The 57,671-nt window shown below is 37.6% G+C and carries 56 protein-coding genes, 4 pseudogenes and 1 riboswitch (2 of these 61 cut by a window edge); of the genes and pseudogenes, 39 read left to right on the forward strand and 21 right to left on the reverse strand.

Annotated features, from left to right (window positions below):
- Nucleotides 1-1,290, reverse strand: the 5' portion of a protein-coding gene (locus tag ACQKFG_RS10360; protein ID WP_369619473.1) for an MFS transporter. The gene continues 9 nt to the left of window position 1, outside the view; only the first 1,290 of its 1,299 coding nucleotides appear in the window; it begins with the start codon at nucleotides 1,288-1,290; the stop codon falls past the left edge of the window.
- 172 nt (nucleotides 1,291-1,462) lie between these two features.
- Here ACQKFG_RS10360 and ACQKFG_RS10365 point away from each other — a divergent pair, with 172 nt between their 5' ends.
- The 4 genes from ACQKFG_RS10365 to ACQKFG_RS10380 all read left to right on the forward strand — a co-directional run bounded on the left by ACQKFG_RS10365 (nucleotide 1,463) and on the right by ACQKFG_RS10380 (nucleotide 4,444).
- A complete protein-coding gene (locus tag ACQKFG_RS10365) occupies nucleotides 1,463-1,975 on the forward strand; it encodes a helix-turn-helix domain-containing protein (protein ID WP_192206383.1) in 513 nt (170 codons plus the stop codon).
- 218 nt (nucleotides 1,976-2,193) lie between these two features.
- A complete protein-coding gene (locus tag ACQKFG_RS10370) occupies nucleotides 2,194-2,943 on the forward strand; it encodes a methionine ABC transporter ATP-binding protein (protein WP_192206382.1) in 750 nt (249 codons plus the stop codon).
- Nucleotides 2,936-3,598, forward strand: coding sequence for a methionine ABC transporter permease (locus tag ACQKFG_RS10375; protein WP_427558579.1), 663 nt, complete (start codon nucleotides 2,936-2,938; stop codon nucleotides 3,596-3,598). Before ACQKFG_RS10370 ends, ACQKFG_RS10375 begins: the two co-directional genes overlap by 8 nt.
- An 18-nt stretch (nucleotides 3,599-3,616) precedes the next feature.
- Nucleotides 3,617-4,444 carry a MetQ/NlpA family ABC transporter substrate-binding protein gene (locus ACQKFG_RS10380; RefSeq protein ID WP_427558582.1) on the forward strand — a complete coding sequence of 276 codons (828 nt, stop codon included), beginning with the start codon at nucleotides 3,617-3,619 and terminating at the stop codon, nucleotides 4,442-4,444.
- 273 nt (nucleotides 4,445-4,717) lie between these two features.
- Here ACQKFG_RS10380 and ACQKFG_RS10385 read toward each other — a convergent pair whose 3' ends face one another.
- From ACQKFG_RS10385 to ACQKFG_RS10410, 6 genes and pseudogenes are all read right to left on the reverse strand, one after another.
- Nucleotides 4,718-5,947 carry a M20 metallopeptidase family protein gene (locus tag ACQKFG_RS10385; RefSeq protein WP_427558585.1) on the reverse strand — a complete coding sequence of 410 codons (1,230 nt, stop codon included), beginning with the start codon at nucleotides 5,945-5,947 and terminating at the stop codon, nucleotides 4,718-4,720.
- 130 nt (nucleotides 5,948-6,077) lie between these two features.
- Nucleotides 6,078-7,343, reverse strand: a complete 1,266-nt coding sequence (locus ACQKFG_RS10390; RefSeq protein ID WP_427558588.1) for an MFS transporter — start codon at nucleotides 7,341-7,343, stop codon at nucleotides 6,078-6,080.
- A gap of 484 nt (nucleotides 7,344-7,827) precedes the next feature.
- Nucleotides 7,828-8,214, reverse strand: a complete 387-nt coding sequence (locus ACQKFG_RS10395; RefSeq protein WP_427558591.1) for a M20/M25/M40 family metallo-hydrolase — start codon at nucleotides 8,212-8,214, stop codon at nucleotides 7,828-7,830.
- Nucleotides 8,215-8,220: 6 nt separating this feature from the next.
- The gene (locus ACQKFG_RS10400; protein WP_427558594.1) at nucleotides 8,221-8,481 is read right to left on the reverse strand and encodes a peptidase dimerization domain-containing protein; all 261 of its coding nucleotides are present in this window, start codon (nucleotides 8,479-8,481) and stop codon (nucleotides 8,221-8,223) included.
- A gap of 42 nt (nucleotides 8,482-8,523) precedes the next feature.
- Nucleotides 8,524-8,682, reverse strand: a pseudogene (locus ACQKFG_RS10405) (M20/M25/M40 family metallo-hydrolase); the annotation flags it as partial.
- Nucleotides 8,616-8,942, reverse strand: coding sequence for a hypothetical protein (locus tag ACQKFG_RS10410; protein ID WP_427558597.1), 327 nt, complete (start codon nucleotides 8,940-8,942; stop codon nucleotides 8,616-8,618). The gene ACQKFG_RS10410 and the pseudogene ACQKFG_RS10405, both read right to left, overlap by 67 nt.
- A 295-nt stretch (nucleotides 8,943-9,237) precedes the next feature.
- Between ACQKFG_RS10410 and ACQKFG_RS10415 the strand changes: the two genes are divergently transcribed.
- The 6 genes from ACQKFG_RS10415 (at nucleotide 9,238) to ACQKFG_RS10440 (ending at nucleotide 22,027) form a co-directional block, all read left to right on the forward strand.
- Nucleotides 9,238-11,058, forward strand: coding sequence for a T7SS effector LXG polymorphic toxin (locus tag ACQKFG_RS10415; RefSeq protein ID WP_427558600.1), 1,821 nt, complete (start codon nucleotides 9,238-9,240; stop codon nucleotides 11,056-11,058).
- A 37-nt stretch (nucleotides 11,059-11,095) separates the two neighbouring features.
- A complete protein-coding gene (locus tag ACQKFG_RS10420; protein WP_427559687.1) occupies nucleotides 11,096-11,614 on the forward strand; it encodes a SecY-interacting protein Syd in 519 nt (172 codons plus the stop codon).
- A 175-nt stretch (nucleotides 11,615-11,789) separates the two neighbouring features.
- A complete protein-coding gene (locus ACQKFG_RS10425; protein WP_427558602.1) occupies nucleotides 11,790-16,421 on the forward strand; it encodes an NACHT domain-containing protein in 4,632 nt (1,543 codons plus the stop codon).
- A 140-nt stretch (nucleotides 16,422-16,561) separates the two neighbouring features.
- Complete coding sequence (locus ACQKFG_RS10430; protein ID WP_427558605.1) at nucleotides 16,562-17,107, forward strand: hypothetical protein; 546 nt, start codon at nucleotides 16,562-16,564, stop codon at nucleotides 17,105-17,107.
- Nucleotides 17,108-17,559: 452 nt separating this feature from the next.
- Nucleotides 17,560-18,939, forward strand: a complete 1,380-nt coding sequence (gene drt2 / locus ACQKFG_RS10435) for an antiviral reverse transcriptase Drt2 (protein ID WP_427558608.1) — start codon at nucleotides 17,560-17,562, stop codon at nucleotides 18,937-18,939.
- A gap of 277 nt (nucleotides 18,940-19,216) precedes the next feature.
- A complete protein-coding gene (locus ACQKFG_RS10440) occupies nucleotides 19,217-22,027 on the forward strand; it encodes a DEAD/DEAH box helicase (RefSeq protein ID WP_427558611.1) in 2,811 nt (936 codons plus the stop codon).
- A gap of 5 nt (nucleotides 22,028-22,032) precedes the next feature.
- Here ACQKFG_RS10440 and ACQKFG_RS10445 read toward each other — a convergent pair whose 3' ends face one another.
- The 4 genes from ACQKFG_RS10445 to ACQKFG_RS10460 all read right to left on the reverse strand — a co-directional run bounded on the left by ACQKFG_RS10445 (nucleotide 22,033) and on the right by ACQKFG_RS10460 (nucleotide 24,112).
- Nucleotides 22,033-22,446 carry a (deoxy)nucleoside triphosphate pyrophosphohydrolase gene (locus ACQKFG_RS10445; protein WP_427558614.1) on the reverse strand — a complete coding sequence of 138 codons (414 nt, stop codon included), beginning with the start codon at nucleotides 22,444-22,446 and terminating at the stop codon, nucleotides 22,033-22,035.
- 261 nt (nucleotides 22,447-22,707) lie between these two features.
- Nucleotides 22,708-23,100, reverse strand: a complete 393-nt coding sequence (locus tag ACQKFG_RS10450) for a hypothetical protein (protein WP_427558617.1) — start codon at nucleotides 23,098-23,100, stop codon at nucleotides 22,708-22,710.
- A gap of 17 nt (nucleotides 23,101-23,117) precedes the next feature.
- Nucleotides 23,118-23,336 carry a helix-turn-helix transcriptional regulator gene (locus ACQKFG_RS10455; protein WP_427558620.1) on the reverse strand — a complete coding sequence of 73 codons (219 nt, stop codon included), beginning with the start codon at nucleotides 23,334-23,336 and terminating at the stop codon, nucleotides 23,118-23,120.
- 176 nt (nucleotides 23,337-23,512) lie between these two features.
- Nucleotides 23,513-24,112, reverse strand: coding sequence for an FAD-dependent oxidoreductase (locus ACQKFG_RS10460; RefSeq protein ID WP_427558623.1), 600 nt, complete (start codon nucleotides 24,110-24,112; stop codon nucleotides 23,513-23,515).
- Between the two features lie 161 nt (nucleotides 24,113-24,273).
- Between ACQKFG_RS10460 and ACQKFG_RS10465 the strand changes: the two genes are divergently transcribed.
- Nucleotides 24,274-25,275, forward strand: a complete 1,002-nt coding sequence (locus ACQKFG_RS10465; RefSeq protein WP_192206357.1) for a hypothetical protein — start codon at nucleotides 24,274-24,276, stop codon at nucleotides 25,273-25,275.
- Nucleotides 25,276-25,327: 52 nt separating this feature from the next.
- Nucleotides 25,328-26,413 (forward strand): S8 family serine peptidase, encoded by a 1,086-nt coding sequence (locus ACQKFG_RS10470; protein ID WP_192206356.1) that lies wholly within the window; start codon nucleotides 25,328-25,330, stop codon nucleotides 26,411-26,413.
- Between the two features lie 314 nt (nucleotides 26,414-26,727).
- Here the strand turns inward: ACQKFG_RS10470 and ACQKFG_RS10475 are convergent, their stop codons facing one another.
- Complete coding sequence (locus ACQKFG_RS10475) at nucleotides 26,728-28,686, reverse strand: FAD-dependent oxidoreductase (protein ID WP_427558627.1); 1,959 nt, start codon at nucleotides 28,684-28,686, stop codon at nucleotides 26,728-26,730.
- 339 nt (nucleotides 28,687-29,025) lie between these two features.
- Here ACQKFG_RS10475 and ACQKFG_RS10480 point away from each other — a divergent pair, with 339 nt between their 5' ends.
- From ACQKFG_RS10480 to ACQKFG_RS10495, 4 genes are all read left to right on the forward strand, one after another.
- Nucleotides 29,026-30,789, forward strand: a complete 1,764-nt coding sequence (locus tag ACQKFG_RS10480; RefSeq protein WP_427558630.1) for a sigma-54 interaction domain-containing protein — start codon at nucleotides 29,026-29,028, stop codon at nucleotides 30,787-30,789.
- A gap of 100 nt (nucleotides 30,790-30,889) precedes the next feature.
- Nucleotides 30,890-31,030: a hypothetical protein gene (locus ACQKFG_RS10485; RefSeq protein WP_153246165.1), complete on the forward strand. Its 141-nt coding sequence runs from the start codon at nucleotides 30,890-30,892 to the stop codon at nucleotides 31,028-31,030.
- Entirely contained in the window at nucleotides 31,031-32,635 is a 1,605-nt protein-coding gene (locus ACQKFG_RS10490; protein WP_427558633.1) for a sodium:solute symporter family protein, read from the forward strand. It abuts the gene before it with no gap.
- Nucleotides 32,636-32,776: 141 nt separating this feature from the next.
- Nucleotides 32,777-33,679 (forward strand): hypothetical protein, encoded by a 903-nt coding sequence (locus ACQKFG_RS10495; protein ID WP_427558636.1) that lies wholly within the window; start codon nucleotides 32,777-32,779, stop codon nucleotides 33,677-33,679.
- A gap of 165 nt (nucleotides 33,680-33,844) precedes the next feature.
- Here the strand turns inward: ACQKFG_RS10495 and ACQKFG_RS10500 are convergent, their stop codons facing one another.
- Nucleotides 33,845-34,003 carry a hypothetical protein gene (locus ACQKFG_RS10500; protein ID WP_427558638.1) on the reverse strand — a complete coding sequence of 53 codons (159 nt, stop codon included), beginning with the start codon at nucleotides 34,001-34,003 and terminating at the stop codon, nucleotides 33,845-33,847.
- Nucleotides 34,004-34,576: 573 nt separating this feature from the next.
- On the opposite strand from ACQKFG_RS10500, the gene ACQKFG_RS10505 reads away from it, so the two are divergent.
- Entirely contained in the window at nucleotides 34,577-36,031 is a 1,455-nt protein-coding gene (locus ACQKFG_RS10505; RefSeq protein ID WP_427558641.1) for an Msr family ABC-F type ribosomal protection protein, read from the forward strand.
- A 70-nt stretch (nucleotides 36,032-36,101) separates the two neighbouring features.
- Here the strand turns inward: ACQKFG_RS10505 and ACQKFG_RS10510 are convergent.
- Nucleotides 36,102-36,366, reverse strand: a pseudogene (locus tag ACQKFG_RS10510) (L,D-transpeptidase); the annotation flags it as partial.
- A 47-nt stretch (nucleotides 36,367-36,413) separates the two neighbouring features.
- Here ACQKFG_RS10510 and ACQKFG_RS10515 point away from each other — a divergent pair.
- From ACQKFG_RS10515 to ACQKFG_RS10535, 5 genes and pseudogenes are all read left to right on the forward strand, one after another.
- Nucleotides 36,414-36,567: pseudogene (locus ACQKFG_RS10515) on the forward strand (IS66 family transposase); the annotation flags it as partial.
- A 95-nt stretch (nucleotides 36,568-36,662) separates the two neighbouring features.
- The gene (locus ACQKFG_RS10520; protein WP_427559689.1) at nucleotides 36,663-37,973 is read left to right on the forward strand and encodes a short-chain fatty acid transporter; all 1,311 of its coding nucleotides are present in this window, start codon (nucleotides 36,663-36,665) and stop codon (nucleotides 37,971-37,973) included.
- 655 nt (nucleotides 37,974-38,628) lie between these two features.
- The gene (locus tag ACQKFG_RS10525; RefSeq protein ID WP_057276953.1) at nucleotides 38,629-38,967 is read left to right on the forward strand and encodes a hypothetical protein; all 339 of its coding nucleotides are present in this window, start codon (nucleotides 38,629-38,631) and stop codon (nucleotides 38,965-38,967) included.
- A gap of 111 nt (nucleotides 38,968-39,078) precedes the next feature.
- Nucleotides 39,079-39,804: a ZIP family metal transporter gene (locus ACQKFG_RS10530; protein WP_353872426.1), complete on the forward strand. Its 726-nt coding sequence runs from the start codon at nucleotides 39,079-39,081 to the stop codon at nucleotides 39,802-39,804.
- 186 nt (nucleotides 39,805-39,990) lie between these two features.
- Nucleotides 39,991-40,371, forward strand: a complete 381-nt coding sequence (locus ACQKFG_RS10535) for a hypothetical protein (RefSeq protein WP_192206350.1) — start codon at nucleotides 39,991-39,993, stop codon at nucleotides 40,369-40,371.
- A gap of 72 nt (nucleotides 40,372-40,443) precedes the next feature.
- Here ACQKFG_RS10535 and ACQKFG_RS10540 read toward each other — a convergent pair whose 3' ends face one another.
- From ACQKFG_RS10540 to ACQKFG_RS10550, 3 genes are all read right to left on the reverse strand, one after another.
- Nucleotides 40,444-41,325 (reverse strand): 5'-methylthioadenosine/S-adenosylhomocysteine nucleosidase, encoded by an 882-nt coding sequence (locus tag ACQKFG_RS10540; protein WP_192206349.1) that lies wholly within the window; start codon nucleotides 41,323-41,325, stop codon nucleotides 40,444-40,446.
- A gap of 175 nt (nucleotides 41,326-41,500) precedes the next feature.
- A riboswitch (purine riboswitch) is annotated at nucleotides 41,501-41,604 on the reverse strand.
- Nucleotides 41,605-41,995: 391 nt separating this feature from the next.
- Nucleotides 41,996-42,349: a hypothetical protein gene (locus ACQKFG_RS10545; RefSeq protein WP_427558646.1), complete on the reverse strand. Its 354-nt coding sequence runs from the start codon at nucleotides 42,347-42,349 to the stop codon at nucleotides 41,996-41,998.
- A gap of 121 nt (nucleotides 42,350-42,470) precedes the next feature.
- Complete coding sequence (locus ACQKFG_RS10550; RefSeq protein WP_427558649.1) at nucleotides 42,471-43,397, reverse strand: NAD(P)-dependent alcohol dehydrogenase; 927 nt, start codon at nucleotides 43,395-43,397, stop codon at nucleotides 42,471-42,473.
- 193 nt (nucleotides 43,398-43,590) lie between these two features.
- On the opposite strand from ACQKFG_RS10550, the gene ACQKFG_RS10555 reads away from it, so the two are divergent.
- From ACQKFG_RS10555 to ACQKFG_RS10570, 4 genes are all read left to right on the forward strand, one after another.
- The gene (locus ACQKFG_RS10555; protein ID WP_192206346.1) at nucleotides 43,591-44,160 is read left to right on the forward strand and encodes a dihydrofolate reductase family protein; all 570 of its coding nucleotides are present in this window, start codon (nucleotides 43,591-43,593) and stop codon (nucleotides 44,158-44,160) included.
- A gap of 298 nt (nucleotides 44,161-44,458) precedes the next feature.
- A complete protein-coding gene (locus ACQKFG_RS10560) occupies nucleotides 44,459-44,971 on the forward strand; it encodes a DUF6773 family protein (RefSeq protein ID WP_427558652.1) in 513 nt (170 codons plus the stop codon).
- A gap of 10 nt (nucleotides 44,972-44,981) precedes the next feature.
- Nucleotides 44,982-45,179, forward strand: coding sequence for a helix-turn-helix transcriptional regulator (locus ACQKFG_RS10565; RefSeq protein ID WP_192206344.1), 198 nt, complete (start codon nucleotides 44,982-44,984; stop codon nucleotides 45,177-45,179).
- Between the two features lie 102 nt (nucleotides 45,180-45,281).
- Nucleotides 45,282-45,536, forward strand: coding sequence for a sporulation protein (locus ACQKFG_RS10570; protein ID WP_192206343.1), 255 nt, complete (start codon nucleotides 45,282-45,284; stop codon nucleotides 45,534-45,536).
- Between the two features lie 46 nt (nucleotides 45,537-45,582).
- Here ACQKFG_RS10570 and ACQKFG_RS10575 read toward each other — a convergent pair whose 3' ends face one another.
- Nucleotides 45,583-46,224, reverse strand: a complete 642-nt coding sequence (locus tag ACQKFG_RS10575; protein ID WP_427558656.1) for a hypothetical protein — start codon at nucleotides 46,222-46,224, stop codon at nucleotides 45,583-45,585.
- Nucleotides 46,225-46,618: 394 nt separating this feature from the next.
- Between ACQKFG_RS10575 and ACQKFG_RS10580 the strand changes: the two genes are divergently transcribed.
- The 6 genes from ACQKFG_RS10580 to ACQKFG_RS10605 all read left to right on the forward strand — a co-directional run bounded on the left by ACQKFG_RS10580 (nucleotide 46,619) and on the right by ACQKFG_RS10605 (nucleotide 49,535).
- A complete protein-coding gene (locus ACQKFG_RS10580; protein WP_192206341.1) occupies nucleotides 46,619-46,837 on the forward strand; it encodes a DUF1659 domain-containing protein in 219 nt (72 codons plus the stop codon).
- 37 nt (nucleotides 46,838-46,874) lie between these two features.
- Entirely contained in the window at nucleotides 46,875-47,093 is a 219-nt protein-coding gene (locus tag ACQKFG_RS10585; protein ID WP_053536155.1) for a DUF2922 domain-containing protein, read from the forward strand.
- A gap of 44 nt (nucleotides 47,094-47,137) precedes the next feature.
- Nucleotides 47,138-47,293: a YvrJ family protein gene (locus tag ACQKFG_RS10590; RefSeq protein WP_057913045.1), complete on the forward strand. Its 156-nt coding sequence runs from the start codon at nucleotides 47,138-47,140 to the stop codon at nucleotides 47,291-47,293.
- A gap of 155 nt (nucleotides 47,294-47,448) precedes the next feature.
- Nucleotides 47,449-47,661: a general stress protein gene (locus ACQKFG_RS10595; RefSeq protein ID WP_311202574.1), complete on the forward strand. Its 213-nt coding sequence runs from the start codon at nucleotides 47,449-47,451 to the stop codon at nucleotides 47,659-47,661.
- A 168-nt stretch (nucleotides 47,662-47,829) separates the two neighbouring features.
- Nucleotides 47,830-48,036 carry a KGG domain-containing protein gene (locus tag ACQKFG_RS10600; protein ID WP_427558660.1) on the forward strand — a complete coding sequence of 69 codons (207 nt, stop codon included), beginning with the start codon at nucleotides 47,830-47,832 and terminating at the stop codon, nucleotides 48,034-48,036.
- Nucleotides 48,037-48,188: 152 nt separating this feature from the next.
- Nucleotides 48,189-49,535 carry a DUF3238 domain-containing protein gene (locus tag ACQKFG_RS10605; RefSeq protein ID WP_427558663.1) on the forward strand — a complete coding sequence of 449 codons (1,347 nt, stop codon included), beginning with the start codon at nucleotides 48,189-48,191 and terminating at the stop codon, nucleotides 49,533-49,535.
- Between the two features lie 102 nt (nucleotides 49,536-49,637).
- Here the strand turns inward: ACQKFG_RS10605 and ACQKFG_RS10610 are convergent, their stop codons facing one another.
- On the reverse strand, nucleotides 49,638-50,030 hold the full coding sequence (locus tag ACQKFG_RS10610; RefSeq protein ID WP_427558666.1) for a thiol-disulfide oxidoreductase DCC family protein: 393 nt from the start codon (nucleotides 50,028-50,030) through the stop codon (nucleotides 49,638-49,640).
- 380 nt (nucleotides 50,031-50,410) lie between these two features.
- Here ACQKFG_RS10610 and ACQKFG_RS10615 point away from each other — a divergent pair, with 380 nt between their 5' ends.
- The 4 genes and pseudogenes from ACQKFG_RS10615 to ACQKFG_RS10630 form a co-directional block, all read left to right on the forward strand.
- Complete coding sequence (locus ACQKFG_RS10615; RefSeq protein WP_427558669.1) at nucleotides 50,411-51,382, forward strand: acyltransferase family protein; 972 nt, start codon at nucleotides 50,411-50,413, stop codon at nucleotides 51,380-51,382.
- Nucleotides 51,383-51,942: 560 nt separating this feature from the next.
- A complete protein-coding gene (locus tag ACQKFG_RS10620) occupies nucleotides 51,943-53,037 on the forward strand; it encodes a D-alanyl-D-alanine carboxypeptidase family protein (protein WP_427558672.1) in 1,095 nt (364 codons plus the stop codon).
- Nucleotides 53,038-53,232: 195 nt separating this feature from the next.
- Nucleotides 53,233-53,745 (forward strand): DUF3189 family protein, encoded by a 513-nt coding sequence (locus ACQKFG_RS10625; RefSeq protein ID WP_192208017.1) that lies wholly within the window; start codon nucleotides 53,233-53,235, stop codon nucleotides 53,743-53,745.
- A 320-nt stretch (nucleotides 53,746-54,065) separates the two neighbouring features.
- Nucleotides 54,066-54,415: pseudogene (locus tag ACQKFG_RS10630) on the forward strand (hypothetical protein); the annotation flags it as partial.
- Between the two features lie 182 nt (nucleotides 54,416-54,597).
- Here the strand turns inward: ACQKFG_RS10630 and ACQKFG_RS10635 are convergent.
- Nucleotides 54,598-54,777, reverse strand: a complete 180-nt coding sequence (locus ACQKFG_RS10635) for a small acid-soluble spore protein H (RefSeq protein ID WP_427558675.1) — start codon at nucleotides 54,775-54,777, stop codon at nucleotides 54,598-54,600.
- A 245-nt stretch (nucleotides 54,778-55,022) separates the two neighbouring features.
- Here ACQKFG_RS10635 and ACQKFG_RS10640 point away from each other — a divergent pair, with 245 nt between their 5' ends.
- The 3 genes from ACQKFG_RS10640 (at nucleotide 55,023) to ACQKFG_RS10650 (ending at nucleotide 57,061) form a co-directional block, all read left to right on the forward strand.
- Nucleotides 55,023-55,469, forward strand: a complete 447-nt coding sequence (locus tag ACQKFG_RS10640; protein ID WP_427558678.1) for a GNAT family N-acetyltransferase — start codon at nucleotides 55,023-55,025, stop codon at nucleotides 55,467-55,469.
- Between the two features lie 112 nt (nucleotides 55,470-55,581).
- A complete protein-coding gene (locus ACQKFG_RS10645) occupies nucleotides 55,582-56,454 on the forward strand; it encodes an AraC family transcriptional regulator (RefSeq protein WP_427558681.1) in 873 nt (290 codons plus the stop codon).
- Nucleotides 56,455-56,605: 151 nt separating this feature from the next.
- Nucleotides 56,606-57,061, forward strand: coding sequence for an SRPBCC family protein (locus ACQKFG_RS10650; RefSeq protein ID WP_349727642.1), 456 nt, complete (start codon nucleotides 56,606-56,608; stop codon nucleotides 57,059-57,061).
- Between the two features lie 431 nt (nucleotides 57,062-57,492).
- Here ACQKFG_RS10650 and ACQKFG_RS10655 read toward each other — a convergent pair whose 3' ends face one another.
- Nucleotides 57,493-57,671, reverse strand: the 3' end of a protein-coding gene (locus ACQKFG_RS10655) for a hypothetical protein (protein WP_427558684.1). The gene runs 733 nt beyond the window's last position; only the last 179 of its 912 coding nucleotides appear in the window; its start codon lies beyond the right edge, outside the window; it ends in the stop codon at nucleotides 57,493-57,495.

Here is a 57,671-nt window from a genome sequence, read left to right on the forward strand (position 1 = left end):
TCTATTATTATGCGTTTCGTCTAATTTCTGATTGCTGCGATCCTTGACTGCCCAAATCGCTGCTAGTGACAGGACAGATGCAAAAATAATATAAATGGCGACTGGAACATAGGAGTTATCAAATCTATTAAGTAAAGCCGTTGCAACTAGCGGCGCTGTTCCTCCTGCCAGAGCTGCCCCGATTTGATATCCAAGCGTGATGCCGGTATAACGGATCTTTGCATCGAAAATTTCAGAGAACATCGTTCCAAGAACAGCTGTGATGGGAGCCCAAATAACCCCTAAACCTATCACTGTCGCAACGATTAAAAGCAGGACCGATTTTTGCTCCAGCAACCAGAAGTATGGGAATGCAAACAGTGCCATCCCAATCGTACCGCCAATGAACAGCTTTTTGCGGCCAATTGTATCGGATAAATTCCCCATGATTGGTATTAAGATCGTCGTTATTATTGTTGCAATCATGACTGCAGTTAATGTAGCAGTCCGAGAGAAACCGAGATTTGCAGTAGCATATGATACGACAAATGTGCTGAAAATATAAAATGGCGCCGTTTCTACCACTTTGGCTCCCACGGCGATAAGCACTTCACGCCAATAATTCTTAAGAGTTTCTACAATCGGCAGCTTTGGAACTTCTCCGGATTCCTTTACTTTTTTGAAAGACGGAGTTTCATCAATTCCTTTACGAATCCATAGGCCAAAAAATACGAGCAAAGCACTAAAAATGAATGGTATACGCCATCCCCAAGTCATGAATGCGTTTTCAGGGAGCATTGTCATAATAGATAAGGCAACGGTTCCAAGCAGCATTCCTATAGTGACACCCATCTGAGGAATCGCTCCGAACAGTCCCCGTTTCTCAGCGGGAGCATATTCAACGGCCAATAAAAGCGCTCCTCCCCATTCACCGCCAATTCCCAGACCTTGAACTAAGCGCAACGTGATTAATAAAATCGGCGCCCAAATGCCAACGGCTTGATACGTAGGGAGAAGCCCCATCCCAAATGTTGCGACCCCCATTAAACTAAGTGTTAAAACAAGTGTTTTCTTTCTCCCGATACGATCGCCAATATGGCTAAAGATCACACCTCCAAAAGGGCGGATGAAGAATGCTAACGCAAAGGATGCATAGGCAAGCAACAGCCCGATTGTCGGATCCTCATTCACGAAGAATATCTGGTTAAACACGAGAGCTGAAACGGTCCCATATAAAAAATAGTCAAACCACTCAATCGAACTTCCGACTAAACTCGCGACTAAAATTCGCCGCATTTGTTTCTTCTCCATCTTGAGTCATCCCTTCGGAATTGAAGTATCACTTCAATTTACGTTTTCTTTCATTTTAAATAATTAAAAATTTTCTGTCAATATTTTTCGGTAAGCTATTAATGACGGAACATTCTTCAAAACTTGTCATGTATAATGTAGCTAGATACTATGTAAAAAAGGGGGCATCTGTATGCCTTTTGATTCAATCGGGAAAAAAATGAAATTATTGAGGAAAGAGCGGAAACTAACATTAAAGAGTCTGGCTGAACAAACAGGCGTTTCGATCAGTTTTTTATCACAAGTAGAACGGGGAAAATCAAGCGTCACATTAGAGTCATTAAAAAAAATCGCTGATACATTGGATGTCAACCCAAGTTTCTTCTTTTCTGAGGACCGCTCCCAAGAAAATTCAGATTATAATCATGAACAATTTCATTATCAGAATTTATCCAGCGGCATTCGTGATGCTGTTTTTTCGCCCATTCTTGTCACCTTAAAGCCAGGGGAAAACAAAGGAAGCGCTTTTTCCCATAGCGGACATGAGTTCTTATTCATTATCGAAGGGAAGCTAACCGTGGAAATAGAGGGAGAGAGAACAGAACTCCATGAACAGCAGTCATTCATGTTCGATGCTCGAAAAGCCCATTACTGGTTTAACTTCTCGGATCAAATTGTCCGGTTTCTGGTGGTATCGTCGAAATAACGGAAGTAAAGGATCAATGAAATTTTCAAGTAAACCAGTTAACGAAAAATGTCATACAAAAGGATAGATGTAAACAGGGGTTCCTCACTGTTCATCTATCCTTTCTAACTGTTAATTTGTGTCTTTGCATTAGGTCCTCATTAGTTGATAGAATGAGTTGTGTTTCTATTAATGAGGAGCGCTATGCTTACCTTTCAACAAATGGAAAGTGGGATTTTATGATTAATCTGCATCAAGTGAGTAAAAAATTTTCACAGTTTCAGGCAATTAAGTCCGTTACGTTAACAATACCTAAAGGTGAAATTCATGGAATAATCGGAGCAAGCGGAGCAGGGAAATCAACGTTGCTGCGGCTAATGAATTTGTTGGAGACCCCAGATGAGGGCGAAGTGGAGGTAAACGGCCAAAGGTTGACCACATTGAACAATAAAGCACTCCGAGGGGCACGGAAGTCGATTGGCATGATCTTTCAGCATTTTAATCTTGTGGCAAATAAAACGGTTCATGAGAATGTGGCAGCCTCTTTAGAACTGGCAAATTACCCAAGGAAAGAACGTCGGAGCCGTGTTGTAGAGTGTCTTCAATTTGTCGGATTGGAGGGTGAGATGGATAGATATCCTGCACAATTAAGCGGGGGACAAAAGCAACGTGTTGCCATTGCAAGGGCATTGGCAAATAACCCGCAAGTGTTATTATGTGATGAACCGACCTCTTCCCTTGACCCAAATACAACGTCTGAAATATTGGAAGTGCTGGAGAGCATAAACAAACGCTTCGGTGTGACGATAGTCATTGTCAGTCATGAGCTGGATGTCATTAAAAGTATATGCAATCGTGTTACGATCATGGAAGGTGGAGAAATCTATGACACTATCATAATCGAACCAACTGGGATTGAAAAAAGGGATAATCGTCCAGAATACTTCATCGAACAATTAGCAGAGAATGGTGGGCTGGGTCATGCCTGAGATTTTAGTTCAATATGAGGCAGAAATTTGGCGGTCAATTGGAGAAACCATTACCATGGTCGGTGTGTCCATTTTAGCTGCGATTTTGATTGGATTGCCTGTTGGTACCTTGCTATTTCTTTGTAGGAAGGGGCATTTGCTTGAAAATCCGTGGTCTTTCTCGATTTTGAATTTATTTGTCAATATTATCCGTTCATTCCCATTTTTATTATTGGTTGTTTTTTTAATTCCGTTTACAAGACTCATAATCGGCACAGCCATTGGTACAGCAGCTGCTTGCGTTCCATTAGCGATCATTGCCATTGCCCATTATTCGCGCTTGGTCGAGCAATCTTTATTGGACGTGCCAAAGGGTGTAATCGAGGCAGCCATTTCCATGGGTGCTTCTGTTAAGGATGTCATCTTTAAATTTCTTTACGTGGAGGCTCGTTCAGGGCTTGTCCTCGGACTGACAACATCGATTATCAGCTTTATTTCCTATTCAACGATCATGGGAGTGGTCGGTGGCGGCGGTATCGGCGATTTTGCCATCAGGTATGGCTATCAGCAGTTTAAAACAGAGTTAATGATTTATATGATTATCATTATGATCATTCTAGTGCAGCTTATCCAATTCATTGGAACGGCTGTAGCCAGAATGATTGATAAAAGATAAATAATGGAGGGAAACATCATGAAAAGAATATTCTTTCTCATGGCAGCAATCATGTTGCTTTTAGTAGGATGCGGAAAGGCGAATGAAGAAAAAGAGAAAGAAAATGCACAGAATCAGGAGAAGAAAGAGGTAACATTGAAAGTGGCCTCACTCATTCCCCCAATGACGGAAATCCTTGAGCTTGTTAAACCAAAGCTGGCAAAGGAGGGCATTAACCTGGAAATGGTTGTATTAGGTGATAATGTGCAGCCTAACACCGCACTAGCGGCAGGAGAAGTGGATGTGAACTTCTTCCAACACGTTCCATATATGGAGGAATTCAATCGGAACAAAAATGCCGAGCTTGTACCAGTGAAACCCATTTACTTTGCCAATTATGGTGTGTATTCCAAAGAATACGATTCAATGGATAAATTGCCAGAGGGTGCCGTTATTGCCATTGCAAATGATGTGTCGAATATCGATCGTTCATTGGCATTGCTGGCACAGCATAAAGTCATTACTTTAAAGGAAAAAAAGGGTCCATACTATACAATGTCTGATATCACTGAGAACCCTAAAAACTATAAGTTTAAAGAAGTGGATTTATTAATGCTGGCGAGAACGTATGATGAAGCAGATGCGATCGTGATAACACCTGCTTACGCCGCACCGCTTGGTTTGACACCCAAAAATGACGCACTTCTCACAGAAGGTGTTGAAAATGACTTTGCGATTACATTAGTGGCACGCAAGGATAACGTGGATTCCGAGCCAGTCCAAAAGTTGGCCAAGGCCATGACAAGCCCGGAGGTACGTAAATTTTTAGAAGAGAAATATAGTGAAACGGCCATACCGGCATTTTAATTTTGATACAAAGAAAGGGCTATTCCTTCAACGGGAATAGCCCTTATTTACGTATTGGTTTAACTAGTAACAAACACGATGGACTTGTAAATAATGATTGAATGAAAAAATAATAGGATTAAAAAAATATTCTATTGTATTTTTTCTCTTCCCGATTGGGAGCTAGTGCAATTTAATCATATTACAGGAGGTGAATGTAGTAGGAAATGGCTGCAAATGGAGTAAGTAAAAGTAGTTTCTATTTAGATTTATCTTACTCCAGAACCGGATTATTTAAATTTTTACATGTTGAGCTTTTAACCATTCCATAGCAACGTTTGCATGTAAAGCAGCACCGTATATAAACATTTCTTCATTTTGGTGCATGCGGGGATTATGAACGGGTGCTGCACCCTCTTTACCTGTACCTAAAACAACAAATGCAGAAGGTACTTCCTGAGAGATATAGGAGAAGTCTTCCGAACCGCCCAGTGGTCCATTATCTCCAATATTATCTTTACCCATGACTTCTTCTAATGCAGGCATAATTTCAGCAATGAATCGTGAATCATTGTAAGTGGTTGGTGTATGGAAATCAACTACAATATATTTCCCGCGCCACGCTTTAACAACATGATCAATCATTTCGGGAATTCGATTGCACAAATGATCTCTGGATTTTTGATCAAAGCTGCGCATATTACCTTGTAATACTGCTTTATCCGGTATGACATTTGTTACCGTGCCGCCAGACATAGCTCCTATAGAGAATGTAACATTCGCTTTGGGATCCACTTCGCGAGTATATAGCAAATTTAAACTTGTATATAATTGATTCATGATCATATTGGCATCAATTGTTTTATGAGGTTGTGAGCTATGTCCGCCATCACCTTGAATCTCAATGATATATGTATCCATAGCTTGTGTTAAAGTTCCTTTGTGAACAGACAATGTGCCTGCTTCCTGGTCGGGCATAATATGAATGCCAAAAGCGGCATCTACCTTAGGGTTTTCAAGGATACCGCCATCAATCATTAACTTGGCGCCATAGCCCCATTCTTCACCCGGCTGGAACATTAGTTTAACCGTTCCTTGTAAATCATCTTCATGGTCCTTCAACATTTGAGCGGCCCCTAAAAGCATGGCTACATGTGAGTCATGACCACAAGCATGCATTTTACCTGAAATCTTGGATTTATATTCAGATTCATATTCTTCTTCAATTGGAAGTGCATCCATATCTGCACGAAGGAGTATGCAAGGTTCACCTTTGCCGATGCTGGCTACTACACCTGTACAATTTTTATTTTCCCCAAATCCTGCTTTTACATATTTTTGTCTAATATCATCAGGGAGGACACCGCATGGTTCATTTTCAATCCCCATTTCATCCAAACGTTGCCGAATATATTTTTGTGTATTTGGAAGATAGAAACCCAGCTCCGGATATTGGTGTAAATAACGACGGTCCTTAATGATTTGTTCTTTGTGTTTTTTTGATTCTGCAGAAAAATCAACCATGTTCGTTCCTCCTTATTTAGCATATCGCTTGCGTTGTAACCTTTTTATCAAGGTTAAGGATACCCCACTTTAAAGATGGGGCGCGATAATGGATTCATTTAAATCCACGGCAAAGATCTTCTCATGTAAATTAGAGTGCCTCTTCTTTTAAACGATCTGAAGGTAAATCGAATTTTGGTTTGGTTTTAATCGCAACAAAAAATAGCGCAAATTGCACAACGGAAAGCACAATCAAAACATTTAGAAGCAATCCATATGATTGATTAATAGTATAAATGGCCCCTGATATGATAGGGGTGATGGCCGCGCCCAGTGAGATGAATATGGATACAATCCCATATTTGGCACCAAATTCTTTCTCGCCATAAAGTGCCCCTGTAATATAGGCAGGGGTAACAGTAACAGCCGTTGCGCCTAGTCCCGAGAATGCTCCATACAAAATAGCTGGCAACAATAAGTTTGCGTTCATCAAGAATAAGAAACTCACTAAACTTCCTGCAGATATAATAAGTAAAGTCGCAGTTAATCCTAACCTGTCAAATAATCGCCCTATCAATATCTTGCCAACTATCACCATTGCTGAACCAAATGATAATAAAAGTGCAGCTGTTTTGGCAGTGGTGCCAATTTCATTTAAATAGGGAGCAAGATTAATAAGCATACTATTTACAACGATGCCACCTATTGTAATGGCTAAACAAAGAGCCCAAAATGATAATGATTTAAATGTTTCTCCCTGGGGTGTACCTGTAAATGCGGTTCTTTGTGAACTATTCAAAGGCTTTGCTTCACCTAGAGGCAATAGTCCTTTGTCAGCTGGATTTAATCTTATGACAAATACCGCTAATGGAACCAATGCAACAACTATTAAAACGCCTATGGCAAGATATGCTGATCTCCATCCGTAGGCTGAAATCAGCCAGTTAACTAAGGGGCTGAGAATTATACCGCCGAAACCGCTCCCAGATAAGGCGATTCCTAAACATAATCCGCGTTTTTCATTAAACCAATTCGTGATAAGAACGGATGCAGGAATCGCTGCGCCTCCGATTAGACCTGCGCCCATAAGTATGGCAAATAGATAAAAGTGGATGAGCTTAGTTGCAAACGAAAAACCAACAAATGCACTAGCTCCAATTACGATAAATACAGTTAAATATAATCTTATATCCATCTTTTTCATTAGTTTTCCTGCTATCGGGCCTACAGCCATTCCTGCTAAAGCCATTATCGTATAATAAACCATAAACTGAGGTATACCAAATCCAAGTTCCTTCGTAACAGGCAGAGTAAATAGGGAAACCAAGTTTGCTATCGGAGCATAGATAAACGTCATAATCATGAAGGTAGCCGCAACAATCCACCAACCATAAAAAACCTTTCCTTTTTTATTCATATAACACATCCTTTTTTACAAATTAGTCAATAGCATATTGTTCATAAGGTAGAGCTACAACTTAACTGCGAAACGTAAGATGAAATCACTCCTTTTCTAAAGATCCACCCAAACTATTGAAGGCGATTTCCTTTGTTTGCAAATAATTTGGAGATTAAAAATATATTATGCAAATTCAATGCCAGCTTATAAATTACTTTTAGTTTTAGTGAGCTAATTATCTTTCCATATGGTGCTGAAATCCTATCATTCTTAATTTTCATGAATTGAATTTTATTCACATCAAAATGATAATTAATAAAGCTAACGAACCTGCCGAAGCAGGATTTGTTTCCGAAAGTAAAATTTTTTTTACTAATGGAGTAAAAATTTTTTTACTCCAAATCCACAGTAAAGATTAAATGGAGATTCACCGCAAATATAAAAAGGGAGAATCATGATAATTCTCCCTAACCCGTTTACCATCCATTATCGAATGCATGATTTACAGTTCTGCAAGCCCTGTGAATAGCTCAACTCCAGCTTCAATGAGTTCATCGCGGAAGTCATACTCGAATGTATGAACTTGTGGATAATCTTCTCCGTTTCCGATGAAGCAATATGCTCCTTTAGTTAACTTCGTATAGTGGCCGAAGTCCTCAGAGCCGCGGAAAGCCTCTTTCATTTCAAGTACCTGCATTCCCTTTGCTTTTGCAACCTGACGAATCTTGTCAGAGCTCTCATTGTGGTTTACGGTTCCAGGGAATTCATCGTTATAAAAGAAACGTACCTTCAAACCATATTCCTCTGCTTGAGCTTTGGCAAAATCTTCAAGATTACTCTGAAGCCTATCCAATTCATCTTCGTACAGAGCACGGATGGTTAAAAGCAAGTCTCCTTAACTCGCAGATAAGCCGAAGGCTCTTTCTCCAATAGCTACCTGTACAACCGTGCAAAGGATTAATCCCCTGTTTTTATCCGGAGAGATGAACTCAGGAATGGCATCAATGATCTTCGCTATGGCAAAGGAAGGATTTGCCCCGTCCTCGGGTTGACTGGCATGAGCAGGAGCACCTTCCATGTGAATGGTCATACCTTTAGATGCACAGTTAGATGTTCCGTTGATGACATTGACAGACTTGAAGGGGAAATCGCTCATGTTATGGTATCCAAAAATTTCGTCGATGTTATTTTCCTTGATTAGATCTACACATTGAAGGGCACCATCTCCCGTTTCCTCCGCAGGCTGAAATAGAAAAAAGATGTTTTTGTCGGCCCCCCTTTGATCTATCTCTAACGCAAAACCGGCAAGAGTTGCAGCGTGACCATCATGTCCACATTTATGTGCTTTCCAGGGAATTGGGAACCGTGTGGGAGGTCAATGCCTTCATCCATAGGAAGAGCATCATAATCCGCACGGAACGCTAGGTTCTTTTTACCTTCACCTGCATGATAAACCGCATAGAACCAAGTCCCCTTATCAACGATATCTAACTTTGTATTCTCTTTCAAAAAGCCGATTAAATGTTGTTTTGTCCAAACCTCCTCATTTGAAAGCTCTGGATGCTGATGCAATTCATGACGCAACCGTGTGGCTAATGCAAGATTTTTCTTTTCCATTATATCCTCGTCTTTCTTATAAGTTTTTTAAAGAAATAGATTCCTTCAAATCTAACCGACATTTTCTGATACAAGTATTGTGCCAGATGAAAAATGATCCAATGTGAAAGGATTAAAAAGAACGCACCAAATAACTTGAACTTTAAAAAATCGATATAGTGAAATCCTCTTCATTTCTTGAATAAATGAAGAAACTCTTCTAAAATATAATCAGTCCATAATTTTACAGTGAATAAAAATATTACATATAAATGAAATCTAGTTATAAGAAAAGAAGTTGAAAGGACTTTCCATAATGTCGATAATTTACGAATCTCAAACACTAGTTTCTGCCATGCAAATGCGTGTCGGACAATATAAGGATCTAAAGGAACAGCTCACGGAATTAAAAAAAGGATTTGAGAGTATCGTTCATTTGGATGATGAGCTGCAGGGTCAAGGCGCAGAGGCCATCAAAGGGTTTTACAAAGCACAGATGGATGTCGTGGATTCTTGGCTGCGCCTGATCAATCGCCATATTGCCTTTTTAAGCGGAATTCAAGGAGATACAATCGAAGCGAACCTTAGTGAAACCGTGGTTACTGTTCCTTTTTTAGAGGAAGAGCTGGAAAGCGCCAGTCGAAATTCAAAGGAAATGGTCACAGCCCAAAAAAATGATCTAAAAAAAATATTGGCTGGAATTGATGATATCATTCAGTTAGAACCCTTTTCCGATGATGCGTTCTTTGAGAATATGGAGAGAGCTGAAAGGAAACGGACCGAAACGATAGACAAAGTAAACGAAATCGATCATAAGTGGACGGCTGAATATGCCAAATCCGAAGCGGACCAAGCGGCAGTGACGGCACTCATGGAGCAATTGAAAGTATCCAGTACAAGAGGAGGAGTAGTATCCCCTCTCTATTTTAATGCAACAGCCTATAAAAATAGTGAAGCCTATAAAAACCTGGAAGTAAGGAAAAAAGAGACCGCCCAATATCTGAAGGTTAAGAAAGAGGAAGCAGAGAATCGCAGGATCAAAGACTTGAAGGCACAACTCGATCATGTAACAGATCCGGATGAGTTCCTCAAAATCGCCAAGCGGATCGGGTACGAAAACTTAGCGCCCACCCAGCAGCAATATGTCATGCAGCTAGAATCGGCTAAGCAAACCGCAGACATTGCAAAAGGAATCGGCGTAGGCCTATTTGATGTAGGGAAAGACTTCGTGACAGGAATTTGGGACTTTGTCACAAATCCTGGCGAAACGGTTGAAGGTGTAGCAAATTCGATCATGCACCCGATAAAAACCTATAAATATATTTCCAAATCCATCTCGGACTCATATGAACGGGATATGGTTAATGGCGATGCCTACTCGCGGGCTCACTGGGTATCCTATGCCCTTGGAACAGTCGTCACATCAGTGGTCGGAACAAAAGGCGCAGGAGCCGTAACGAAGACTGGGGCAGCCACAACAAAAGCGGCTGCAGTAAAAGGTGCAACAAAGGCAAAAGAACTGGCCACTATCCCTAACCTATTGCCATACAACCCTAAAAACCAACTGTCGTTGGCAGGTGGAGTACCTTATAATGTGGTTAATGGTGTTGGGTTGAAGGATCAGTTAATTTCTATGGCGAAAGTTGAGTCTGAGGTTAGTGGTAATGTTAGAAGTAATTCTGACCATAAAATTAGAACCTATCGTAATGCAGATTTAAAAAGATTAGAGAAAAAGTATACCGCCGACCCTAGACTTACCATTGAAATGCCTTATGTTGGAAAGGGGCTAAGAAGTACAAATTCGGAAGGGTGGTTACGAGATAAAGATTACTATTGGAAAGAAGTAATGAATAAAAATCCTGAATATTTAAGCAAAATGAATATACAAAAAATAGAATTGGGATTTTCTCCAGTTAATGATAAAAAGTTTAGAGAACACTTCCCACAATATGATATAAAAGAATTGTATAATGATACACTTATTCACCATCATATTGGTGGAGGAGGTCAAGCCGTAGCGGTACCAGCAAAATTACATCCAGGTTCGGGTGGAATCCATAATGCTGAAAAGGCAGCTGAGGTTTGGGGAAAAGATTCTAGTTATGCTGAATTACTTGAGAAATTTTTAAATAAGTAAAACGAAAAGGGTGATATCTTTGTCTATTAAGAAATCAATGGGCCAATACTTCAGAATGAGACAAGAGCTTGCGGATGAAGGAATGGACTTCTTATTTAAGACTCCAGTGACTGAAGATGTTAATTCAATAATTTATGAAGGTGAAGTTGACGAAGAAGATTATATTACATGGAAACCTGTAGAAAAAACTACTTCACAGGACTTAAAGCAGTTAGAAGAGTACTTAGAAGTGGTATTCCATAAATCAATTATTGAATATTTTAATTCATATTGGTTCGCTGATTTAGACGGGTTTATAAATGATTTCTATATCAAATTAGAGGCGGTTTTACCAAACTTCGAATTTGATTCATTCCGGGGAACCTTAGAGGGATATAAGAGCAATCATAACAATAGACTAGAAAATATCCCTTTAGGTATTGAAGGGAATGGTTTGTTAGTGGTAATTGATAATTTGAACGGTAAAGTAAAGTTAGAGGATTTCGAAAGGAATTCATTTGAGGTTGTTTCAGAAAATATTGAAGCATTAATTTCTAAACTAAGGTTAAAAAGATAATTGCATATTAGACATTTCCAAAATTCAGGAAGAATTTGATGAAACCGAGGTAAGTGGGTTCAATCAACTTTTTTATTAAACAACAAGACACAACATCATTAGGCGGTTCCTTACATTTAGGAACGCCTTTTTAATTAGTATGGTTTTATAACTCTTTATAAAGGAGGGGAAATTTATGTCTTTTGAACCTGGTGGAAGAGCAGATAAGTTAGGTAATCGATATGAGGGAAGATGGGTTATTAAACAGTTTTTTAGGCTAATTAATGAGGAAATAGTTTCAATAACAGTAGAACCGGCCGGGGAAGATGAGGTTGGAGTAGAATTTTGGGTTAAGCATAGTGATGGGAAAAAAGAAGGGCATCAATGCAAAGCTAGAAATGCTGATAAAGAGAAATGGACTGTATCAGATTACAAAAATAAGAAGATACTGAAAAAGGTTAAATATCAACTGGATAGGAATCCAAGTTACATATTCAATATTGTTTCAGCAGTTTCTAACACTCTATTAGGAGATATATGTGATTCAGCAAGAAATTCAAGTGGTAATTCCAAGGAGTTTTATGAATATCAAATATTAACCAGAGGAGAGAGTGTTCAAAAAACATTTAAAGATTTTTGTGATGCAATGGGACTAGATGATAAAAATGAAGTGGATTTAAATATTGCCTATAATTATTTAAAGCGTATAAATATAATACTTTTTCCGGATAATGAAGTCACGAAACAAGACCTTTTAAGAGAAGCAAGTTTCTTGTTTACTGGTAAACCCGAAACAGTTTATGCACATTTATCTAATTATCCACTAGAAAATGATAAACTCGGAAGCTCAATTACTTCTAATGATTTATTAACTTATTTAGAAAGGCAAGGTATATTTTTAAAACAATTAGGCCGAAACACTATCATGCCAGTGGTTTTGAGGTTACAAGAAGAATTTAAGGAATCGATACTACCTAATTTAATTAACGATGAAGTTATTAAGCGCCCTGAAACAAATGACTGTATAGAAATTTTAAATCATGACGGTCTAGTAATTGTTACTGGAGATTCAGGTGTTGGTAAGAGTGGTGTACTTTACCAACTAACTAGTTATTTTGATAAAAAGGATATATTATATGTTCCTTTAAGAGTTGACCGGCAAATTCCAAAAGTAAGTGCATTTCATTATGGAAACGAAGTAGGGTTCTCAGATTCCCCAGTTTATTCGATAGCAAGCGTTTCAGATAACAAACCAGCTGTTATCATAATAGATCAGCTAGACGCAATTAGATGGACAGGTGCTCATTCTGCTAATGCATTAGATGTATGTAAAGAGATAATTAATCAAGTATTATTTTTAAAACGACAAGGGAAACAAATTAAACTAATAGTGTCATGTAGAAGTTTTGATTTAAAATATGATCCTGAACTTAAGAATTGGTTTGAAAACAAATTAGATAATCAGGAATATACATGGGAAAGTATACAGGTTAAACCTTTATCAGACAATATTTTACAAGAAGTATTAGGTGAAGTATATTCAAAATTTAACAATAAACAAAAAGCTTTGTTATCTAATCCACAAAATTTATATATGTGGTTAGAAATTAATAAAGAGTGTGATTTTAATTTTAGCTCATCCATAGATTTAATAAGGGCCTTTTGGTCAAATAAGAGGTTAAAAATAGAAAAAGAGGGTTTGTCCGTTACTGACTTAAACGATACAGTAGATAAATTAACTATATATATGGAGAAAAACGGAGTAATATCTGCACCCATAAGAATTGTACATAGAAGTTCACAGATAGCACTTAATGCTCTAAAATCACATTCTATTGTAAGAGAGCAAAATGGAACTTTGAGTTTTAGTCACCAAAGTTACTTAGACTACTTGATAGCTGAAAGAGTAGTAGAATCGATTGAATCAGGAAAAAGTATCTTAGAATGGTTAGGAGATAGGAGTAATCAAACACTGCTCAGACGTGAACAATTACGACAAGCGATGATAATGTTAATTCAAGAAAAATTCTATAACTTTGCTCAATTAGCTAAGGATATTTTATATTCTGATTCTATAAGGTTTCATTTGAAGCATTTAGTACTTGAGGTAATCGGTCAATCTATAGAATATGACATTAAGACTGAAGAACTAATTATTGAATTAATAAAAGATGATTATTGGAGATCGCATGTACTAGAGACGGTGTTTATAGGAAATTCATTAGGTATAAAGTTATTGGCGAGAAAAGGCTATCTTCGAGAATGGATTATGTCTAATAATGAAATGGAAGCTAATATATCAGTAAACCTTTTGAGTAGCATTAAAAATTCCTTTCCCAATGAGTTAGTTGAATTACTTAATGAATTGTCAGAAGGAAATTCCGTATTACAAGATAGATTACTTGGTGTAATAGGTTGGGATACTGAGAGAGATACAGAAGAAATATTTAATCTTCGCATAAAACTAGCAAAAAATAAAAAGTATCATTATTTTAGTAACTGGAATTCCCTTGGAAAGAAATGTCCTTTGAGAGCAATTTCATATATTGAGGCTATTTTAGAGTCCATTGAAGATTTATCTTACTTTAATGATGAAAATAGAAAAAACAGGATTGAAAATTGGTATGAAAATGATATGAAAGAATTACTGCTAGTAGCAGAGAAATACCCTATTGAGGTTTGGGAAAGGTTAATTTCACAGTTAGCAAAATATAATTCACAAATTGAGAGAGAGATTGATGAATCTAATTGGAGAAATACATATGGGGATTACTCCATAATTGAAGGGACAATTAGATTAATCATTAAAGCAGGACGTTCTATGGCAAAGGATGATCCTTCAGAATTTATAAAAAGAGCAAATTATGTACTGGAGAACTATTCAGAAGCTATAAAAGAATTTGTATTTGAATCGATTAGTAACTTATCCTCAAAATATGCAGATTATGGTATAAGTGTTTTCATAAATAATGCATTCAGAATTATACAAATCGGTGAAAATAGGTTCAATATACCGAAAAGAAAAGTAGCAAGAGAAATTATAGAATCTCTTTCACCATATTGCAGTGAAGATGTATTTGGGGAGTTGGAAGAATTAATATATTGTTATCATGAACCAGATGAATTAGAAGTAGCTAGATGGTGTTTGAGGAACAGGAAAGAAGGATTCTTTTCTAACTTTTATTGGGGTGAAGCACAATATCTATTATTGTCGAAATTGGATAGTAAAAGAACAAGTGATAAAGTTAAGACTTTAATTACAGTCCTAAAACGAAGATATGATGGAAAAATAGATGATGAAATTGCGAATGCGAAAAGCTATGGGGGAGGAATCATAAAGTCCAAACTGGATAGTAATCTTTTTAAAATAAGTGATAAATCATGGTTAAATATATTACAAAATTCAAAGGTTAAGGAAGATAACCGCAAGTTGTGGACTAAAGATGAGTCAGGTGCCCTAGTAGAAAGTTCAATTTTTCAATTTTCATCTAGTTTAGAAAGAGTAGCTAAGACAAATCCAGAACGATTTGGAATACTGTCTTTGCAATTATCATCTGATGTTTCACCATCATATATAGCTGCTATTATAAGGGCACTTGCTCTTAAAGAGTATGATTCAGATATAGAACTATATCATGAATGGCAACCTGCTTCTAAAGGCACAATTATTAATGTTTTAGAAAAACATCTTAATGTCAAGAGCAGAGAAATATCTCTTGCTTTTTGTAGATTAGTTAAATCAAGAGATGATATTAATTGGCCTGAAAATATTATAAATATCTTAAAATTTTTGAGTACAAGCCATCCTGATCCAGAAAAAGAAACAATGAATTTATCTAGAACCGATTGGGATGGTTCGATGGAAACCTTATCTTCTACTGAACTGTTTGATAATAGTATTAATTGTGTGAGAGGTGTGGCTGTAGAAGCAATTGGTCATCTTTTATGGAGGGACCCAAAATTATTAAATTTGTTTGAAGACACTATCGAAAATATTATAAGGGACCCACATCCATCAGTTAGAATTAGTTTAGTGGAAACTCTCATACCTATTATAAATATTGATACACAAAAGGCAGTAAATTGGTACGTGAAAAATTGTATAGAAGATTTGCGTGTGGTAGAGGAAAGATACAGTATAAACTTTATGAATTACACAATAAAAGAACATTATGACAAGTTAGGATTAGTACTGGAAAGAATGATTTGTTCTGAACGAGAAGAAGTTGTCATTTTTGGTAGTAGGATGGTAACTGCATATCACATTATTTATAATATATTTGAAGAAAAAGTAAATAAGTGTATCAATGGGTCTCTAAATCAAAGAAGAGGTGTAATTAAAGCAGCAGGTGAAATGATTAGTAATGAAGATTTTTCTAATAAATGTATAAAAATACTTGATGGCTTCTTAGAAAACTATGAAGCAGAATTAAAAGAAGAAATGGATAAAGTTTTCAGATTTGACTTCAATAAGTTAAAACACTTAGAGGACTTCATAAAAAAATATATAAAATCTCTATATTTTACTGATAGCTCAAATTTGATTTACATTCTCTTAGATTATGAGGATGATTTAATGGAGTTTAGCGATATTATATTAAGTTTAAGTGATGAAATAAGTGAACATTGGATGGACAAAACAAGAGATTTTAATAATAGATTAAGGTTAGTATCTACTGAATTGCCTAAACTTCTAATTAGATTGTATAACGATACAGTGAGGATTAACAATAAAGGTATGCTAAATACTTGTTTAGATATCTGGGATAATTTCTTTGAAAAACGTGTTGGAACTGTACGAGAATTAACTGAGGCAATTAATAATTGAGGGTGTCAATTAGTTTTGACACCCTTTTTTTGCCTCTTAAATAACTAAGGTGAATAGTATCATAAGTAAATGTGGTTGGATTATTTTTATGGAAATAAAAAGGTTTAATATGTTAAAGAGAATAGATGGAGGATATTACGATGAACAAGTATAATGAAATAAAGAATTTATTTGAATTAGCTAATAATAAGTATTTAATTGAACAAAAAAATCTCATACAAAGTGGAGTATCAGAACGGACATTATGTGGGCAATTAATGCTTTATCTAAATGAGGTCAAAAAGACGACACAATATAAGCAATATTTTGTTGATGTTGAATACAACAGAAATGTTAATGGGAGATTAAAGACAATTAAAGATGGAGAGGGAGAAATTATAACTATCAATTGTGATTTAATCCTTCACAGTAGAGGAGAAAATCTAGCGCAAGATAACTTAATCGCTTTAGAAATGAAAAAGTCTAATGGAAGTAGAAGTGAGAAAGAAAAAGATAGAGAACGATTAAAAGCTTTAACAAGGCAATCTTTTGATAACATTTGGAGCAGTGATGGAAAATCTCTACCTGAACATGTTTGTAGATACATACTAGGTGTTTATTATGAAATAAATATTTCTCGTATGGTAGCAAAAGTAGAATATTATCAAGATGGAAAACTATTACACAACTATATTAAAACCATATAAAAGAAATGATTTGATATAAAAAGTTGGCGTTAGAGCTCAATTTGTGATATCCAGCTTTATTACTAGATAAAATGAGAGATTATAATATTGGATAATTCAATATAATTACTGGTAATAGAATCCATTTATGATATAATAATGGTGCCTCGTAAAATAGTTACGAGGGAGACTGGTGAACGGTTGTCAAGCTTTATCCAAGCGACATTTCTTGCTGCTATCACAAACCAGCAGGCAATAACAAAGGATAACGTAAGGCAACTGCACTGCATATCGGAATTAACACCTCCATTTGTAGTCAACCATTCAACTGTATACTCAATAGTATATAGGATTAGTAAGATTTTTTAGCCTTGTTGTTTGTGCGAAATCACATACAATGTATACGGTCCTTTTGAAGTCTATTTTATAGGATTTAACTGAGACCACACAGTAAGCTGAGAGGGTGACTGATAATGAATCAGAGTAATAGGCTAAAATTACATGCCCTTTCCAGCTTTGCTAATATTGATTTTGATAAATACCGCACTAAGAATTATAAGCACTTTGATAATAAACTTTCTTTTAAAAATGCTGTTGATAGAGTCACAAATCCATGCTGGGTAAAAAGGCATGGATTTTATCCGTTTATTCATTTTAGTATAAAAATAAATAAATATAATAATGAGATGAAAGGGAAAGAAAAACCAGTGCCGAAAGAAAGAAAAATCTTTTATGCATCTCATATTGATAGCTTTATTTATAAATATTATGGTGACTTGCTAAATGATATGTACAATAAAGTAGCAGTTACACGAGGGATTGATTCTGTTGCAACTGCTTATAGAAAAAAGAATGGAAAATGCAATATCCATTTTGCAAAAGAAGTAATAGATTATATTAAAGGAAATAACCAGGCTTTCATATACGTAGCGGATTTCAAATCTTTTTTTGACGAACTTGACCACAAGTATCTTAAAAATCAATTACAAACAGTCTTAGAAAAAGAAACTCTGCCGGATGATTATTATGCTGTTTTTAAGAGTATTACTAAGTATAGTTGGGTTAATAAAACTAAAATAGATGAATTATTAATGAAGAAATACAAAAATAGAGATAAGAGAAAAAAACTGTCCAGACTTTTAGATGAGAAGGATTTTAGAAGGTTTAGAAAAGCCGATAAACAAAACGTTGAATATAATAAAAGAAATTTTGGCATACCTCAGGGAGCGGGACTGAGTTCAGTATGTTCTAATATTTATTTACTTGACTTTGATGAGAAATTAAATAATTATGTAGAATCCCTTGGTGGTCTTTATAGAAGATATTGTGATGATTTAATCATTGTTATACCATTTGCTGGAGATGCGGCCAATTACAATTATAGCCAACATCTAGACGTAATTGAGCAAGTAAAAAAGGAAACTCCAAGGTTAATCATTCAAAGAGAAAAAACTAATAGGTTTACCTATAGTCAGGATAGAATTTATGATGAGAACCATGAACCAAGTATTTTAAATTACCTTGGCTTTGCATTTGATGGTCAAAATGTGAAATTACGGGAAAAGAGTTTATTCAAATTTTATTGTAGAGCTTATAAAAAGGTTCGATTATGTAATTGGAAGACTGAAGAAGCGGGTGTTAAAAAGTATAGAAAAAGCTTGTATACTAAATATACTCACCTCGGAAATGGCAAGGCAGGATTAGGGAATTTCTTAACTTATGCCAAAAGGGCCCAAGAAGTATTTGATAAAGACTCTACAACGAACAACCTTTTGTCATACCAAGTTAAAAATCATTGGAAAAAAATTCAGAAACGCCTAATAACGCCGAAACCCAAAAAGCCTAGCACCTAATTAAAGAGTGTTAGGCTTTTTAGATTTTAGTGAAGAAACCTCATTTAGATACACTGCCGATAACCGTATAATAAAGGATGGTAAACAAAAGACAGTATTACTAAAAAAATTGAACATCTTTATTTAACATTATTCAGAATTAGATACAACTGACCTTGTAAGCTATTCTTATGGAATTCTATGTTACCATTATCTAAACATTAGTTTTCAACAAGTAAAACATGTATCTTTAGATATCTGAAACATTCTCTAATATAACCACAGTCAGGAGCAAATCATGAGCATCGAGAAAAAGCTAATTGTCAATTCAGACAAGGGTAATTTATTAAATGAATTAATCTCTTCAATAAATGAGTGTGAAAAGTTTTATTTCAGCGTGGCCTTTATTAATTATAGTGGACTACAGCTTTTATTAGATACATTTAAGGAAGCGGAAAAAAGGGGAGTAAAGGGGAAGATTATTACTTCTACTTATCTGAATTTTACTGAAGCGAAGGCTTTAAAGAAAATAAATGAGTTTAGTAATATCCATTTGAAAATTTTTGAAACAGATAAGGCGATTGGTTTTCATACGAAAGCGTATATTTTTGAATTTAAGGATAGTTATAAGGTGATTATTGGTTCTTCTAATATTACTCAAAGTGCACTTAAGAGTAATATTGAGTGGAATGTTGAGATTATTGCTAAAAGGGATGCTCAATTTCTTAAAGATGTTCTTAAGGAATATGATGGCTTATGGAATAGTAGTGTCGTAGCGGATGACAATTTCATTAGTAAGTATGAAGACTTTTTGAGTAAATTAAAGGGCTATACAAATACACAGCAATTTATTTATGAAAGCTCTGAATATATCATTCCTAATAACATGCAAAAACGTGCGGTTGAAAACCTTGAGAGGATTAGATCGTTTGGGGAAAAGAAGGCTTTAGTTATAGCAGCAACAGGGACGGGTAAAACATATATGTCTGCTTTTGATGTAAAGGGATTCAAGCCTAAAAGATTACTGTTCATTGTACATAGAGAAGAAATATTAAAAAAGGCAAAAGAGACCTTTGAAAAGCTCCTTCCTAATGAAAAACTGACATTTGGATTACTGACTGGTAATCAAAAGCAAAAAAATGCTGATTATATTTTTTCTACCATTCAAACTATGTCTAAATGTTACGAAGAATTTAAACGAGATGAGTTTGATTATATTATTTTTGACGAGGCCCACCATGCAACAAGCCCTAGTTATCAAGCAGTGCTAGAATATTTCGACCCACAATTCACATTAGGGATGACAGCTACTCCAGAGAGAAGCGATCAACAAAATGTTTTTGACCTATTTGATAATAATGTTGCCTTGGAGGTTCGTTTACATGAGGCTTTAGAGGATGAATTGGTTATTCCCTTTCATTATTTCGGTATTACCGACATTGAGGGAATTGATTTAAGTGATGTAGATATTGACGATGTAGCGGAGATCACGAAGAGATTAAAGGTTAACGAAAGAGTCGACTTTATTATTAAGAATATGAATTTCTATGGCTATGACGGTGAAAAAAGAAAAGGTTTAGGTTTTTGCGTAACCGTTGAACATGCACAATATATGGCACAAGAATTTAATAGTAGAGGTATTCAAAGTATCTGTTTATCTGGAAATGACTCAGTCGAGCTGAGATCGCATTATATAAATAGATTAGAAGATGACCATGACGATTTAGAATTTATTTTCACCGTTGATATTTTTAATGAGGGTGTTGATATTCCTTCTGTAAATACCGTATTAATGTTAAGGCCAACTAATTCTCCGATCGTTTTTATTCAACAGCTAGGACGAGGGCTTCGTAAACATAAAGACAAGAGTTTCCTAACAGTCCTTGATTTCATCGGGAATCATAGTAAAACGTTCTTAATTGCCATCGCTTTGAATGGTAGTAGATATTATGATAAAGAGAGCTTGAAGGTTGCTATTGCGACTGGCTTTGCAAATATTCCAGGTTGTACACATATTCAAATGGATAAAATCTCGGAAGAACGGATATTGGCGCAGATTGATAAGGAAAACTTTAATTCTTTGAGGTATTTGAAGGAAGAGTACTTTGAATTTAAGAAAATGAATCAAGGTAAAGTTCCTTTCTTATTAATGGATTATATGAAATTTGATGGAGCTCCAGATCCGATTAAGTTTATTAATCGCGAAAAAACCTATTTGCAATTTGTAGCAAAAGTAGAAAAAGAGGATTCCTTGAAAAGGCTATTACTAGACGAAGATTTTGAAGGAGTATTAAGGGAATTATCGAGTAAGCTACCTTTAAAGCGAGTGTATGAGTTTGCGATTGCTAAATATCTATTGGACCATGATGAGATTTCTTTAGAAACCGCAAAACGTGAGATATTGAAGTTGGTTAAAGAGGTAGATGAAGATAGCGTATTGCATGCCCTTCAGTGTCTTAATCAGGATTTTTATGATCCTGGTCAGAAAAAGAGGAACTTTAAGTTATTTACTCTAGACGATGGTCATTTAACTAAGACATCTTCTTATCAAAAGGTTCTACAGAATGAAGAATATAGACCGTATATCGAAGACCTTATTATTTATGGAATCTTTAGATATGAAAAGGAATTTAAAGAAGATTACTATGGTGTGCCACATTTGAAGCTGTATGAGCAATATCAAATGGGTGATGCCGCATTACTATCAAATTATCGCAAAAGCCACAGTGCTTTTAGGGGTTCTGGTCTACTTTCGAATGGAAATGACTATTTCTTATTTATTGATTTACACAAGGAAGAAGATATTAAAGAAAGCATTAATTACCACGATGAATTTATAAACGAACGCATTTTTCAATGGCAGACTCCAAATAGTACAGCCCCAAGTTCTGAGAGAGGCAAGAATATTGTATTCAACCAGGATAGAGGGATTCATTTACATCTATTTATTAGAAAGTATAAAGAAATAGATGGTAAGACAGAACCTTATATTTATATCGGGAAGGGTAACACCGTGGAATATGAAGGGGAAAAGCCAATTACCGTTACGATGGAATTAGAGAATGAAGTCCCAGCTAGTTTATATACGGAGTTCACTAAAAGAGTATAGTCTTCTCATTTGAGAAGACTATTTTTTTCATTTATTAATTGTTCAACAGCTGGAATGTCAGCAGGAGCCCATTTTAGAGAGCTTAGATTCTCGCGCTTTAGCCATATCAGTTTAGAATGTTCATTGGCTGTTGGGGTACCTTCAATAATTCTACATTTTATAGACAATAAATTAATTATAAAGGTTTCATATTCATGCGTATTATCATTAAAGATTGAAGTCTCTGTTTCAACCTTACATTGTAATTCTTCATCAATCTCTCTTTTTAATGCAGTAAAAATATCTTCACCCTTTTCTACTTTTCCACCTGGGAATTCCCACATATTCGGGATGCTCATATCTGGAGAACGTAACGCACATAGTATTTCATCTTTTTCATTTTCAATGATGGCTGCAACTACTTTAACTTGCTTTTTCATGTTATCCTCCTATAGGTTTGCTCTATGTAATCATACCATTACGGTATGTATAATTAAAAGAAACTGAAGGGGAATAATCAGAATAGAACAGTAAGGTTGAAAGGCACTAAGACTCATGAAAAATTGATTGTTTTTCCACAGCATTTAAAGATAATGATTTAATGATTGTCATGTAAAATCCTCCTTATAATTTTTTACCTTACAATTCTATAAGGGAGGATTTACTAACTTTTTTACAACCTATATGAAGTTTTATTTGGATTAGTGTACAAAACTTTGCACAATTTGTGAAATCATAAAAACTAACAAACTTGATATAATAGCTCCGACCAAAATATTATAGCCTGAAATGAAATCATTATAGAATCCAATTGTTCCAATCAATAAAAAAATCAGAATAAAAACATATGATATAGAGAGAGAAATTAGAATTTTACGAAAAATACGTTGATCTGCAACAACGTAACTACTGTTCCACTTATCATTTTTCTTCTTGACTAAGAAATTAATTACTTGATAACCAATAACAAGAGAAGCTATCCCCCATAAAAACCATAGGTTACCATCATTTGTTAAATTTGAATAACATGAATATCCAAAGGAAAAGAATAAGTACATATAACCAACTAAAATCATCCACTTTTTCAAACGCATAAAGATCCCTCCTGATTTTAATCTGTTTTTTCTTCTAAAAAGAATAATTTGTCGATTGGTTCATTTAATACAGCAGAGAGCATTAAAACAATTCCTATTGAGGGTTCGTATTTTTGTTTTTCCAAAGCAACAATGGTTTGTCTATGTACACCTATTCGATCCGAAAGTTCTTCTTGGGTAAAATCATGTAATCTTCGAAAATACCGTACGTTGTTTTTTACTGTTCCTCTTTTCAAATTTCCCACCTCTTATGTATAGTATTATATACAAAATGGATTAAAAAGAATACATTTTAAAGAATGAAAGGAGTTTATTGGAGATAAAGTAGACAAGAAGATTAAAAACATGAGCTGGTTGTGCCAGACCCATATCCTCAAAAAAGAGACATCCCCCAAAGGATGTCTCTTCTCTTTTACAAACTTATAGCACTCATAATCCCCTCATGCGTAGCTTCCTCTATCGTCCGCGGACCAAAACAATCCCAAATCTGTTTCACAATGGGAGCATGGCCTTTCATTTCTTCGAATAGTTCTGTGTTGGGAATGCGGTTAAGGGAGAGGACGATGGAGTCCCAGTTGGTTAGTTCTTCTTTTTGTTGGTTGAATAGGTTCCGGATGGTGACGTGATCTTCTTTGATTGTCCCGATGTCGTAATGGGGAAGGAGTGTGACGTTTAGGTTGTATAGTTTTTTTAAGTATTCATTTCTGAGATATTGGTGGACGGTTTCGCCGATGTGGAGTCGTGATGATATGAGTGTGACTCCATGGCCTTTTTCGGCTAGATAGATGGCCGCTTCCATTCCTGGCCAGTCGCCCCCAAAGTCGAATACGAGTACGTTGTCCCCCACTTTTTTGGTTGAGCTGAAGAGGTCATCACTCATGATGATCCGTGGGTCACGACTCCTTCGATTGCCTTGAGTATAGGGCCGTGAGCCGGTTGCACAGATAATGGCGCCTGGTTTCCATTCGGATATTTCTTGGACGGTGGCCGTTTTGCCTAATTGCAGATTCACATTGCTTCTCATTAATTTCTGGGAGTAGTTATCGAGTGTGATTTCTGCCAGTTTATCCTAAATAGGTATTTTGTCATGATTTTGTTAGGTGATAAATAGGTAATATGATATAATTATCCTTATTATATAAAATTTACCTATTATGGATAAGGAGAGTAAAAATGAAAAAATTATTTTGTGCGATATCAACCATTGGTCTGATAAGTAGTTTTTTAGTAAGTCCAACTTTTGCTAATGAAAATACTGACATACTAGAAGGAAAGGTTAATCAAATACTCGAAGAATCAGGATATGATATTGAAACATTAGAAGAAATGGAATTTACTGATAAAGAGGAAATAGCTACAGCAATACTTGAAGATCCTAGTTTAGTTGAGTCTAGTAATACCTTGTTAACAATTGATAATATTTCGACGTTAGAGTATTTTACAAATACTGAAGATAGTGAACTTATTCAAGAAGGATATGAGCAAGAAGAAATAAATAATATTAGGGATAAAATAGATTATATTGATAACTTAAGTAAAAATGAAGTAAAAGAAAAATATAATGTAAGTTCATCAGAATATAAAATGATAAAAAAGGCTATAGAAACTAACCCTGAATATGAAGCTAATGCCGATTCTGGAGAAAAGACTGTAACCACTTCAGGGAGTATTGCCACTTCTAAAATGTCTTTTGGTATGACGAAAGTTAATAACTCTACATCTAAAGCTCCTTCATATAACATTACTGTTACATATAACTGGAAATCGCCTTATTTTGTTGATTCCTTTAGTGATAATATTGGAATTGCATGGGGCGGTGGTTTAAATTCAAAAAATATTTCCTCTACAGCTAAATATTATGCTGGTAACTGGTATACAGGTAAATTTAATAGTTTAAAATACACTAAAAGTTGGAGTAAAAGTGAAACTCCTAATAAGGGAATAGTATTTTCCACAGCTCAATCAAGAGCGGTTGCTACTCAACAAAATAAAACGGGTACTATAAAAGCTACACTTTATCAAACAAAGTTCAAAGGCTATGATACAAAAGTTATTTCACAATTTGCACATAAAATTGTAACAGTAAGCAATATTACAATATCAGGAACTCCCAGCATTACTATAGGTACTGGTTTTGATAAGAGTGCTCAAAAAGCTTCTACAATAAAATATTAAAAATAAGTATATATATTTTAATAATTGATTATTTAGGCAGATGATTAAAAAAATGATAATAAAAAAGAATTTATTATGTATTATACTAATAGTTATAGCGTTTATTGCCATTGTATTTTTGGTATTTAATTATATGGATTTTGAGAAAGAAGAAGTAAACTATGATAAGATAATCCCAGAAAATCAGTGGGCTTTAATAAATAATGGCCAAAAGGTGGAAAATTCTTTTGGGGTAAAAAACTATGATATAAGCGCTAAAGAAGCTTGGAAAGTAACTAAGGGCGATAGAAAAGTAATTGTAGGAATCCTTGACACAGGAATAGATATTTCAAATCCTAATATTTCTGATAATATTTTTTTGAATCAAAAAGAAACTGAAAAAAATGGATTAGATGATGAAAAAAATGGATTTATTGATGATATCAATGGATGGAATTTCTTGAAAAATGACAACTCTGTTTATGATAGATATTTGTCCGATTATCATGGTACATTTATTGCTTCATTAATTGTTGGTAAACATGACCTTAATAATAATGTTTGGGGAGTGGCACCTGAAGTTAACATTCTACCTTTGAAATTTATTAATGGATCTACTGGAAATACTGATAATGCAATAAGGGCAATTGAATATGCATATAAAATGGGAGTTAGAATCATTAATTGCAGTTGGGATAATACTAGTTTTGATACTGGTTTGTACGATACAATGAAAAAATATAAAGATATATTGTTTATTAGTTCATCTGGTAATAATCAAAATAACTTAAAGAAAACACCTGTATATCCATGCAGTTTTGAATTAGATAATGTTGTTTGTGTGGCGGCTGTTAATAATACTGGTAAAATATATGAATACTCAGGCTATGGTAGTGAAGATTTGATTTATGCTCCTGGTGAAACTATATTAGGTTCCTTACCAGAAAATGATTACCTATATTCAAGTGGTGCATCTTTCGCTACAGCTTATGTAACAGGAGTAGCAGCTTTAGTAATAAGTGAGTATGAGGACATTAGTAGTAATGACTTAGCCCAAATACTTAAAATTAGTAAAAAATCGTTAACGAATGCCAACGCAGATGCCTATGACATAATTGATGCTAAAAAAGCTCTCGATAAAGCAAAAGTTATGGAGTAAAAAATTTTATTAGGGATTGATATTATGTTTTATTTACTTATTATTATAATGATAGGAATTTGCTTTCTACAATATAAAATGGTTAAAAAATCTACTATACTTGTAAGTTTGCTTTTACCTATCCTATTTAGTATTGCTTACATCTTTCTTAACTTTGATATTTTTCATATATACGTGTTAGTTTTTTGTATTATACTTTGGTTAATATTTTTTTGGAAAGTGCTCAATATTAAAAAAAGGTAAGAATAAAATAGGTCGTGCCATACCTATATAAAAAGAAAAGAGACATCCCCCAAAGGATGTCTCTTCTCTTTTTATAAACCTAACACACTCATCATCCCTTCATGCGTCGCTTCCTCTATCGTACGCGGGCCAAGGCAGTCTCCTATTTGTTTCACAATAGGCGCATGGCCTTTCATTTCTTCGAATAGTTCTGTGTTGGGAATGCGGCCAAGGGAGAGGACGATGGAGTTCCAGTTTGTTAGTTCTTCTTTTTGTTGGGTAAATAGGTTCCGGATAATGACGTGATTTTCTTTGATTGCCCCGATATCATAATGGGGAAGGAGTTTGACGTTTAGGTTGTATAGTTTTTTTAGGTATTCGTTCCTGAGATATTGGTGAACGGTTTCGCCGATGTGCAGTCGTGATGATATGAGTGTGACTCCATGGCCTTTTTCGGCTAGATAGATGGCTGCTTCCATGCCTGGCCAGTCTCCGCCAAAGTCGAATACGAGTACGTTGTCCCCAACTTTTTTTGTTGAGCTGTATAGGTCATCACTCATAATGATCCGTGGGTCATCGATTCCTTCGATGGCTGGTGTATAGGGCCGTGAGCCGGTTGCACAGATGATGGCGTCCGGGTTCGCTTCGGATATTTCTTGAGCGGTAGCCGTTTTGCCTAATTGCACATTTATATTGCTTCTCATTAGCTTACGGGAGTAGTTATCGAGCATCGATTCTGCCAGTTCATGACGCATCGGTGCTTTGCGCATGGTACGAAGCAGGCCGCCGATTGATTTGCTTTGATCAATCAGTGTAACGGAATGACCGAGGTAGTCCGCTGTTATGGCTGCCTGTAATCCACCAGGTCCGGCGCCGATGACGAGGACATTTTGTTTGGTTCTCGTTTTCTTTAATTCTGGTAATATCCATGCTTCTTTACCTGTTGTTGGGTTTTGGACACAGCCAATCGGCAGTCCTTTATGATAGTGGCCGATACAGGCCTGTAAACAGCCGATGCATGCATCGATTGCTTGCAGGTCGCCGTTTTTGGCTTTGTTGGGCATGTCTGGGTCGACGATTAAGGCCCTGGTCATTCCTACTACATCGGCTTTTCCGGTGGATACGATCTGTTCGGCTTCAACGGGGTCGACGATTCGATTGCCGACAAAGACCGGTACGGCTCCCGCCATCCTGATTTTGAATCCATGTGGAGATAGGTATGCGTGCTTTATCGGTGATGGCGGCACGATATGTGTTGATCCCTCGAAGGTACTTGAATCTCCGGCCGTGACATTGATGAAATCCAATCGAACTTTTTCCGCAAGATATTCGACAATTTGCACGGAATCCTTCATCGTTGTCCCGTCCATCGTCAGTTCGTCTGAACTCATGCGAATGCCGACGGTAAAGTCTTCTCCGACCCTTTCCCATACTTTCTCCAAAATTTCCACGATGAATCGCATTCGATTTTCGAATGATCCGCCGTAGTTATCGGTGCGCTTATTTGTATGCACCGACCAAAACTGGGCGGGAAGATATCCGTGTGAACAGCAAATTTCGACTCCATCAAGTCCGCCTTCCTTTGCCAGCTGTGCTGAATGGGCGAAGCCTTCAATTACTCCTTCAATATCTTCTAAACTCATTGGTTTTGGCATGACGCCGAAGCGCAGGCTGGGAACGGCGGATGGCGCCCACGCCGCATTTCGGTAGTCGCTCGATACGACTTCCCTTCCGCCATGAAATAGCTGCGAGAATACCTTCGTTCCATACTTATGGAGCGTTTCGGAAATCTCTTTATAAGCATCGACAATTCTTTGGTCAAATCCTGCAATTGTTTTGGACGTTAGCATGCCGGATGGATGTACGGATGCCGCTTCAAGGATGATCAATCCGACGCCCCCTTTGGCGCGGGCTTCATGATAGGCGACCATATCCGAAGTGGGGATACCGTCCGTGACATGATTTGTTTGATGCGCTGTACTTAAGATTCGGTTTTTTAATTCAGTCGAACCGATCGTTAAATGAGTAAACAGATTCTTGAATTGAGCCATGATCATGACCACTCCCTAATGTTAGATAGAATGAGAGTATAGAGGGCACCAATCGCCCTCTACCTATCCCTATACAGGTTCAATATGCAATAATCATGCCGTTCGGGAATTTGGATTCAGCATCTTTTTTTTACTTTAATAAAGAGGGTATGGCCCATGAATCTAGTATTTTATATATAGATAACTGAACCTTTTTTGAAAAGTGGTGATTCATAAAAGGTTCAGCTTTAAATTTGGTTGGTATATGGACATTCGTTGCTAATGAGAGGGGCACTTATTTCTTTGCCGCCCCAAAAAGTGTAACAAAATCGGTTCGAAATCAAATTATGGGGTGATTGTGTGGATACGGAAGTAAAAAAAGAATCACTAATTGTATTTTCCGATATTTCTATTTTGGATGTGAAATCCTTACTGAAAATCAATTCTTCTCCTTTTATTGTCATGAAAAATCACTTGGAAATCCTCGGCATTTTAGAGGAAGGTTTCTTTTTGAAGAGATTGGATAGTGAGGGTCATGATCAAGAAATCACGGCTTATCTGAATACATCGTTTGTCGTTGTGGAGGATTTAGATAAGCTAAGTGAAGAGGATCTGTGCACCTATGATTTTGTGATTCAATATGGCGATAACCAATATAGATGCAATCCGATCACTGATGCAAGGGAAATTCTGCTTAAACAGAAGGTTAAGAGCTTAATAAGCTTAAATGAATCACTGCATGAAGAGCTTGAGGTGACAAGAAAGAAGGTCAAAGAGCTGACGCAAATCCTGGATTCCAGCTATGATGAAATTTTCGTGACCGATGCCAACGGGGACACATTATTCGTGAGTGAAGCGTGTAAGAAGCTTACAGGGCTGCCGCCTGAGGCCTTTATTAATAAGAACATTAGAGAGCTAGTGGAAAAGGGATTGATCAGCAATTCGGTTACATTACAAACGATGAAAACGAAAGCGATCCATTCAGCGGAGCAAACGTATCCGCATGGGCTGACTGTATTCAGCACAGCGAAGCCGATTTTTGATGAGGAGGGGAACTTATATAGAATCGTTTCGAATTCCAGGGATATCACCGAATTGGTTGAGATGAAGAGTCAATTGAACAGGGTGAACCTTCGGAACCAGCGAGCCCGGCATGAGAATTCGAGAACCGTTTCGTTCAATAATTTTATTACAAATTCGGATAAGATGATAAAGGTTTTGGAATTAGCTGAAAAAGTCGCACCGATGGATTCATCGATCTTCATCCATGGTGAAACCGGAGTCGGGAAAGGCGTATTAGCAAGGGGCATTCATGATCTTAGCAGTAGAAAGGATAAGAAATTCATTCAAGTGAATTGCGGCGCGATTCCATCGGCATTAATCGAATCCGAGCTGTTTGGCTACGAAAGCGGTGCATTCACGGGAGCCAATAAGCATGGAAAACAAGGACTTGTTGAGAGTGCTGATGGCGGTACATTGTTTCTTGATGAAATCGGGGAAATGCCGCTCGACATTCAAGTGAAAATCCTGCATTTGGTCCAGGATCGAACATTCATGAAGGTGGGAGGAACGAAGGAGAAAAAGGTGAATATCCGCATCATCTCCGCTACGAATAAAGACTTGAAGCAAATGATCAAGAATAATCAATTTCGTGAAGATCTATACTATCGGCTGCATGTCGTTCCAATGGAAATACCGCAGCTGCGTGAGCGGAAGGAAGATATCTTATTATTAACCGATTATTTTCTGAAGAAATTCAATGAAAAATACGGTCAATCCATCACGATCGATGATCATTCGAAGTTAATTCTGCAGCTGCAGGATTACCCGGGCAATGTTCGGGAGTTGGAAAATGTAATTGAACAAATCGTCGTGACGGCCAGGAAACCTATCGTAACGATAGAGGATTTGCCTTCCGATTTAACCTACAAAGATACAGCGTTGGTCAATTTAACAGGAATCATTCCCTTGAAAAGAGCGTTAGAGGAAACGGAAAAGCAATTATTGTCACAGGCCCTTTCCACCTATAAATCAACCAGAAAAATGGCCAAGGCCCTGGAGGTCAGCCAAACGACGATCATGCGCAAACTGGGCAAATACCAATTTAGCTATCAGGACGATTAATAATAAATTAGCCTCTTTAAAATCTGAATATTCAAAAACTTGGTATGGATATTGCATATTTAATGATTGATTATTTTTATTTTGATAAGGGGGTCAAGAAATGGGTGAGCTGATTTTCTCTTTAAGCTATGGAGGTTCCTTAATTGTCATGGGGTGGATCACGAAGGTTTTCCTAGTAAGAATGAAAAGAAATCAAGAAGAAATAAAAGCAAAAGATCCGATTGAAAAGGTGGGGATGTAAGTGGCCTTTCTCCTTGGTATTATCATATCCTTTTGTGTGTATGTCTCGATCGGCATCTTTTTATTCAGGAAAGTGAAAAGCTCAGAGGAATACTATGTTTCTGGAAGAAGCGGAAACACATTGATGATTATGGGTACGCTTGTGGCCTCTTTCCTAAGTACGGTATCCTTCATGGGAGAAGCGGGATTTTCCTATGAAGGGTATCCGATCCTGCTGCTTATCCTCGTTATTTTTAATGCAAGCGGCTATATATTCGGAGTGTTCCTGTTTGGCAGGTATTTAAGAAGAAGCAAATCATTGACCGTTCCTGAATTTTTTGGTAACCGCTTTCATTCTAAAAAGGTAAGGCTGGCGGCTGCGATCACGACGATTCTTGGAATCGCTGCATACTTGGTTGCCGTTACTCAAGGGGCAGCCGTTTTATTGGCCGAGGTTTCTGGTGTTTCCTATCCAATGGCCCTGGTGATCATGTGGGTCGTGTATTCATCCTTCACCATTCTCTCAGGAGCGAAGGGCGTCATGGTCAATGATACGGTGATGTTCTTTTTATTCTCGATCGCAACGTATATTAGCTTTCCTTATATTATCAAATCAGCAGGCGGTTTCCCTGATGCCGTTACGAAAGCGGCAAACCTGGCTGAACGGCCTGATTTATTAAGCTGGCATGGCATTACCGGACCTGGCGCAACGATGGGCACTCCTTGGGAAGCATTGGCCTGGGCCGTCATCATGGGCTTGGTCTGGGGCATTGTCATTGCCGTGAGTCCATGGCAAAGCAGCCGATATTTAATGGCCAGAAATGAACATGTAGCCATCCGGGCCGGCGTTTGGGCAACGATATCCATTTTGACCGTCTATTTGTTTCTTCATATCAGTATATCGACAATCACCACCATTAAAGCGGATATCGCCCCGACGGAAAAGGTATTCATTTGGGCAGCGATGAATATTGTCCCGACATGGCTTGGCGTCATCATCGTCAGCGGCATCATGGCTGCTGCATTATCATCCTGTTCGAGCTTCCTTCAGATTATAGGAAGCAGCATTACACGGGATATCATGGAACAATCGCGGAAAAAGGAATACACCGATCATCATCTATTACGGGCTAGCCGCATTTCCATGGTTGTGATTAGTTTGATCATCTTATTGATTGGATTGTTCCAGCCACCTGCCGTCATGTGGATCGGCTACTTTGCGGCTACACTATTTGCGGCATCATGGGGACCGATTGCCATATCAAGCGTATTCTCAAAGAAGGTAACGAAAGAAGGCGCATTTTGGAGCATCGTATTCGGCTTCGTTGGCGTGATACTCGGAGAAAGTCTCGGCATGTTCGGAATAAGCCTTCCCGTTTACCTAAATCCTGTCATCATTGGTTTAATCTTAAGCATAGGCGCACTTATCATTGGCTCCAAGTATGGAACGATCACCATCAAAGAAAGGGAGTTTCAGGCAAATATCCTTCAAACCCCGATTGAAATAGACGAGCAAAAAGAAATGAACATCACCCGCAGATACCCAGCCTATTTAATGATCAGCGGCGTCATGATCATCATGGTTACACTGGTGTTTTATTATTGGCCGATCAGTATGAATGGATAGATTGAAAGAAACTATTGTACAGGCAGGGGAAATCCCTGCCTTTTTTTTGCGTGACTGGCTAAATTTCAAACTATGTATCACCATGACTATTTACCCTTAGCTCCATGATATAATAGTAGCATTAACTTAATGAGGTGTATTATGAAGATCGTCAGAAAAGACAAAGGCAATAATGAACCATTTGATTATAGTGAATTAGGGTTCATATTGATTTTGTGTGCCCCCCTGTCTCTATTCTTTGGTTGGTTAATCGTAAAGGTTTTTAAGCTTGGTGACAATGGTGAACCTACAGGGGACTTTTTTACTAACTTAGGAGTTTACGGTGACTTCTTAGGAGGCTCTACTCTCCCATTTCTAACTCTTGTTACTATTGCTTATGTTTATAAAACATTTAAACTCCAAGAGGAACAGCTTAAGACTCAAAAAGAAGAAATGAGAATGACCAGAGAGACATTAGAAGAGCAAAATAAAACAGCTAGAATGCAGAGGTTTGAAAATTCCTTCTTTAAGCACCTTGAGGAAATAAGGTCTGATAAGGAAATTAATTTGGGAGACGAACTTATAAACGTAAGTATGGGCGATGCCCTATTTACTATTATAGAAAAATATAAAGAAGAGATGAGAAATCGCCTAGATGGATCAGGTAATTATACAATTCCGATTACAAGTGATTATGAAAAGTTTTTTGGTGATTATTCTTCTCTTGCTGATGCTTCTTTAGGTAAAACAACATTTTATGATAAGAGAGTTTTCTCCTTTGTGCTGAAAATCAATCGAGTTTTTGAAATAATATATCAGTACAAAGGCAGCATGGAGGAATGGGAGATTGAATTTTATTTAGGTTATTTAATGGATGAAATTGATTTCTCTTCTTGGTCTTTGGTTATACTTGAAAGTTGTATTATGACATATAGGACACATATCATTAGAGAATTGAAACTCGACAATTGGATTCACCAATCGGGGTCTGGCCTTAGTGCACTTGATATTCATTTTATTTCTTACATAGTACATGGAGATCCCTTTTATATGTATGGAGAATAATATTCTAGTTACTCATATCAATGCTTCAGTAACCCTTTACACTGTCTGAATATTTACATTGAAATTCGGGTATGATATCCTTATATTAACATAAACTAAAAACAGCCCCATGCTGGAACATGAGGCTGACAACTAGCAAGAGTGGTTGGTCACAACTAATAACTCTTAATCAGAAGAATCAGAAGAAGAACCATTGCCATCTTGGAGGGATGAGTGGTTCTTTTTCCGTTTCTTGACGAACACAGACAGGATAAAATTGGTTGCTGCAGCAACAAATATCTCTTTACCCATATCTATAATTATGTTCAATAAGAAATGTATCATGCGGTCACCTCCTTTCCCATCTATAATTAGATGGAAAAAGCAAAACTGTGACCTCCCACTCTATCCTCAGTTGTCCCTCTATTTTATCATATATTCCCATTCTAGTAATTATTTTCAGTTATTTATCCGTTATATAAAACAATAATTATTGACTATTGGAAATTTCTTGGTTAGAATAGGAGCAAGATTTGAAAGGAGCGATACACGTGGCATTTTTACAACTATACTGATATACACACATATTATGGAAAAAACCACTTTGTATAACGGGTTATTTGCTGTGTGTATAGGATGGATATGTTGTAGGAGTTTTGTCGTTCTACCGGATATCTATGCCGTTTTTTTTTAGTACACAGAGCCTTCTGTGTACTTTTTGTTTTGGCGGGATTTTTACATGATGATGTTACTTTTCACGAGTTTGGAAATTTCGAATATGTGATTATTCAGCGGTGACTTTGAAGATGGGGGAATGTACATTGCAATTTTTATTATTCTTTTGATGCGAGCTTGATATAGAAGCTCGTATCGATCCAAGCTATCGATACGAAATCACAAATTTCGGAGGTAGCGAATATGGAACAAATATGTTTTGAATTGGAAAATGTCGAAGTGACATATTTAGATAAAGAGATATTGAAGATCGAACGATTGGCTGTACATCAATTTGACCGCATCGGCATCGTCGGGAAAAATGGTACAGGGAAAAGTACGTTATTGAAGTTACTTGCTGGAGAAATTCAACCGGCAAGCGGAAAAGTAAAGGGGTATGTTGATCGTGGTTATTTTGAGCAAGTAGAAGCGCCAGCTGTTGCAGAGGCTGATCCGGCGTTACTGGGAAAATTAACAGTTCCGCGAGATTCAGGGTCGCTAAGCGGCGGTGAGCAAACAAAGCTCAAGCTTGCCCAATTGTTTACCCACTATTTTGAAGCGTTACTTATCGATGAGCCGACAACCAATTTGGACCAAGACGGCATTTCGTTTTTACTTGATGAATTACGCTATTACTATGGTGCGCTTATATTAATTAGTCATGACCGGGCTTTATTGGATGAACTTGTGACAACGATTTGGGAAGTGCATGAAGGCAAGGTACACGTATATTCAGGAAATTACAGCGAGTACATGGCACAGAAGCAGTTACGACGTGAACAACAGAGGCAGGCTCATGAACAATTCATAAAAGAAAAGAGCAGGCTTGAAAAAGCAGCGCAGGAAAAAATGAAAAATGCTGAAAAAATCGCTCAGGCTGGAAGGTTATCGAAAAAAGAGGCGAATGCAAAACCGAATAAGACGTTCATGACGAAATCGAAAGGCACAAGCCAAAAAGCCGCACAACGTGCAGCGAAGGCAATTGAGCAGCGAGCGGAAAAGCTTCAGGAAGTCGATGCTGTACAAGATGAAAGGCGAATCGTATTTCGCCAGTCAAAGCAATTGGAATTGCATAATAAGTTCCCGATCATGGCGGACCGATTGACTCTTCAAGTTAAGGAAAAAGTATTATTGGATGAAGTGAGTTTCCAGCTGCCGCTCGGTAAAAAAATAGCCATTACAGGCAGCAATGGCAGCGGTAAAAGTACTTTGCTGCACCATATTGCAAATGATGGTGCAGGCTTGGCGCTTTCTCCAAAAGCGAAAATCGGTTACTTCCGTCAAATGAGCTATCGATTTGCAAGAGATGAAACGGTTCTGCAATTCTTGGGAAACCGTTCAGAATATGATGAAGGATTTTTAAGAAGCATCCTGCATTCGATGCAGTTTGTCGGGACGGATTTACTGAAAAGTGTTCAGTCATTAAGTGGCGGCGAAGCGATTCGCCTCCAACTTTGTCAGTTGTTTCTAGGGGAATACAACATTCTGCTTTTAGATGAACCGACCAATTTTCTGGATATTACGGCCATTGAAGCATTAGAACGATTTATCGCCGCATATGATGGGACGATCATATTTGTATCACATGATCAAGCGTTCATAAACCATGTAGCAGATCTTCAGTATAAAATTCAGGCGAAGAAATTGGTTCAAGTGTGATTTTACGTTCTGCCAAAATAATCCGATGGGACAATTCCATCGGATTATTTATCATCATTCCCTAAACACTTTAAGGATGAATCGTAACCGGTGTCCTGATTGGAACGATTCTTGATAATTCCTCCACGTCCCGATTATGCATGCGAATACAGCCCTTTGAGACAGCTTTACCGATCGAGCTGGGATCATTCGTTCCATGAATGCCATAGTGCTCTTTTGATAAACTCACCCACAATGTACCGAATGGGCCTCCGGGGTTTGGGGGCTTTATTGATAATGATGAACTGTCCTACCGGTGTATCGGACAGCATTCTCCCAACGGCAATCGGATATTGTTATTTTGCACCTGTTAACTTTTTTGCAGTGAACGTACTATTAAAACTTTGTCATCGGGAGAGAAAATTGGTTGTTTTCTAATATACTGCGAGGTGCTAGGGGGGGCCGTCATGTATAGTGTGGTCGAAACGGCAATGGAGAACGGTTTAAGCCCCTATCATTATTTCCACTATTTGTTTGAGTCTCTACCAAACATAGATCTAATGTATAAAGGATAGATAGAGGAATATGTTAATATTTGTAGAAATTAGAAAGGGGGGTTGATTTTAAAAAGGAGGATAAAAAGTTGAAAGTAATGGTAGCCTTTTTTAATCGTGTTATGCAGAGGTATTTACCCGATCCATTTATATTTGTTATTATTTTAACTTTTGTTGTGTTTGGATTGGGACTTATTTTCACCGATAGCGGACCTTATCAGATGACTCAGCATTGGGGAAATGGATTTTGGGGATTGCTTCTTTTTGCTATGCAGATGGTTCTTGTTTTAGTAACTGGACATGTATTAGCTAGTAGCAGAATTTTTAAAAGGGGATTAGGTGCTCTTGCAACTATGGCTAAATCTCCAGGTCAGGCAATTATTATTGTAAGTGTCGTTTCTCTCGTAGCAAGCTGGATAAACTGGGGATTCGGACTTGTTATTGGGGCTTTGTTCGCTAAAGAATTAGCGAAAAAAGTAGAAAATGTTGATTATCGCCTTTTAATTGCGAGTGCTTATTCTGGATTTCTCATCTGGCATGGTGGAATATCTGGATCAACTCCATTGACTATTGCTACTCCAGGCCACTTTTCCGAAGATTTAATTGGTATTATCCCAACAAGTGAAACGATATTTTCTAGTTTTAATCTTTTTATTGTTATCGCTTTAATCATAATCGTTCCATTAGTTAATCGATTCATGATGCCTTCAAAGGAACAAACAGTGACTGTAGATCTTGCTCTCCTAGAGGATGATGTCCAGGCAGCTACTATTGAAAAAGAGGATTTGACTCCTGCTGAGAGGCTTGAGAATAGCCGGATTATCTCTCTATCAATTGGGATATTAGGGATTGTTTTTCTTTTCTATTATTTTGTACTTAACGGTTTTAAACTAAATCTTGATATTGTTAATTTCTTATTCTTATTTTTAGGAATTCTCTTTCATGGTACTCCAAAACACTTTTTAGAGGCTGTTGTTAATGCAGTAAAAGGAGCGAGTGGGATCATCATCCAATTCCCTTTTTATGCGGGGATTATGGGTATGATGACAGCATCAGGTTTAGCTACTGTTATATCTAATGGTTTCGTTTCAATATCTAATGAATTTACATTCCCGTTATTTACGTTTTTAAGTGCAGGATTGGTCAATATTTTCATACCTTCTGGTGGAGGCCAATGGGCGGTTCAAGCTCCTGTCATGCTGGATGCAGCGATAGCACTTGATGTTTCCATTCCAAAAACGGCTATGGCGGTTGCCTGGGGAGATGCATGGACTAATTTAATCCAACCATTCTGGGCACTCCCTGCTCTTGCTATTGCTGGTCTAAAGGCAAAAGATATTATGGGTTACTGTGTATTGACTCTTTTTGTAAGTGGTATTGTTATTTCACTAGGACTCTTGTTTTTCTAAAAAGGATTTTTAGATTAGACAGTATTTAGGATGATAATGAATGGAAAATAAAGGATCTATTCAACTAGTTAAATTTGAATAGCTCTTTTATTTTTTGTAGTGTTGTCAGGAAAATGTGGATTTACAACGTTAAGACACGAATAAAACTTTTTAATTCCTCTATTAAATATAATGTGAACTTTTTCTCTACAGGGATGCACCCACATCGCCATCAAGTTAAAATTTTATGCAACCCCAAAACAAAATTCTGCACTTATTGTAACCTTTATCGTTTCGGGGGTGACCTGTTTTCTTAGCTTGATGGGCATGTGTCTGTACCCCTAATACAAAAGTGGACGATGCTTCAGGTACTAGCCTTTAGATTTGCAATTTTAATAAAAAACAAGTTAGTTAACATAAACCTCTTTATCGTCATTAAAAAATACAGGTAGCCCTGGGTTTTAAGTTGAGCACTTAAAATTATCGACTAAAGTGACATGTCAGGCTACATTCTATGTAATTTTTAAAAAGTGTTTCTAATTCGTTGAAGGCTGTTATCTGTTTTTAATGAAACTTATATGTTAAGTAACTTAGCCGAAAAGAAACCGAAATGAAGTTTTGATAAAATAAGTTTTTATGGAAATGAATTTTTTGTTGTTAAAGAGGGGGAATAAAGGTGGAGGAACATGTGAAAAAGGCTTTAGTGGAATGGAATGAAGAAATCAGTGATGTGTTAAATGGGATAGAAAAAGAATATGAAGAAGTTAAGCGTGATCTTCAGGTTTATTCCTATAAATTCAATATTACCAAGCAAGTTGTACAATCCACTATTAATGATGAAATCATTCGAAATATCCGTGAGCTCTATCATAAACCTTTTGAACAAAAATTGAATGAATTGAAAGAATCAATAAAAGAGCTGGAAGAAAAGAGAAAGGTTTTTCAAATGTTTGTCGATAAAATTGAAAAGGTTAGTGAAAGAGAAGAAGGAAAACCGCAAATATCAGTCATATAAGGCAGCGAATATAACTGCTTTTTTTTGCTGGAATTTACAAAAGGCAGCCCCTTGTTTACCCCAGCATCTACCAGGGTACACTATCCTATAAAAAGGAAATGGGGGAACTCTATGTGGAATGCGGTCTTTTGGGGAGGGGTTTCGGGTTCTGCTGTCCTGCTTGGCGCGTTAGCCGCCATCTTCATTCCGATAAAGAAAAACATCATTGGCTATATTATGGCTTTTGGTACGGGTGTATTGATTGGTGCAGCGGCATATGAGCTGCTTGCTGATTCGGTGAGTGATGGAGGAATCTGGGCGACGGGGATCGGATTCATAACAGGGGCCGCCGTATTTACCGCCTTGGATTTTCTTATTTCCAAAAAAGGTGCAGATAAAAGGAAACGGTCCAATAATAGCTCTACGAAGGAAGCGGGCCTAGCCATTTTCATCGGGACGGTGATGGATGCCATACCGGAGTCGATCATGATTGGTGCCAGCTTAATAAGCGGTGGCTCGGTAAGCTGGCTATTGGTCATTGCCATCTTCATCTCTAATATTCCGGAAGGGCTCTCAAGTACAACTGGTTTGCTCAAAAGTGAGTATTCGAAGAAGAAAATCATGCTGCTGTGGTTATCCGTATTGCTCATTTCGGCACTATCCTCGATGTCGGGCTATCTATTCCTCGATCATGCCCCGGACTATATCCTGGCAGCGATGGCGGCATTTGCAGGCGGCGGAATCATCGCCATGATTGCCTCGACGATGATGCCTGAAGCATATGAAGACGGAGGACCGATGACGGGCATTTTCGCCGCCGCCGGCCTGCTTATTTCTTTGGTTCTGGATTCGATGTGATAACGAAAAAGTAATTGTCCCCTTGGAAAGAATGGGGGCAATTTTTTTGTTTGAAATCTATCAAAGTAGGAAATGCATAGGCGAAATAAGGGAATCTATCTTAAAAGAATTAATTGTTGGTGTTAAAATATCATTTCAAATCATACACTCTTCATATAGATTTTAGACATTGAGGGGATGTTAGAAATGAACTTCGAGATGCGAATAGCGAATATGCTGGCTGATAATATAAATGGTTTCATTACATTCGTCAGGGAAAATCATGAAAATGAAAATAATTGCTTTTGTTTAAATAGAGATAAATTGTATCAATTGAAGCTTCTTGTCGAGGAGTTCAAGTTTCAAGTATTGGCAGATGAACTTAAACGAATCAATCGGTTTACATGGGATGAAAACTACACGCATTTATTAGTTGATAGATTCAGGAAAGGGATGGGGATCATTGAAGAGTACGTTGAAAACAACTACAGCGATTTATTCATTTTTACCGCTAGACTCTATACGTTGAATAACCTCAGCCTATTACTTTGCAAGGAGGAAGAATCGGGCACAGCCCTCAGCGAATAAAAGAAGAGCACATATTATCGTATATAATATGTGCTCTTCTTTATTTCATTATAGTATGCTTCCGGGCCGGCCTTATTTGCTTGGCATAGTGGAGATATATTTTTTGACTACTTCATAAACATATTCTTGATTGGCTGCCGCTGTATTCGGGTTATATTTACCGCCATTCACTTTATTATTGGATAGCACTCGTATACCTAAGAAGGGAACATCGTAAGCTTTGGCGATTTGGGCAGCCGAAGCTCCTTCCATTTCCTCAACAGATGTACCATATTTCGTATGGAACCACTTAATCCGATCCACTTCATTATTCCAAACGTCTGCAGAACCGATCGTGCCATCGACAACCTTACCTTTTGTGTAAGTATCTTTAACTGCATGAGCAGCAGCGAGTAAATCCTTATCTCCCTCGTAGAAGCGTGGCTTTTCAGCGTTAGGATCTTCTCCTGCACTTCCTTCAGAAGCCATTAGGTCCATCGGTTTCCAAATGGTTGGATCAATTCCTTGGTTTTCAGTTTTATCTGCCGTTTTCAATGAACCTAGGTTTACCGTTCTTTTTCCTAAAACGATATCAAAAACGTTTAAGTTTGGATCATGTCCGCCTGATGTTCCTTGATTGATGATGGCAATAGGGTTATATCTTTCAATGGCCAATGCTGTAGCAGCAGCCGTGTTTTCCATCCCTTTACCTGTTTTTGCAACGATTACAGGATAATTGTCTAACGTTCCAATGTAAAATACAAAATCTCCTGATTTTTCTTCTTTAACATTTTTTAATCTTTTCGCGAAATTTTCAGCTTCGATGGGCATTGGACCTTGGATCATGATAGGCCTTTGAGTCTTTTTTTCGACCGTTTCATTTTTGGAAGCAGAGCTGCATGCTGCAATCACCGATACGAAAAGTAATGTGATGATTCCTAATATCGTGTACTTTTTAAACATGTTTTTTCTCATATAATTTCTCCTTAAAACATATTATTCGATTGTTTGATACACTCGCAGTTGCGGTCATAGAAAAAGGTCCAGAACGGCAGAATGATTTCTGCCTTCTAGAACTACGATAGTCAAAGTAAAGATGATTAAGCAAAATGATTATCATGCTAAATCATTTGCTGCTCAAGAAAGCTGGCAGCCGAATACTTTAACTCGTAGTCTAGTTCTTTCACTGGGAACCAGGTAGAAACGCTCAGACCATATTTCCGAGCATATACGAGTAAATTACGATTATTACTTTGCTAATATAACAAACAAATAATAGATAATCAATAAAAAAGTGAACGTTAAAATAAAAATATAATTAATTGTTCGTATTTATAAGGTGTAATTCGATAATAACGTTGATTGGAACGTAGGGTACTCGCTTTCCGCGGGGTCTCCCCTAGACGCGTTTTTCCCGCAGGAGTCTCGAACACCCGCTCCAATCAACTGGAGCGTTTTTTAAATAAAAAAACTATAGGTAAACTGACTTTTCTTCCAATTTGGCTATCGTCTGAGGGGGAGGAATGGCTCATCCCGATCCATGATTACAAGACTATGTTTTCTTAATAGTTTATTAGATTTATGAAATCAAACTGGGAGAAAAATGATAACAGGATAGAAGAATAGGTGCAGAGGGCTGTACTATTTAATAATTCGCCCATAGCATGATAGACAGGGCGATTAATAAAGTGATAATTTTTAGCACTGCCTTCCTTTTTGAGGGGGCATCTACCCATGTCAAAACAATGCTCACCATTATTCCGATAGATAGAAATACAGCGCCAATCATCTTCAACCAAGTCATTTCAAAAATTGGTTCAAGCAAAAAGAATAGTAGACTGAGTGCCACTAAACCAATTGTAGAGATAAAACGCTTACTCGTAAAATCGGTCTTCACATCATTTCGTTCTTCTTCTGACATCTTTTTATAACCCCGCCACATCATGAAGGAAGGAATCCCTAACATGAAAACTAATCGTACGATTGCATCTATATTCATTGAGTCCTCCAGGAATGTTTAACTTCCTGCATAATGACATCATAATCACGTGACGAAATACCCCTTCGGATCCAATTGTCCAAAGGGTATTTTCATGTCCAAGCATTTGAAATAGGTTATTTCATGGTCTACCATGATCAACCAAAGTTATCACTACATTTCCCTTTTTATGTCCTTGTTCTACATATCTATGAGCCTCGGGAAGCTGTTCCAGCGGGTAGCGTTTATCAATGACTGATTTTATTTTTCCAGTTTCGATTAGCTCCTTTAGGAGTAATAAATCTTCCGTAAGTACCTTTGCTATTCCTTGCCCTTCGACGGACACGTATCGCCCGTTCGGGGTCAGTGCTTTCTTGCAAGCGGCTTTCGAGCTTTTCCCGACTGCATCAAAGATGATGTCATATCGCTCTTGTCTTTCCGTGAAATCCTCTTCCGTATAATCAATTACCTCATCTGCTCCCAATGATTTCACCAATTCAAAATTAGCGGCACTGCATACTCCGGTAACTTCTGTTCCAAAGTATTTGGCAAGCTGTACGGCTGAAGTACCTACCGACCCGGATGCACCGTAGATGAGGACCTTTTGTCCGTCCTGGATCTTGCCTTTTCTGAAAAAATGAAGGGCTGTCGTTCCTCCAAAAGAAACGGCGGCCGCTTCCTCATAGGTCACATTGGCAGGCTTCATTGCGATCGGCCCGTCTTCTGGTAAACATGTGTATTCGGCATGAGCCCCGAAATTCATTCCAGTCATGGCAAAAATCTGGTCGCCTTTTTTAAATTTTTTTACATTTCTTCCCGTTTCCTCTATCTCCCCGGCCAGTTCCACTCCGAGTACCGGTTTTCGCGGTTTTCTCAGACCCAGGAAGATCCGCATCGGCAGCCATAATAAGAAGGGGCTATTAAAACTACGGACTCTTATGTCCCCTGAAGCCACTGTTGACGCATGAACCTTTACCAGAACTTCGTTGTCCTTGGGCGTTGGTTTTGCCAGCTCTTGGAGTTCCAGTACATCGGGTGAACCGTATTTTGTGCATACCATTGCTTTCATCGCGAGTCTCCTTCATTTTTGATACAATCTTTTAATGCTATGATTGAAGTTGTAATATAAAACTACATGTAAGCGAAACGGAAGAATGAATGCTTAAAAGCATTAGGTATTGTCCGGCATCGGTCAGGGGCAAGTGTCTCGCTGAGCGGTCGAAACCATATGGGACATTCTATAAGAAGAAGGAGCTAAAAGTATGACCATTAACGAAAGACCAAGAAGAATAATTTTAGATTTGGCAGTTACTTTAGATGGCTTTATTGAAGGGCCGAAAGGAGAAATTGACTGGTGCATTATGGACCCTGAAATGGGGTTCACGGATTTCTTAAATCAAATTGATACTATTTTTTATGGAAGAAAAAGCTATGAATTATGGGGACAATATACTCCAGAAAATGAGGTATCTGATACTGAAAAAGAAATGTGGAATTTAGTTCATGGCAAAGAAAAATTCATGTTTTCCCAAACAAAAAAAAGCAATGATGATAAAGTGACGATCATAAATGATCATATTGTTGAAGAAGTAAATGAATTAAAGAAAAAGCCCGGTAAAGACATTTGGCTTTATGGCGGGGCAAGTCTTATTACATCTTTTATAAGACTTGGGCTGGTTGATGAATTTAGGTTATCTGTTCACCCTGTTGTTTTAGGGGAAGGAAAACCTCTGTTTATAGACATGAAGGAGAGATTGAATCTAAAACTGGTTGATACAAAAAGATTTTCCTCTGGCGTTGTTCAACTTTGCTATCATCTTAATGAAGAGTAATTGACTAAATGATCAAAATTCTTTAGGGAATTCATATTTATAAGAAATGATGAATTCACGAGTAAAACCTTGAAATTCACGAGTAAAACTCTAAAACTCACGAGTAAATGCCTGAAATTCACGAGTAAATCCCCAAAACTGACGAGTAAAACCATAAATAGGTATCCATACTTTGCGTGTGGGTACTTTTTTTATACATATTGACATTTATAAATTATAAAATGTAATATATATGTTGCAAAAAGTAAAATAAATCATATAATAAGGGTAAGCGGTGGAATTAAATGGAGGTCGATCGATGATGGATTTTTTTAAACGAACGAAAAAAATCACGGATGAGCGGGTTGAGCATGTAAGAAATAAAATTTATAAAGAAATGTACCACGTCATCTTGGCCATTTGCCTGGTGAGTGCACTTTTCAAACTATATAAATATGGTGCAGGCAGCGGGGAGCTATATTTGGAATTCGTGATCCTTGTTGCAGGAGGGCTGTATTACTTAGCTCGTTCCATTTTCTTAGGTGTATTCTGGGATGAAGTGGAGATGCATGACCGCACAAGCAAAACGCCGATGAGTAGGAAGACGATTCTTGGGTCGGTTATTTTTGCACTCATCATCGCTATAATCATGGGGGTGAATAGTGCTGTATCCTATGCGGATGGCAGTTCCCAGGGCGTATGGTATTTTGTATTGGTATCGTTTGTGTCCGTTATGATCTATTTACCGATTTTACTTTTGTTTTTTGGCGGTATATACTTGCTTGCGAAGAAAGTCGGAATGAAAAATAGCGAAGATAATAAGAAATTGTAGGTGCCTTCCTTTGAAAAATTTGAAACTGAAGCTTGCGAGAGTAGAAAAGGACTTGTCACAAGATGAACTGGCCAAGATTGTCGGCGTTTCCAGGCAAACGATAGGATTGATTGAATCAGGAAAGTATAATCCCTCCTTAAGTTTGTGTGTCGGTATTTGTAAAGCATTATCGCGTACATTGGATGATTTGTTTTGGGAGGAAGACTGATTAGGGGTATCCATTGACTTGGATATCTTTTTTTTAGGAATTTATCATCAAAAAATGGGGGAAGGTATAGCATGTAAGAAAAAATTTGAGAGGGATGGTTTAATGGATCGTACGATTGGTTACTTACGTGAGATATTATCTAACTATACGGACCAATATCCTGAAGCACAGGACATTTATAATAAAATCAAAAGCGGGCAATTTCATTCTGAAGAAGAACTCGTCAATAATCTATCCGGAAGAGAAGCCAGCCTCCTTAACCATATTCTTCCTAAGGAAATCAAGCATGCGAAGGAAGCGAGTGATACGGAACGAGTCACGCAATTATCAGAGGTATATGAACTGATTCTTATATGATAAAACCTTGTCCATGATGTTCATGGACAAGGTTTTGTTGGTTTTTTTATTTCATTTCACTAAGTGAATCCATATGACTGGCGATCATGGCGATGATCGTGCTTGCTTCTTCCTTGCTGAAAATGAAATTCGTTTCATCCTTTATCAGGTCATCATCTGTTGTCCGAATCCGGTTGATCCGTTTGAGAACACCATCACCTGTTTCCTGAACGATACCGAATTGGTAGGTGACCTCCACTTCATTATCCTGGATATAGGCGGTCACTTCAGGCGTTTCCCATTCTACATCGATTTCGTATATTTCGGAATCCTCGCCGTCCGGATCATACAAATCATCATTTTCATCATCCATATCATATTCGTAATCATCATCATCCTCTTCCAAATAGTTATGGAAGCTCTCGTGGACAGCATCGACGATATCTTCAATGTCTGAAAGGATGACTTTGCTGATCTGCCCTAAATCCGGCTCGAACGATTCCATATAAAATTCTTCATTATACGGATCAAAAAACAGCGTGGAAAAATAATCCCTCTCATTGTCATCCAGCTCTGTATAAAACTCGATCCGTGGATGCTTCGACCCGCGCTCCACGATCATACTGCCATTACGATCGTATTTCTCACAAATTGATTGAAGATGATCCTGCAATTCCCCGCTAACTCTGTCAAACCATTCTAATGACATTCCACATCCACATCCTTTCGTGATTATTATTTCCCAGAAAAGACGAACATGACGTGCCATTTAAAGCCAAATGCCATTAATCTTCGCACCAAAAAATCAGTTATAAAAAAATCATTCAAAGGGAAAATAAGCTGAATAGCAAAAACGGCATTTGGATTTATGAAGCAAACACAGGACGGCTTTTAGCTGCAACAACGAATTCGCATTTTCAATCTTCCCTATACCTTTCAATAATGAAGTCAATAAAATACCTGCTTGCTATTGGCAATATCCTTTTATCCTTGTATGCCAAAGTAATTGTCCGAATAATGGAGGGAGAGATAGTTTTTGTTACAGGACCATGCTACTTTCATCCCATAAAAGTTTATATAGAGTGTGAAAGGGGGTGAGTGATATGGCAAGTCAGATTCCAGTTTCAAGTACGTTGCGGATCGATTTTGAGACGGGGTTAAATGAAAAAGGGGCTCTCGTTTTCAAGCGGAGGGCATTTTCGAACATCAAGGTCGAGGCGACGGCGGATCAGTTGTTTTCGGCAGCTGTTTCAATCGCAAGTGTGCAGAATTATCCAATGGGTGAAGTGACCCGGGTGGATACGTATTCATTGATAGGCTAAACGGTTTTGATGTCGTACGAGGGGGAGGTGATTTGAAATGGCTAAAGTACTGGAATTGATTTTCGTTACGGAGGAAGGAAAATCAGCGACGATTTCCGTTGATAATCCGAAGGAGCCGGTCGAGGTAAATACGGTTAAACTGGCAATGGAAAAAATCATTGCGGGGAACGTGTTCGTTACATCTTCCGGAGATTTCGTCGATTTGAAGGCGGCGCGCCTTGTCGAGCGGAATGTCGAGGAAGTGGAACTTATCTGATGCAAGGGACTTGTTGGACACCCTGGAAGTGAGGTGAATAAAAAGTGGATCAAATCCTGCCATTTGTCAGTGATATTGGGTTCCCGATCATCGTTACCCTTTATTTGCTTCATAGGATTGAAACGAAATTGGATACTTTGAATGAAACCCTTGTAGAGCTGCCAGATCGCCTGCGAGAAGGGATTCCCAAGTCAGGTTAAGGATAAGAGGGAAGCATCATGGGTGATATCATTCATGATGCTTTTCCTTTTAAATGGTAAAGTTTTAATAGATTCTAGTTTCATATCAAAACTATCGGGTATACATAAAACTGTAGCTAGTTCATCAAAAATCCAAACAATAAGGAGGAGTTTTAATGACTAACAACAATGAAAAAATGAGCAGGGAAGAAGCTGGCCGCAAAGGCGGGGAAGCAACAGCAAAAAAACATGATAAGGAATTTTTCCAAGAGATTGGTCAAAAAGGCGGAGAGGCCACTTCCGAAAATCATGATAAGGAATTCTATCAGGAAATTGGCAAAAAGGGCGGAGAGGCTCGAGCCGATCAACGTGATGGGTCCGATGATTGAAAAATGAGCAAGGAAGAAACAGGACGCATTGGCGGAGAAAGAAGTCGCCGCTAAATAAAGGAAGCGATCTGAAGCATTTAGCTGATTCTAGTTTTATAGCTGTTCAAGCGGGTACATGGCATCTGTAGCTAGTTCAATGAAAATCCGAATAATAAGGAGGAATTTTTAATGACTAACAACAATGATAAAATGAGTCGTGAAGAAGCAGGCCGTAAGGGTGGAGAAACAACAGCGAAAAATCATGATAAGGAATTCTATCAGGAAATCGGCGAAAAAGGCGGAGAGGCGCGGGCCAATCAACGAGATGGTTCCGATGATGGAAAAATGAGCCGTGAAGAAGCAGGACGCAAAGGCGGGGAAAAAAGCCGCCGTTAAAATATAATCGAGGAAACTCATAAAAAACCGAGGGAGTAACCATTCCCTCGGTTTTTTATGCCATCACATGGAAATCCCCTTCACAGCACATTACAAAGTGTGCTTGGAAATTAAAGTGGGTAAAGAAATAACACCTGGAATAGAAAGAGGTGATGAAGAAGTTGATTGTCCATGATTCATTTCCCCGTTTAAAAGTAGGCGGAGTTACACTCACTGCACGGCATTCATTGCTTGCTCTTGGTCTTGCAGGCATCGCTTATCTCATTTCCAATAAGAGGAAGCATCAAGCAGTATTCAAAACGGCTTCATTGATGTGTAAGATCGAAAGGAAAGAAGATTCCATAAGGCTTATGTGGCCTGATGAAGGTGGTTTTTATCGGGCATTCAGGGGGCAAGAGCTGATTTACAGCGGCCCGGAGCCAAGGATGGCAGATCAGGGACTGACTCCAGGAACCATCTATACGTACACGATAGATAGCTTGAATGAAAAAAAGCAGACAGTTAACAGGATGAAAATACAGACATCAACGACCGCCGAGAATAAAAAAGAGGATAATATCCTTTTGGATTTGGTCTTCACCACGATTGTCGCGAAAGGCCAAGCCAGCCTGGAATGGGAGCCCATCAAGGGAATAAAAGAGTATCGGGTTTACCGAAACGGCGTGGATATTGGGAAAGTGGGTGGATGTTCCTTCAGTGACCGGAGTATTAGTGATGAGCAGGAATACACATATACCATTAAAGCAAAGCGGCCCCTTCCGCGTTCAGAGCAGGAGTCTTATGCCGTGAAATCCCTTGTAGCGAGTATTGTCGGAGCCGTAAAAAAAGGTTCATCCCAAGCACAGGCAGCGATCGAGGAAATAACGAATACAAAAAAGATAGGACCTGTAAAACAACTTTTGCACCCAGTTGAAAACGACGCGGATGGTAAAAAGAAAAGAAATTGGCAGCTGCGCTATTCCACCTTTTTACCGGAAGGGTGGCTGAAGAACCCCAATCTTGCCTCAAAGGTTCCCTATTTTAAAGGAGACAACCGCGGGTTTGATCCTGAATCATCCCGTTTCCGGACCAGGGTCGATGTGTACATTCACGAAAAGGAAAGTGAAGCCGAGATTGAATGTACCAAAGCAGTCGGGAAAAGTGAGGCCTACAATCATGATGGGGATTTCCTTGAAGAAGGAGTGGCCTCGGGTGAAGCCATTGTAGTGAAGCGCGTATTATCCAATCATGAGAAAACGACGATTCAGCTGACACACTCCGTGGGCAACCCAATCATCATTTCTCCTGCGGTGGATTATAAAATGATCGGGACCTTTTACCGAAATGGCGAAATCAATATAGCCGGCTATCATGATCAGGCACCGCATCACGAGGTCTACCTAAAGGAGGCAGATGAACAGAACTGGGAATCCCTGCACTTAGCGGAAAACAAAGGGCTTGAAATGATGGCGCATCCTACGGCCAACCATTTATGGAGATATTCCACATTTACACAATGAAAAGGACGAAAAGCAATGATTGCCGATCGTCTTTTCTAATACAAAAAACAAAAAGGACCTCGAATTACTTGAAGTCCTTTTTGCTCGTTGATGAGGTCTTTTTTATAAAAATCGCTTTCGAACACTTGGGGACGGCAGCATACAGCTTTCTTCTTTCTTTCCGAACCATTTGTAACGGTTCCAGGCAATGTAATCATACACGAAGTTCCTGATGAAGCTTGGAACGATGATGAAACCGTAAAGCAATTTCCACGTCCCTTGCAAGCGGCGGCAAATCCTCAAGGCTGCAGATGATTTATAGTAGGCCTTATCCCTTTCGATCAGCACCATGCTATCTATATCTGCAGGAACATCATACTTCTTCAGCAACTCTTGTCCCGCCTCACTTTGAAGCGAAGCGTAATGAAAAAGCCCCTGCGGATCCCGCTTTATGATGAACTGGACACTCGAATCGCAAAAGTTGCATTCACCATCAAATAAAATGACCGGATTCATGAACATTCCTCCTATAGAGAGACGTTATCATACTCATGCTTCTATAATACACTACCCGTTTTGGTAAGGCGAAAACGTATGGAACTGCTTGGAGATGGTTAATTTTGGAAAAGGTTATACGTTCCGGCCAGTCACTAAACGGGTGTGCCATAAGAAGGCTGCAATTGGCGGTTGGACCCCTTTTTTAAGTCTCTGTTATCAAACTGTTATTTTCCATTAACTATCCTGTAAACAAGCTATGATATGGTAGATACTCCATTGAATTTCCTTTAGTAAAAAAGCCGGCATCCTTTTTTTGAGGAAAGCCGGTTTTTTCATTCAAAGCATAATTAAGGATTAAGAGATATAACGAGCAGTTTCTTTAGAGGAGGTAAGATTTAATGAAACGTGATCCTTATTTTGATAATGCGAAAGCTATTTTAATCGTACTAGTGGTTTTGGGACACACATTAGCTCGAATGGTAGAAGAAAACGAATGGATTTTAACTATTTATTTGTTTGTTTTTTCATTCCATATGCCAGCTTTTATTTTAGTATCCGGTTATTTTTCAAGAAAGATAAAAAGTAAAAAGGACCTTTGGATGCTAATAAAGAAAATATTGATTCCCTATGTAATATTTCAGGTAATTTATACCTTCTATTATCAGAAGTTATTTGATGAACCAATTGAATTCTCAATATTGACCCCAAGGTGGGCCTTATGGTTCTTAATAAGCTTATTCTGTTGGAATATATTATTGTCAATATTTACCTCGAGGAAATATGGAATCGTTTTTTCGATAATCGTATCTCTAATAATTGGTTACATTGGTGAAGTAAATGAATGGTTAAGTTTATCGAGAACGTTCTTTTTCTTTCCTTTCTTTTTAATTGGACATTTTTTAGAAAAAGAACATTTTGAATGGGTTAAAAAGCAAAGGAATGCCCTAATCGGCTGGGGTGTACTAGGGTTAATCTTTGCCGGCATTTATTTCTTTGGTGAAATGACCTGGAGGGAATGGTTTTATGGCCGTTTAGGTTATAAGGAATTAATGGAAGGTTCCATTGCCCTCGGTTTTGTATATAAGCTGATCGTTTATTTAATCATGGGGGCGGCAACTTATAGTTTTCTTTGTATAGTTCCTAGAAAGCAGACATTTTTTACTGAAATAGGATCCATTACATTAGTTATTTATCTTTTTCATATGTTTATTCTGGAATATGTTTATAACTCATTTATTTATGATTGGATCAAAGAAAGTGGCCAATATTATGTTTTATTAGCCATATCTGTAACGATTATATTTATATTATCAAGAAAGCCGATTGTAAAAGTGGAATGTATGTTAATAGGAATGAAAATGAAAACATAACAGATTTTCAACACCTATAAAGTAACCACCCCTTCAGTTTGAATGGTTGAGACTGTAGACAAACTTGATAAAAACAAGTTTGTCTCAATTTTTATTTAGGTTTATAAAACCTCGAACGTCGATTTCCACGCCAGGCACTCGCTTTCCGCGGGCGGTCCGGGAGCCTCCTCGGCGCTTTTGCGCCTGCGGGGTCTCCCCTCGACGCGCTTTTCCCGCAGGAGTCTCGCACCTTCCGTTCCAATCAACTTTGTTTTGAAATATAGATAAAACCCCTTTTGTCTACAAACTCAGCCCTTCAGTTTGAAGGGTTTTTTTATGAAAAGCTTTAGTGATTTACAAAAATATCTATTTAAAGGGGATTAGATGGGGTCTCCAATAAAAGGGCAATGACCCTTATAAAGTTATTTTAGGAAAGAAAATGAAGGACATTAACCGAAATGTTTCCAAAATTATTAAAGGGGAATTACTTTTGTATTTCACTTTCAATAAAACATCTTTTACCTTTCGGATTTATTTTATTATGACTATATAGAATTTGACTATCATTAAAGGAGAGGCATATGAAAAAGTTTTTCTTCATCTTCATCTTGGCTTTAATCCCCTTCGCCTCTACGACTGTAAGTGCAGAATCTGACTTACCTCTCAATAGTGAAGCAGGGATCATTATTGATGCGAAAAGTGGGAATGTATTATACGAAAAAAATATGAATAAAAGGATGTATCCAGCCAGTCTAACGAAAGTTGCCACGGCTATATATGCTATAGAACACGGGGATCAGGACGAACTGGTGACGATAAGCAAAAAAGCAGCGGAGGCAGACGGTTCTTCGGTATTTGTGGAACCTGGGGAGGAAATCGAGCTTTCCAAATTAATTGCAGGAATGCTGATCAACTCCGGAAATGATGCAGCCATCGCAATTGCCGAGCATATGTCTGGTAGTGAAAAACTGTTCATGGAAGATTTGAATGAGTTTTTAAGAAAAGAAGTAAACGTCACAGATACTCATTTTACGAACCCCCATGGATTATTTGACAAAGACCATGTAACAACAGCCAGTGACCTTGCGAAAATTACCCAATATGCAATGAAAAATGAAACGTTCCGTGAGTATTTTGGGAAGAAGGAATTACCATGGGAAGTAAAAACATGGGACACCACTCTAGTTACCCATCATAAAATGTTAAAAGGCGAACTCCCCTATAAAGGAATAACCGGCGGGAAAACAGGTTTCGTCAGTAAATCCGGTTACACCCTGATTTCTACTGCGACTAGGGGAGAGCAAGACTTGATTGCCGTCACTCTGAAAGCTCCTTCAGACAAGGTTGCCTACTCTGATACTGAGCTTTTATTCAACTATGGCTTTGAAAACTTTAAATCAGGCAAAATTGATAAAAATAGCATACTTTATTCAGCGGACTACTCTAATTCCTACAAGCTGAACGAAGACTTATACTATACTCATTTAATGAATGATCAACCAAGTCTAAAAACGAGTAATGATGGAATTCTCTCAATCATGAACCAACAAGGGGAAGCAATAGATTCCTTTGACCTTAAAATGATAGCTGATGTCAGAAACACAGTATTGCCTGCCCCGATTAAGAAAGAAACACTGGATGATAATAAGCTAATGAATTTTCTTTACCATCGGTAGGTTTCGTCATTTTTACTGAAAAAATCACCGCATGGAATCAGAGGCGCTGCCTTATACATGCCCCGGATTAAAGGGGATAAAAGAGTGCACTTATAATTACAAATAGGTGTACTCTTCTTTTTATGATGATCCCAGGATATGAATATTCATTTAGAGGACATAATAGTGTTAAATATGACTATTAGGGATGATTTCATGATGTATATCTATAATGATTATGGGGGAACACATACCACGTCTTTGGCTGCCGCATATCATTTAAAACAATTACCTCAATCGGAAAGAAAATTAACTTCGAAAGAAATATTAAATGTGAAATATTTCAATAAATTAACGAAAGAAGATGCTGGAAAGCTAATTTTTCGCGGGATCGATGAAGAGGGCAACTCCGTTTATACAATTGGACATAAAAGAGACAAACTTGTGGTTCCAGCATTAAAAGAATTGACTTTACTACTAGAGGAAAAATTTCATTTTAACGAAGTAATAGTATTCTCCAATACTTCACCAACTGTACCTATTGCTATGTCTATAGGGGGATATTTATCAAGAGCATTAAAAATTGATTTTATCGGTGTACCATTATTGCTTATAGGTGCCAAACAATGCTGTGATAATATTTTTCGGCTGGTTGAAAATACGAAACAAATCGGGAAAGCAGCGAATGGGGAAAAAGTGATTATATTGGAAAATGAAATATATAAGTAATACTAATGAATTTTAATGAAATTATAATGTCGATATATATTAAGTCAACAAATTGTTGGCTTTTTTTGTTATGTTCCTGGATGGATATGTGCTATAGAAGAGGTGCTGCTTGTCATCTAACGGGTGTATAAGAGGTTTGTTTAACGTTTACAGATGGAAAGGTCATTACGTACATTGATCGTCATTACAACAAATGGTACGGTCATTGTTCATTCCGGACGTAGTCTATTAGGTAATAAGAGCGATAGGAAAACAACAGGTAAAATTAGAACTCAAATGTTGGCACTACTTGAGCAAGAAGTTGCACAGGAGGAAGTATAATGAGAAAAATTGCAGTTATTTATAGTGGGCATGCACCACTATCGTACATTCCACGAGCCGAAAATATGCGCAATTTATCGACAAACTGATTTACTTCCCTGAGTTTGCCGAGACAGATTTATCACCGTATGATGTACTGATTGTGCCATCACAGTTAAACTCGAACTTATTACTTCAAAATGCGAAAAAAATTCGTGAATTTGCTAATGAAGGGAAAACAACGATTCTTTCCGGTCATGGTGGCCCAGGATTCCGTGATGTATTTGAATTTGTAACACGTGCAAAAACTCGCGGGGTATATACTGTTGATGTAAACTATCCAAACGCACAATATGGCCCATACCGTCCAACAGGTAGGCAAGCGAATTTTATGAATTCGCTTGTTTTTTCTTTGCCTTTTAAACCAACAATACGAGCTTTACTTCATTCCCAGGAGCTGATCAGCAGCTCCTTTTTTGAAAATGGTAATTGGAATGAATCGAACAATAAACCGCCACCCGAAAGTGGAGGTTTATTATTGAATTGAGGAAATTACTGTTCTTTTAAGCTGGTTACAGTAACACTTTGTTTTTTATTTGGATCATCAAGGGGATGGATTGTAGCTATTCCATTTTGTTCATCCACATGCTCGATGTAGATACTTTCCTCATTATAGGTTACATTAACCATATTTGGTGAAGAAGCAATTTCTTCTGCTCGTTTTGCGTCCATTTTAGCCACCTCCTTAGAATTTACAACATGTATAATATTTGTTCCGAATTACTTAGATATACTTGTTGTAATTAAAGTTCTTCCAACAATCCCTTACACACTTATTTAACAAACTGGTGCATCAGCTGAAGGTCGAGTTATATTTAAGGAAGCTAATAATCATTTAGACTAACGTGGCGAGCTAGCTCAAAAGATTAAAATGTGTTGTTTGGTAAAATTAAAGAAAATTGGGAGGCGGTGTAAAAATGAATAGTAAAGGATTTTCGATTTCTACTAATAAAAAGTATTTGGATGTAGACTTAATACATGATTTTTTGAATCAAGAAGCTTACTGGTCAAAGGGAATACCTAAGGAAACAGTAATGAAGTCAATTGAAAATACGACCTTATGTTTTGGGGTTTATAAGGGTGAAATAGGTAATGAAGGTAGTGAACAAGTTGGATTTGCAAGGGTCATAACAGATTTAGCAACACATGCATACCTTTGCGATGTGTTTATATTACCTGACTATCGTAAATTAGGATTATCAAAATGGTTAATGGATGTCATCACCAATCATTCCGAGCTGGAGGGGGTCCGCAGGTTTATGTTAGCTACGAATGATGCACATTCATTATATAAAAAATACGGTTTTAATCAGATCGATAATCCAGAGCTATTTATGCAAAAAGTCCGTAAATCTCCATTTTAACAATAAGCTTATTTTCATTAACGGGTGTGAAAGGACCCTGCATAATCGTGCACAGAATGTCGGATGATTCGTTTCAATTCCTGCTATTCTTTTGATATAAGGAGGTCATTGAATGGATTTGCTGAAAAATATGAATGGTGCCATTAAATTCATTGAAGAAAATCTTACGAATGAAATTGACTTTAAAGAAGTTTCAAGAATAGCTTATTGCTCGGAATATCATTTTAAAAGGATGTTTTCCTTCCTTGCAGGTATCTCACTATCCGAATATATCCGCCGAAGACGACTTACACTTGCAGCGTTTGAGCTAAAGGATAACAACATAAAGGTCATAGATATAGCGATAAAGTACGGATACAGCTCACCTGACTCTTTTGCAAGAGCGTTTCAACATTTGCATGGTATCACACCATCAGAAGCGAGAAGTAATGGCCATTCACTTAAAGCATATCCACCGATGTCCTTCCAATTATCCATTAAAGGAGGCAGTGAAATGAACTATCGAATTGAAGAAAAAGAGGCATTTCACATTATTGGAATTAAAAAAAGAGTTCCAATCATTTTTAACGGGGTTAATCCAGAAATTGCATCTATGTGGAAAAGCTTAGACGAGAAAACGATAAATGAACTTAAAAACCTATCGAATGTCGAGCCATTGGGGCTGCTTAGTGCATCTGTGAATTTTTCCGAAGGCCGCATGGAGGAAAAAGGGGAGCTTGATCATTATATCGGTGCAGCGACAACGAGGGAGTGTCCAGATAACTTAACACAGCTTGAAGTTGATGCATCTACATGGGCAGTATTCGAAGCAGTAGGTCCCTTTCCTGAAACACTGCAAAATGTATGGGGACGTATTTATTCCGAATGGTTTCCATCCTCAAACTATGAACAAAGGGAAGGACCGGAAATCCTTTGGAATGAAAATAAAGATATGACCTCACCAACATTTAGAAGTGAAATATGGATCCCCGTTTTGAAAAAGTGAGGCTGGACGAAAGATTTATTCAAAAAGCTGTCTTAAGGCAGCTTTTTCTTATGTAACAAGCATGGCAGGATAATGGAAAAAGGGCTAGGTATTATTTGCTAAAAAGAGCAATAATGATGGGTAGAAAGTGATTATATAAGGAGGTTGGGCGATGCCTGTTATTGAACATCAACTATTTATTAAAGCACCAGTTGACTTATGTTTTGACCTTAAGAGGAGCGTGGATATCCATACCAAAACGACAGCGAAAACAAAGGAAGTTGCTGTTGATGGTGTGACAGAAGGGCTATTAGAGGAGGGGGATACTGTAACATGGGAAGCCATTCACTTTGGTATTAAACAAAGGCTGAAAGCCCAAGTGACATTAATGGAAAAGCCAAATAAGTTTGTGGATATTATGGTGAAGGGAGCCTTCCATTCCTTCGTGCACACACATCAGTTCATAGAAGAATCAGGCGGAACTATAATGATGGATAAATTTCAATATGAATCACCGTTCGGTCCAATTGGAGTTTTAGCTGATAAATTGTTTTTAGAGAAGTATATGAGAGAATTTATCATTTCTCGTGCAAAGGCACTGAAAAAGATTGCCGAGAATATGCACTAATCTTGTCTAACGAAAAGGTGCTTTAACTATCAGGGGGCTACTGTCTTTTTTTGTTGCAGAAGAGATAAGTGCTTTTAATTTACGAAGATATTATTGATATAAAAAAACGACTTAATGGACTAAGTAAACCTTATGGCGGGCAAACAGATGATGGGGGGATGATTGATTAAATAGCTGTTCTTGTTATGAAATTACTGGCTATTAATGAACGAACGGGTGCTTTAGCTGAAGTTCGGAGCTGTCTTTATCACCGGCACCCTGAACGTTAGCAAATGGCTCGGCTCAGCGGTACAACCGTGTAAGGCCCGCGGATACAACCGACCTTTAATTATAATTATGGTCAAATCTTTTGTAGCGATTTGATCTTTTTATTTGTTTTTATAAGAATAACATAAATAGAACAAATGTTCCAGTGTTAAAGTGTAAAATTATTACTTTTTATTAAAATCACTCTGGTAAAGGGTTATGTTGATTCTCTTGAAGACTAAAGGGCAGGATAATTGAAATAGAGTGGCCATTCTAAGAAAAACAGAATGAGTACGCGGTACTTGTGAGGTTGAATAACTCATCTTTTTGGGAACTAAAAAAGTACTTTGATCAAGTACGTCAT

The sequence above is a fragment of the Peribacillus sp. NPDC076916 genome, from assembly GCF_050269675.1.
Taxonomy (GTDB): Bacteria; Bacillota; Bacilli; order Bacillales; family DSM-1321; genus Peribacillus; species Peribacillus aracenensis.

Bases quoted from the DNA above. Each gene is read 5' to 3' on its own strand.
- ACQKFG_RS10365 (WP_192206383.1), top strand. From the start codon at position 1,463: ATGCCTTTTGATTCAATCGGGAAAAAAATGAAATTATTGAGGAAAGAG.
- ACQKFG_RS10370 (WP_192206382.1), top strand. From the start codon at position 2,194: ATGATTAATCTGCATCAAGTGAGTAAAAAATTTTCACAGTTTCAGGCA.
- ACQKFG_RS10375 (WP_427558579.1), top strand. From the start codon at position 2,936: ATGCCTGAGATTTTAGTTCAATATGAGGCAGAAATTTGGCGGTCAATT.
- ACQKFG_RS10380 (WP_427558582.1), top strand. From the start codon at position 3,617: ATGAAAAGAATATTCTTTCTCATGGCAGCAATCATGTTGCTTTTAGTA.
- ACQKFG_RS10385 (WP_427558585.1), bottom strand. From the start codon at position 5,947: ATGGTTGATTTTTCTGCAGAATCAAAAAAACACAAAGAACAAATCATT.
- ACQKFG_RS10390 (WP_427558588.1), bottom strand. From the start codon at position 7,343: ATGAATAAAAAAGGAAAGGTTTTTTATGGTTGGTGGATTGTTGCGGCT.
- ACQKFG_RS10400 (WP_427558594.1), bottom strand. From the start codon at position 8,481: ATGAGCGATTTCCCCTTCAAGTCTGTCAATGTCATCAACGGAACATCT.
- ACQKFG_RS10410 (WP_427558597.1), bottom strand. From the start codon at position 8,942: ATGGAAAAGAAAAATCTTGCATTAGCCACACGGTTGCGTCATGAATTG.
- ACQKFG_RS10415 (WP_427558600.1), top strand. From the start codon at position 9,238: ATGTCGATAATTTACGAATCTCAAACACTAGTTTCTGCCATGCAAATG.
- ACQKFG_RS10420 (WP_427559687.1), top strand. From the start codon at position 11,096: ATGGGCCAATACTTCAGAATGAGACAAGAGCTTGCGGATGAAGGAATG.
- ACQKFG_RS10425 (WP_427558602.1), top strand. From the start codon at position 11,790: ATGTCTTTTGAACCTGGTGGAAGAGCAGATAAGTTAGGTAATCGATAT.
- ACQKFG_RS10430 (WP_427558605.1), top strand. From the start codon at position 16,562: ATGAACAAGTATAATGAAATAAAGAATTTATTTGAATTAGCTAATAAT.
- drt2 (WP_427558608.1), top strand. From the start codon at position 17,560: ATGAATCAGAGTAATAGGCTAAAATTACATGCCCTTTCCAGCTTTGCT.
- ACQKFG_RS10440 (WP_427558611.1), top strand. From the start codon at position 19,217: ATGAGCATCGAGAAAAAGCTAATTGTCAATTCAGACAAGGGTAATTTA.
- ACQKFG_RS10445 (WP_427558614.1), bottom strand. From the start codon at position 22,446: ATGAAAAAGCAAGTTAAAGTAGTTGCAGCCATCATTGAAAATGAAAAA.
- ACQKFG_RS10450 (WP_427558617.1), bottom strand. From the start codon at position 23,100: ATGCGTTTGAAAAAGTGGATGATTTTAGTTGGTTATATGTACTTATTC.
- ACQKFG_RS10465 (WP_192206357.1), top strand. From the start codon at position 24,274: ATGAAAAAATTATTTTGTGCGATATCAACCATTGGTCTGATAAGTAGT.
- ACQKFG_RS10470 (WP_192206356.1), top strand. From the start codon at position 25,328: ATGATAATAAAAAAGAATTTATTATGTATTATACTAATAGTTATAGCG.
- ACQKFG_RS10475 (WP_427558627.1), bottom strand. From the start codon at position 28,686: ATGGCTCAATTCAAGAATCTGTTTACTCATTTAACGATCGGTTCGACT.
- ACQKFG_RS10485 (WP_153246165.1), top strand. From the start codon at position 30,890: ATGGGTGAGCTGATTTTCTCTTTAAGCTATGGAGGTTCCTTAATTGTC.
- ACQKFG_RS10495 (WP_427558636.1), top strand. From the start codon at position 32,777: ATGAAGATCGTCAGAAAAGACAAAGGCAATAATGAACCATTTGATTAT.
- ACQKFG_RS10500 (WP_427558638.1), bottom strand. From the start codon at position 34,003: ATGATACATTTCTTATTGAACATAATTATAGATATGGGTAAAGAGATA.
- ACQKFG_RS10505 (WP_427558641.1), top strand. From the start codon at position 34,577: ATGGAACAAATATGTTTTGAATTGGAAAATGTCGAAGTGACATATTTA.
- ACQKFG_RS10520 (WP_427559689.1), top strand. From the start codon at position 36,663: ATGGTAGCCTTTTTTAATCGTGTTATGCAGAGGTATTTACCCGATCCA.
- ACQKFG_RS10530 (WP_353872426.1), top strand. From the start codon at position 39,079: ATGTGGAATGCGGTCTTTTGGGGAGGGGTTTCGGGTTCTGCTGTCCTG.
- ACQKFG_RS10535 (WP_192206350.1), top strand. From the start codon at position 39,991: ATGAACTTCGAGATGCGAATAGCGAATATGCTGGCTGATAATATAAAT.
- ACQKFG_RS10540 (WP_192206349.1), bottom strand. From the start codon at position 41,325: ATGAGAAAAAACATGTTTAAAAAGTACACGATATTAGGAATCATCACA.
- ACQKFG_RS10545 (WP_427558646.1), bottom strand. From the start codon at position 42,349: ATGAATATAGATGCAATCGTACGATTAGTTTTCATGTTAGGGATTCCT.
- ACQKFG_RS10550 (WP_427558649.1), bottom strand. From the start codon at position 43,397: ATGAAAGCAATGGTATGCACAAAATACGGTTCACCCGATGTACTGGAA.
- ACQKFG_RS10555 (WP_192206346.1), top strand. From the start codon at position 43,591: ATGACCATTAACGAAAGACCAAGAAGAATAATTTTAGATTTGGCAGTT.
- ACQKFG_RS10560 (WP_427558652.1), top strand. From the start codon at position 44,459: ATGATGGATTTTTTTAAACGAACGAAAAAAATCACGGATGAGCGGGTT.
- ACQKFG_RS10570 (WP_192206343.1), top strand. From the start codon at position 45,282: ATGGATCGTACGATTGGTTACTTACGTGAGATATTATCTAACTATACG.
- ACQKFG_RS10575 (WP_427558656.1), bottom strand. From the start codon at position 46,224: ATGTCATTAGAATGGTTTGACAGAGTTAGCGGGGAATTGCAGGATCAT.
- ACQKFG_RS10580 (WP_192206341.1), top strand. From the start codon at position 46,619: ATGGCAAGTCAGATTCCAGTTTCAAGTACGTTGCGGATCGATTTTGAG.
- ACQKFG_RS10585 (WP_053536155.1), top strand. From the start codon at position 46,875: ATGGCTAAAGTACTGGAATTGATTTTCGTTACGGAGGAAGGAAAATCA.
- ACQKFG_RS10595 (WP_311202574.1), top strand. From the start codon at position 47,449: ATGACTAACAACAATGAAAAAATGAGCAGGGAAGAAGCTGGCCGCAAA.
- ACQKFG_RS10600 (WP_427558660.1), top strand. From the start codon at position 47,830: ATGACTAACAACAATGATAAAATGAGTCGTGAAGAAGCAGGCCGTAAG.
- ACQKFG_RS10605 (WP_427558663.1), top strand. From the start codon at position 48,189: ATGAAGAAGTTGATTGTCCATGATTCATTTCCCCGTTTAAAAGTAGGC.
- ACQKFG_RS10610 (WP_427558666.1), bottom strand. From the start codon at position 50,030: ATGAATCCGGTCATTTTATTTGATGGTGAATGCAACTTTTGCGATTCG.
- ACQKFG_RS10615 (WP_427558669.1), top strand. From the start codon at position 50,411: ATGAAACGTGATCCTTATTTTGATAATGCGAAAGCTATTTTAATCGTA.
- ACQKFG_RS10620 (WP_427558672.1), top strand. From the start codon at position 51,943: ATGAAAAAGTTTTTCTTCATCTTCATCTTGGCTTTAATCCCCTTCGCC.
- ACQKFG_RS10625 (WP_192208017.1), top strand. From the start codon at position 53,233: ATGATGTATATCTATAATGATTATGGGGGAACACATACCACGTCTTTG.
- ACQKFG_RS10635 (WP_427558675.1), bottom strand. From the start codon at position 54,777: ATGGACGCAAAACGAGCAGAAGAAATTGCTTCTTCACCAAATATGGTT.
- ACQKFG_RS10640 (WP_427558678.1), top strand. From the start codon at position 55,023: ATGAATAGTAAAGGATTTTCGATTTCTACTAATAAAAAGTATTTGGAT.
- ACQKFG_RS10645 (WP_427558681.1), top strand. From the start codon at position 55,582: ATGGATTTGCTGAAAAATATGAATGGTGCCATTAAATTCATTGAAGAA.
- ACQKFG_RS10650 (WP_349727642.1), top strand. From the start codon at position 56,606: ATGCCTGTTATTGAACATCAACTATTTATTAAAGCACCAGTTGACTTA.